The organism is Mycolicibacterium sediminis, from assembly GCF_010731735.1.
Lineage (GTDB): Bacteria > Actinomycetota > Actinomycetes > Mycobacteriales > Mycobacteriaceae > Mycobacterium > Mycobacterium sediminis.
The window spans coordinates 1702995-1760140 of record NZ_AP022588.1 but is presented as its reverse complement, the minus strand read 5'-3'; the positions used below and the strand labels follow the sequence as shown (position 1 = coordinate 1760140).

Genomic DNA, 57146 nt, shown 5'->3' with positions numbered 1-57146 from the left:
CAGTCGTCCCGCAGGTCGATCGCCACCTCGCGGCGCTCGGCGCGGGGTTCGGCACCGTTGCTGGCGAGCACCTGCCGCTTGAAGTCGAGGACCTGCGGCTGGTCCAGTTCGTAGACCCGGGTGCCATCACGCCACGGCAGTCGGTACGCCCGCGAGTCCAGGCCGGCGGCGAGCACCACGATCTGGTCGACGCCCGCGTCCGCCGCGCGGGCGAAGTAGGCGTCGAAGTACCGGGTGCGCGCACCCTGGAAGGAGACGAAGTGCCCACCGAAGTCGGACCGGAGACCGAACACGCCCTGGCCGGTCCCGTCGCCCGCCGCGGGGTCGAGTACGTCGGCCCAGTCGCCGCCGACCGCGCGGCAGAAGACCTCCGCGAACGGATCCACGGCGAGGGCGTCGGGCTTCTGCGCCTCGAGCGCGCGGGCGGCGGCGACGTAGAGCGCCGTCGAACCGACGCTGGTGGTGATGTCCCAGGTGTCCCGGTCGTCGCCGTGGGGTCGCATTCGGCCGAGACTACGCCGGGATCCTGACAGCCCCGGGGCATGGTTTCAGGGCCCGGCGGCTCTGCGGATGCGGAACCGCGAGAGTTGCATTTTGGCGCGACGTTGCGAGTGGACGTCTACGAAATGCAACTCTCGTCGTTCCCCCGTCCGCCCTCAGATCAGCGGTCGCCCGGTCCGGATCCGTCGGTCCACGTCCTTGAGCAGGACGTTGAACGGGAACTGGCGCACCACGCTCGGCAGTGCGTGATTGGCCATGCGCAACACCGACATCACGCGGTCGAAGGCCCGCTGCCGTCCGTCGTCCCACGGCAGCCGCATCTCGTCGCGGAAGCGCTGGGGCAGGAACCCGGTGGTGATCAACAGGGCGAAGGCCTCGGCGCGGCGCTGGACGAACCCCGGCAGCCGGACGCCCCGGATGCGGTTCGCCGCAATGGGATACAGGTAGTCGCGCAGCGTGTCGTCGATGTGCACCTGATCGAGCGAGCGCTGCCAGTAGTCGTCGAAGGCGGCGCGGTCCGCGGGCCACATCTCCGGCGGGACCTGCAGCGTGGTCCCGAGCCGCGCCCCGTCGGCGTAGTGCTGGTCCGCCGTCTCGTCGTCGAGTTCTCCGACGAACAGGCGGTAGACGTCGACCCCGCCCTTGTAGAGGCACGCGGCGACCCAGAGTTGCAGGTCCTTGTCGAACGCGTGGTACTTCACCGGGCTCTCGTCGGTCGAGTACACCTGCGCGTGAGCGGTGTTGACGGCCCGGCGGAACGCCTTGCGCTGCGCGTCCGAACCCTTCGTGGCGACGGCGAGGTAGGTGAAGGTGGTCCGCGCGCGCTTGATCGGGTGGAGGTCGACGCGACCGCTCTCGACGCGGCTCTCGTAGACGCCGTATCCGACGCCGGGCCGAGCCAACTGCATGATCACGTTCGCCGGGCCTGCCAGGAGTGCCACGCCCATGAGCCCGTCGTCGAAGTGGGCACCGCGGCGGCGGGGTGCCGAGGGTCTGGCCGGAGCGCTGACCGCCCGCTCGACGTGGCTGTCGCTGACCGTCATCGGCCGCCCCTTCGGTGCATAAGTGAGAACGAGTGTTTCCTGATATTGCAGCCGATGGCAGTGGGTGTCAAGATGGTGCGCGTGGCGGAGACCAGGGCCCAGGTGCGGCCGTATCGCGGAGTCGACGCGGCCCAGCGCCTGGCCGACCGCCGGAGGCGTTTCATCGAGGCCGGTCTCGACCTGCTCGGCGACACCTCCCAGACCCCACCGCCCGAGTTGACCGTGCGCGCCGTCTGCCGGGGTGCGGGCCTCGCCGCGCGCTACTTCTACGAGACCTTCGCCGACAAGGACCAATTCGTCGGAGCGGTGTTCGACGCCGTCATCGCCGAACTCGCCACCACCACGCAGGCCGCCGTCGCCGCCGCACCGCAGACCGATCAGAACCGCGCGGGCATGGCCAACATCGTGCGCACCGTGGCGTCGGACCCCCGGATCGGCGGGCTCCTGTTCAACGCGCAGCTCTCCAATGCCGTCGTCAACGCCAAGCGTGCCGAGTCCGGCGTCCTGCTCGCGACGCTGTACGGACGGGAGATCGGCGTCGCGCTCAAGGTCGGCGGGGACCACACCACCCGCAAGGGGATGGCCACGGCGCACTTCGCCGTCGGCGGCGTCGGTCAGACCATCAGCGCGTGGCTGGCCGGGGACGTCGACCTCTCCCCCGACGAGCTGGTCGACCAGCTGGCCGCCATCCTCGACGAGATCAGTCAGCCACGGCTCTACGGCGGCGCGGAGTCCTGACGAGACGCGCGGTCAGCGCGCGTCGACCGGCGGCCGTCGATCGGCTGCGGTCCGCGGCACCGTCCCGGTGTCGGCGGTGGTGAACTCCTTGGTCCAGCAGGCGAATTCGAGCGTGATGCCGTCGGGGTCCTGGAAGTAGAACGAGCGGACGTACACCCCGGGGTGGACGGACGCGGACACCTGGGCAGGGCTCTCGTCGTGGTTGAGGACCGGGCCGACGCGCACGCCCTTCTCCTTGAGCCGCCGACGGTACTCGTCGAACTTCTCTGCGGGGACGTGGAAGGCCAGGTGGTTGAGCGACCCGACCGCGCTGACGATCTCGCCGATCCCCGGGATGGCCGCGGGTGCCGAGATCCCCGGCACGCCGTCGGGAGCCTGCGCGAACCAGAAGAATGCGACGCAGTCCCCGTTGCCCGCGTCGAAGAAGAAGTGCTGGCCCATCCCGCCCGGCAGGTCCAGCGACTTCACCAGGGGCATCCCCAGGACGTTCGAGTAGAAGTCGACGGTCTTGGCCATGTCGGCGCACACCAGCGCGACGTGGTTGATGCCGCCGAGTTCGAACTCGGAATTGGCGTTATCCGGCTTGATCATCGCGCGTTCCTCGACTCTGAGGTCTGGTCAAGATCAGTATGTGAATCTAACATCGTCAGTCTGCTCCGAACAACGACGCGAGGACGCCATGACGGTCATCCCGTGCGCGCACGACCCGAACGGACGTGGCCGGTCGACGCGAATCGCGCCCGCCTGCAACCACTCACGCTCCGGAGCGTTTCGGTGAGCGGCGGTTCGGGGACGACCCCCGGCGTCATCCGGGAGTTCATCGGAGTGGACTCGCCGTCGGCTCGGCGCGCCGGATCGGGCGGCCACCCCTGCCAGGGGATCTACTACCGCGGTGTCGGCCGCAAGCCGAAGGTGGCGATGATCGCCACCCACTATCAGGTCGACTTCTCCGAGCACTACCTCGCCGACTACATGGCGACCCGGGGAGTGGGCTTCCTGGGCTGGAACACCCGGTTCCGCGGGTTCGAGAGCAGCTTCCTGCTCGACCACGCCCTCGTGGACATCGGCGTCGGCGTGCGCTGGCTGCGCGAGGTGCAGAACGTGGAAGCCGTGGTGCTGCTGGGTAATTCGGGGGGTGGTTCGTTGATGGCCGCCTACCAGGCGCAGGCCGTCGATCCCCACGTGACGCCGATGGACGGCATGCGTCCGGCGGCGGGCCTCGGCGAACTCGAGGCAGCCGACGGGTACGTGGCGAGCGCGGCCCATCCGGGCCGGCCCGAGGTGCTGACGGCGTGGATGGACGGCGCGGTGGTCGACGAGGCCGACCCGGTGGCCACCGATCCCGATCTCGACCTGTTCGAAGGCGGCAACGGACCGCCGTATCCGGCCGACTTCGTCGAGCGCTATCGGGCGGCGCAGGTCGCCCGGAACCACGCCATCACCGACTGGGTCGAGCGGGAGTTCACCCGCGTGCGCGCCGCCGGGTTCTCCGATCGGCCGTTCACCGTGCACCGGACGTGGGCCGACCCGCGCATGGTCGACCCCACGATCGAACCGACGAAGCGACCGCCGAACACCTGCTACGCAGGGCAACCCGCCCGGGCCAACCGGTCGGCCCGGGGCATCGCCGCGGCCTGCACGCTGCGGAGCTGGCTGGGCATGTGGAGCCTGCGTCACGCGCAGACCAGTGCCGAGCCGCACCTCGCGCGCATCGACGTCCCCGCCCTGGTGATCAACGCCGAGCAGGACACCGGCGTCTTCCCGTCGGACGCCCGCCGCATCCACGACGCGCTGGCGAGCACCGACAGGACCCTGTGCGCGATCGACTCGGACCACTACTTCACCACTCCCGGCGCGCGCAGCGAGCAGGCCGACCTGATCGCCAAGTGGATCGCGAAGCGGTTCCGCTGAAGGGAAGTGAGGACTGACGTGACCATCCGGGTGCTGGCCCACTTCGTACCGGGCGACAAGGTCCGCGGGCTTCTGACACCGCACTCCGACTGGCTCGACGTCCGGTTCTGCGCCGAGAGCGACGATGACGCGTTCCACCGCGAACTGCCCGAGGCCGACGTCGTCTGGCACGTGCTGCGGCCGCTCTCGGCCGGCGACGTCGACGGCGCCGGAAAGTGCAGGCTCATCCACAAGCTCGGCGCGGGAGTCAACACCATCGACGTCGACGCCGCCACCCGGCGGGGCATCGCGGTCGCGAACATGCCCGGCGCCAACGCGCCCTCGGTCGCGGAGGGCACCGTCCTGCTGATGCTCGCCGCCCTGCGCAGACTCGTCGTGCTCGACCGGGCCACCCGTGCGGGTGCGGGCTGGCCGTCGGACCCGACGCTCGGCGAGACCGTGCGCGACATCGGCGGCTGCACGGTCGGGTTGGTCGGGTACGGCAACGTCGCCAAGCGGGTCGAGACCATCGTGTCGGCGATGGGCGCGACCGTCGTGCACACCAGCACCGGGGACGACGGCCACCGGGGCTGGCGATCGCTGCCCGACCTGCTCGCCGAGAGCGACGTCGTCTCCCTGCACCTGCCGCTCACCGACGCCACGAGGGGACTCATCGGCACCGAGGGGCTCGCCGCGATGCGGGCCGACGCCGTCCTGGTCAACACCTCGCGCGGCCCCATCGTCGACGAGTCCGCACTGGTGGACGCACTGCGCGACGGGCGCCTGGCGGCGGCCGGCCTCGACGTGTTCGGCGAGGAGCCAGTACCCGCCGACAATCCACTGCTGGCGCTCGACAACGTCGTCGTCACCCCGCACGTCACCTGGTACACCGCCGACACCATGCGGCGATACCTCGCGGAGGCCGTCGACAACTGCGAGCGGCTGCGCGACGGACGCGAACTGGCGAACGTCGTCAACGGGGTTCAGCCCACCTGGTGAACCTGGTGAACGACGTGCTTGACGCGCCTCCCGGTGCATTGGGTAACGTCGGTCCCAACCGACCGGTTGATCAGAGGAGACCCGCATGCCCATCGCGATCCTGTCCGAACACACCGACCTGGCCGATTCGGTGCGCTCGTTCGTCCAGCGCGTGGCCCCCTCCGACGTGTTGCACGAGGCGCTGGAGACTCCGATCGCCAACCCACCGTCCTACTGGAAGGGCGCGTCCGAGCAGGGCCTGCAGGGCGTCCACCTGTCCGAGGACGTCGGCGGGCAGGGCTTCGGCATCCTCGAACTGGCCATCGTCCTCGCCGAGTTCGGCTACGGCGCGGTGCCCGGCCCGTTCGTACCGTCCGCGATCGCCAGCGCGCTGATCTCGGCCAACGACGCCAACGACAAGCGGCTCGAAGGCCTGGCGTCCGGCGAGGTCATCGGCGCATACGCGATCGACTCCAGCCTGACCGCGACCCGGCAGGGTGCCGGCCTGGTCATCCGCGGCGAGGTCCGCGCCGTGCCCGCTGCCGGACAGGCCTCGCTGCTGGTGCTCCCCGTCGCCCTCGACGGCGACGAGGCATGGCTCGTCCTCGACGCCGACCAGGTCGAGATCGAACCCGTCGCGAGCGTCGACCCACTGCGTCCGCTGGCGCACGTGCGGGCCAACGCCGTCGAGGTCGGCGACGACCGCGTGCTGTCCAACCTCAGCCGCACCCGGGCCCGCGCGCTGATGTCCACGCTGCTGTCGGCCGAGTGCATCGGCGTCGCACGGTGGGCCACCGACACCGCGGCCGAATACGCCAAGATCCGCGAGCAGTTCGGCCGCCCGATCGGCCAGTTCCAGGCCATCAAGCACAAGTGCGCCAACATGATCGCCGAGACGGAGCGGGCGACGGCGGCCGTGTGGGATGCGGCGCGTGCGATCGATGAGACCGGTGACGACACGAACTACGAGTTCGCCGCGGCCGTCGCCGCCACGCTGGCACCGGCCGCCGCGCAGCACACCGCCCAAGACTGCATCCAGGTGCACGGCGGCATCGGGTTCACCTGGGAGCACGACACCAACGTGTACTACCGGCGCGCGATCGTGCTCGCCGCGTGCTTCGGCCGCGCCGCGGACTACCCGCAACAGGTGGTCGACGTGGCGACCGCGACCGGCATGCGCCCGATCAACATCGACCTGGACCCCGACACCGAGAAGCTCCGCGAGGAGATCCGCACCGAAGTCGATGCGCTGAAGGCGATGTCGCGCGAGGAGCGCACCACGGCGATCGCCGAGGGCGGGTGGGTGCAGCCGCACCTGCCGAAGCCGTGGGGCCGCGCCGCCGCACCGATCGAGCAGATCATCATCGCGCAGGAATTCGCCGGTGGGTTGGTGAAGCGCCCGCAGATGGGCATCGCCGCCTGGATCATCCCGTCGATCGTCGCCTACGGCACCGACGACCAGCAGCAGCAGTTCCTGCCGCCGACCTTCCGCGGCGAGATGATCTGGTGCCAGCTCTTCTCCGAGCCCGGCGCCGGCTCCGACCTGGCCAGCCTGACCACCAAGGCCACCAAGGTCGACGGCGGATGGCGCATCACCGGCCAGAAGATCTGGACCACCGGTGCACAGTTCTCGCAGTGGGGCGCCCTGCTCGCACGCACCAACCCGTCGGCGCCGAAACACGGTGGCATCACGTACTTCCTGCTCGACATGAAGTCCGAGGGCGTCGAGGTGAAGCCGCTGCGTGAACTCACCGGCAACGCGATGTTCAACACCGTCTTCATCGACGACGTGTTCGTGCCCGACGAGATGGTGCTGGGCGAGGTCGACCGCGGCTGGGAGGTCAGCCGCAACACGCTGACCAACGAGCGCGTCTCGATCGGCAGCAGCGAGCCGCCGTTCCTGGCGAGCCTCGAGCAGTTCGTGGAGTTCGTCCGCGACGGGCACTTCGACCAGATCGAGAAGCACGACGCGGGCAAGCTGATCGCCGAGGGACACGCCGCCAAGCTGCTGAACATGCGGTCGACGCTGCTGACGCTGGCCGGCGGGGATCCGATGCCTGCCGCCGCGATCAGCAAGCTGCTGTCGATGAAGACCGGGCAGGGGTACGCCGAGTTCGGGGTGTCGTCGTTCGGCACCGACGCGGCGATCGGTGACCAGGGCGAGCAGTCCGGCAAGTGGGCGGAGTACCTGCTGGCGGGCCGAGCCACGACGATCTACGGCGGTACCTCCGAGGTACAGCTCAACATCATCGCCGAGCGTCTGCTCGGCCTCCCCCGCGATCCGTAGTCGGGAGACGTTGCGGCGAACTAGGGTTGGGCGATGCATCCGGGGACGCCGAGCGCGCCGGCGGGGTGGTATCGCGACCCGCGCGACCCGTACTCGATGATCTATTGGGACGGCGCACGCTGGTCGCCGCATCGGCGGCCGGCGGCCGGGGTCGGCGCCCAACCCCTCACCGTGCCGCCCGCGGCGCCGCGCGCCGATCGATCACCCCATCAGGTGATCCCAGGCCTGGACAACACGATCCTCACGGGGATCGGCGCCGTCGTGGTGATCGCCGTCGTCATGTTCGCGGCCTTCTGGATCTGGTCCCAACCCGCGGGATTCGACGAGTCCCGCGCGGCGGGCGTCGCGTCGGGCCAGGACGGCCCGGCGCGTACCGCGTTCGAAGCCGGTTCCGACGCGGCGGCGAGCTGCGAGATGGCCTGGGACGCCGCGAAGAAGTTCAGCGAGTTCCACGCGTTCTCGAGGATGAGCTTCACGGAGGGATGCGCGGCCGCACTGGCGGCACCGCGACCGAAGTCGGCGGACAGGCCGATCTGAGCCGGTGCGACGATTGACGCACGCACCCGCGGGGAAGGATCCAGAGATGACTGCCACCGCACCCGTCCTGCTGTACGACGGCGTCTGCGGCGTGTGCAACCGCGGGGTCCGCATCATCCTGCGCTTCGATCGGCGGGGCACGCTCCGGTTCGCCGCGCTCGACGGCGAGTTCGCCCGCGGCGTCATCGCTCGCCACCCCGAGCTTCAGGATGTCGACTCCGTCGTCTACGTGACCGATCCGGGGCTCCCCGGGGAGACGGTCGACGTCCAGTCGGCGGCGATGTTCCGCGTCGCGGAGTACCTCGGCGGCCCATGGCGGCTGACGCTGGCGGCGCGGGTGATCCCGCGGGGGCTGCGCGACTGGGCCTACGCGCGGTTCGCCACGGTCCGCTACCGCGTCGGCGGACAGTACGACACCTGCCCGATCCCGCCGCCCGAGGTGCGTAGCCGGTTCATCGACGCCGCCTGACGTCGCCGCTGGTGCTTGAATTCGTACAACGTCGGCCGGCAGGAGGTGTCCCACGAGCGACCCCAGGTCGACCGTCACGCTGCGCCAGCTCCGGTACTTCGCCGTCCTCGGCGAGGAACTGAACTACCGCCGCGCCGCCGAGCGACTCTTCATCACCCAGCCCGCGCTGTCGACGGCGATCAAGGCGCTCGAGCACGCCTTCGAGGTGGTGCTGTTCAGCCGCAGCACCCGCGGGGTGGCGCTCACCGACCTCGGAGCGGCGTGGCTGCCGCAGGTACAGCAGGCCCTCGGCGGCGTGGACGCCGTCGTCGACAACCTCGTCACGCTCTCCGGCACCCGGCACGGCGTGCTCCGACTCGGATACCTCATCGGCACCGGGGCCGATCTGCTCTTCCGCCTGGTCCGCCACTTCGAGGCCGTCTACCCCGACGTCACCGTCGAACCCATCGAGTACGACTTCGCCGATCCCACCGCGGGCCTCGCCGACGGCGGCACCGAGGTGGCGATCATCCGGCCGCCGGTCGACCTGCCCGAGCACCGCATGCTGATGCTGGACTCCGAGTCGTGGGTGGCCTGTCTGCCCCGTGACCACCGGCTCGCCGAACGCGCGGAGGTCGAGATCGCCGAACTGCTCGACGATCCCATCGTCTGCGCACCGCTGACGGCGGGCCCGTGGCGGGATTACTGGCTGGCGATGGATGTCCGGGGCAACCGGCCCCCGACCATCGCCGCGGTGGCGGCGACCTACGAGGCGGAGACCACGTCGATCGCGCGGGGCCTCGGCATCAGTTTCACGTCGTCGTCGGTGGCCCGGTTCTACGAGCGGCCCGGCATCGTCTACGTGCCCATCACCGATCGGCCGCCGAGTTACACGGCGCTGGCATGGAAGCCGTCCGCGCTCTCCCCGCAGGCGGATGCGCTGGTCAGACACGTGCAGTCGCACTGGAACTTCGGCGAGACGCCGCCACCGGACGCGGACTGATAACTGCTCGTTATGAGCAGATCAAAACAATGAACTTCCGCCTGCCGGCCGAGGACGCTTACCTGTCTACAGGTGTAGTCCCGAAGCCTTGACCTGGAGTGATCATGACCGATGCGCTAGCTTCCACCACTCATCACCAACCGCCCGTCAACGACGAGGACGCGCGGCTCACCGAGTTCGGATACGAGCAGAAGCTCGACCGCTCGGTAGGCCGTCTCGCGTCGTTCGCGATCGGGTTCGCCACGATCAGCGCGACGACGGCGGTGTTCACCGGCTTCGGCGCCGGCTACTTCACCGCCGGCGCTCCCTTCGTGTGGACGCTGCTGCTCGCGGCCGCCGTCTTCCTCGTCTGGGTCGTGATCGCCGCCGACCTCACCGCGAAGATTCCGCTCGCCGGCTACGCCTACCAGTGGACGAGCCGGATCCACGGCTCGACGCTCGCGTGGTTCACCGGCGTCATGGCGCTGGCCGGCTGGATCTGCGGCATGACGGGGGTGGGCTTCATCCTCTCCGGCTACCTCGGCGGCCTGTTCGGCTGGGACATGTCGCAGAGCGTTCAGATCCTCGTCGCGATCGGCGTCATGGCCGTCTGCATGCTGGTGAACCTCTACGGCGTGCGGTTCGCGACGATGGTCAATAACATCGGCGTCAGCCTCGAGTTCGTCATCACCATCGGCGCGACCATCCTGGTCGCCATCGTCGCGTTCTCCGCACCCGAGAACCACCAGTCGTTCTCCGTGCTGTTCACCGGCGGAACGTCCGAGGGCGCCACCCCGTACATCGTCGCGTGGCTGGCGGCGTCGCTCGGACCGTTCTTCGGTCTGATCGGCGTGGAGGCCAGCGCCGACGTCGCCGAGGAGACCAAGAACGCTCGACACGTCATCCCGCGCACCATGTTCTACGCGCTGACCGCATCGATCGTCATCGAATTCCTGATGTACGTCGTCTACGTGCTGGCCATCAAGGACGCCGCGGCCGTCGAGGCCAACGGTGCCGCTCCGATCGAGGAGATCATCACCCAGCAGGTCGGCCCGGTCGTCACCAAGATCGTCGTCGCCGTCGCCCTGACCAACGTCATGGCCTGCATCCTGGCGAACATCCTCGTCGCCACGCGGCTGACCTACTCGATGGCTCGCGACAACATGCTGCCGTTCTCCCACGTGTGGCGGCACGTGTCCCCCACCAACCGCACGCCCACCTACGCGGTGCTCGGCCTGTTCGGCTTCTCGACCGCGCTGCTCCTCCTGGCGCTGGTCAGCGAGAAGGCGTTCTTCCTGATCCTCGGACTATCGGCCCTGGCGGTGTTCGCCACCTACGTGCTGCAGACCATCGCGCTGATCATCGGTCACCGCCGGGGCACCATCCCGACCGCGGAACCGGGCACGTTCGACCTCGGCCGCGCACGGATGCCGATCTACGTCGTCGGCCTCGTCGTCTTCAGCCTCGTCTGCGTTGCGCTGATCGTGTTGCCGCAGTTCGCCGGCAACAAGTGGGTGTTCCTCGGACTCGTCGCCCTCGCGGGCCTCTGGGCGGCGACGGGGTTGCGCAAGCGCCTCGCCGCCGGCGACGCGGGGCCCGACTACGCCAAGACCCACCTCTCCTGATCACCCACCACTCTTGAAGGGAAGTTCCATGACCACAGCACATCTCGGCACCAGCAACCTCGTCGCCGTCGAACCGGGCGCCATCCGCGAGGACACCCCCGCGGGCTCGGTGATCCAGTACAGCGACTACGAACTCGACACCTCCAGCCCGTTCGCCGGCGGGGTCGCATGGATCGAGGGCGAGTACATGCCCGCCGAGGACGCCAGGATCTCGATCTTCGACACCGGCTTCGGGCACTCCGACCTCACCTACACCGTCGCGCACGTGTGGCACGGCAACGTCTTCCGGCTCGACGACCACCTGGACCGGCTGCTCGACGGCGCGCACAAGCTGCGCCTGGACCCCGAGATCACCAAGGACGAACTGGCCGACATCACCAAGCGCTGCATCGCGATGTCACAGCTGCGCGAGTCCTTCGTCAACCTCACCGTCACGCGCGGGTACGGAAAGCGCAAGGGCGAGAAGGACCTGTCCAAGCTGACCCACCAGGTGTACATCTACGCGATTCCCTACCTGTGGGCGTTCCCGCCCGCCGAGCAGATCTTCGGCACCACGGCGATCGTCCCGCGGCACGTGCGCCGGGCCGGCCGCAACACCGTCGACCCGACCATCAAGAACTACCAGTGGGGTGACCTGACGGCCGCAAGCTTCGAGGCCAAGGACCGGGGCGCCCGCACCGCGATCCTGCTCGACTCCGACGGCTTCGTGGCCGAGGGCCCGGGCTTCAACGTCTGTATCGTCAAGGACGGTGTCCTGGCGTCGCCGTCACGAAATGCGTTGCCGGGCATCACCCGCAAGACGGTGTTCGAGATCGCCGACGCCATGGGCATCGAGGCGACGCTGCGCGACGTCTCCAGCCGCGAACTGTACGACGCCGACGAGATCATGGCCGTCACGACCGCCGGCGGCGTCACCCCGATCAACTCCCTCGACGGGGAGCCGATCGGCAACGGCGAGCCCGGGCCGATGACGGTGTCGATCCGCGACCGGTTCTGGGCGCTGATGGACGAGCCGGGCCCGCTGATCGAGGCCATCGAGTACTGAGGCTCGGCCAGGCGCCGGCGTGGCCAGCTGACCGGCGTCCTGTGGAGTATTTCCGGCGCTCACCGCCGGAAATGCTCCACGAGTCGCAGCCGACTCAGGGCAGGATCGAGTCGACGTAACCGCCGTCGACCCGCAGAGCGCCGCCGGTGGTCGCCGACGACAACGGTGACGCCAGGTAGGTCACCATGTTCGCGATCTCGACCGGCTCGATCAGCCTCTGCAACAACGACTGTGGGCGATGCAGGCGCATGAACTCGCGCTGCGCCTCGTCCCATGGCAGCGACGAGTCGACCAGTTCGTAGACGAAGTCCTCGACGCCCGCGGTGTGCGTGGGACCGGCGATGACGGAGTTCACCGTGACGCCGGTACCCGCCGCCTCCTTCGCGAAGCCCCGCGAGACCGCGAGCAGCGCGGTCTTGGAGACACCGTAGTGGATCATCTCGGCGGGAATGACGATCGCCGAGTCGCTTGCGATCTGGATGGCCCGGCCCCAGCCGCGTTCGACCATCCCGGGCAGGTAGGTGCGGATCAACCGGACCGCGGCCAGCACGTTGACCTCGAAGTAGTTGCGCCACTGGTCGTCGGTGATCTCCGAGGCCGGGACCGCGCCGAAGATGCCGAGGTTGTTGACCAGGACGTCGACGTGCGGCAGCTCCGCGAGCAGTCGATCGACGCCCTCGGCACTGCTGACGTCGACCGCCACGCCGAGGACGTCGGCCCCGGTCGACTCCCGCAGACGTGCGACCGCGTCGTCCACCTTCTCCGCGGACCGGCCGTTGACGGCGACGCGAGCGCCGCTGCCCGCCAGCCCTTCGGCAATGGCGTACCCGATGCCCTGAGTCGATCCGGTGACGAGTGCGGTCTTGCCCGAGAGGTCGATGTTCACGGTGGTGTCTACCACCGCACGGCGAGAACTATTCCGACTCGGGCTTGGCCGGCTCGCCGTCGATGTCCGCGGTCTGTCCGTCGACCTCGTGCTTGGCCAGCTCCCGCTTGAGGATCTTGCCCGTCGGGTTGCGCGGCAGTTCGTCGAGGAAGATGACCTCGCGCGGCACCTTGTAGCGGGCGAGGTTGTCCTTGACGTAGGCCTTGATCGTGTCCTCGTCGACGCTGGCGCCCTCCGCCTTCACGACGAAGGCCCGCAGCCGATGGCCCCACTCGTCGTCCTCGACGCCGAGTGCGGTCGCCTCGATGACCTCGGGGTGGCCGCTGATCAGGTCTTCGACCTCGGCGGGGAAGACGTTCTCGCCGCCGCACACGATCATCTCGTCGTCGCGGCCACTGACGTAGAGCAGGTCATTCTCGTCGAAGTAGCCGACGTCGCCCGACGACATCAACCCGTCGATGATCTGCTTGTGCCCGCCGCCGGTGTATCCCTCGAACGGGAAGGTGTTGCCGACGAAGATGCGGCCCACCTCGCCGCGGGGGACCTCCTTGCCGTCGTCGTCGTAGAGCTTCACGCGCACGCCCTTGACGACGGGACCGACGGTCGCCGGGTTGATCGACAGGTCCTTGGGTCGCGCGATGGTCGCGAACGCGATCTCGGTGGACCCGTAGAGGTTGTAGACGACGGGGCCGAGATCCTTCAGTGCCCGGTTGGCCAGCTCGCCACCGAGCTGCGACCCCGACACGAAGACGATCCGCAGGCTCGACAGGTTGGGCTTGGGGCTGGTCTTCTCCAGTTCGTCGAGGATCCGCGACAGCATCACCGGCACCACGACCATCGCCGTGACGCGGTGCTTCTCGATGTCGGCCAGCACGGTCGCCGGCTTGAACTTCCGCCGCAGCACCAGCGTGCAGCCGAGCATCGACGCGATGGTCGCGTGCAGGAGCCCCAGCGCATGGAACATCGGCGCCGGCAGCGACGTGACCTCGCCCGCCTTGAACGGCACGTGGGACAGCACGCCACCGATCGGTGCGAGCGACGGCGGGCTGCTGCGATTGGCGCCCTTCGGCGTCCCGGTGGTGCCACTGGTCAGGATGATGATCTTGGCGTGCTTGTCGCTCTTCGGCGGCGGGGTGTTCTTGCTGCGGGCGATCAGCTCGGCAAGCGTCTCGTCGGTGCTCTCGGACGGATCGGAGTTGTCCGGGTTGGTCGGCAGCGCGCGGAGCTTGCCCAACTCGGGTGACGCCGCGCTGCACGCCTTCGTGTACTCGTCGTCGTGGATGATCAGCTTGGCGCCCTCGCGCTCGGACACCTCCTTGATCTGAGGTCCGGAGAACTCGCTGTTGAGCAGGATGATGCGGGCCCCGACCCGGGCTGCCCCGAAGAACGCGATCGGGAACCACCGGTGGTTGCGGATCAGCAGCGCCACCCCGTCCCCACTGCGGACCCCCAGGCTCGACAGCCCGTGGGCGACGGCGTTGACGGCCTCGTCGAGTTCGGCGAACGTGACCTCGCCCTCGTCGTCGATGACGGCCGTGCGGTGCGGCGTGCGGCGCGCGTTGAGAGCGGGGATCATCCCGAACTCGCCCCACTTGCGAATGTCGGTCAGCATCGCCGCCATGTGCTGCGGCGCTTCGATCTTCAGGGCGCCGGCCTCGAACATCTTGCGGGCGTAGTGCAGTTCGGCTGCCCCGCGCTCCAGATACTGCTGAGCCTTGGCGGGCAGGTCAGTGAGGTCAATCATGACGACCACCCTATGTGACGGGTGTCGACTTCCGGCCCCGAACTGAGACCCCTCACAACTACGATGGAGCCATGGCGAGTCCGCGGTCCCTGGAGATCGGTGGCCGGACACTCATGGTCACCAACCCGGACAAGATCGTCTTCCCCGAGTACGACGGCCGGCCCGGCGTCACCAAGCTCGACCTGATCGAGTACTACCTGGCCGTCGCGGACGGCGCCCTGCGCGGAGTCGCCGGCAGGCCGATGATCCTGAAGCGGTTCGTCAAGGGCATCACCGAGGAGGCCGTGTTCCAGAAGCGGGCGCCCGAGAAGCGACCGGACTGGATCGACGTCGCCGAACTGAAGTACGCCTCCGGGACGTCGGCCAAGGAGGCGGTGCTCCGCGAGACCGCCGGGGTGATCTGGGCGGTGAACCTGGGCTGCGTCGACCTCAACCCGCATCCGGTGCAGGCGGAGGACCTCGAGCATCCCGACGAGTTGCGCGTCGACCTCGATCCCATGCCCGGCGTCGAGTGGCCACAGATCGTCGACGTCGCGCTGGTGGTTCGGGAGGTCCTCGCCGACTTCGGGCTGACGGCGTGGCCCAAGACCTCCGGGTCGAAGGGCTTCCACGTGTACGCCCGCATCGAGCCGCGCTGGCCCTACCGGCAGGTGCGGCTCGCCGCCGAGACCATCGCCCGCGAGGTCGAACTCCGCGCGCCCGATCTCGCGACCAGCCGCTGGTGGAAGGAGGAACGCGAGGGCGTCTTCGTCGACTTCAACCAAAACGCGAAGGACCGCACCATCGCCTCGGCCTACTCGGTGCGCTCCCGCCCCGACGCGAGGGTCTCCACACCTCTGACGTGGGACGAGGTGCCGACCTGCCGGCCGGAGGCGTTCACGGTGGCGACGGTGCCCGCCCGCTACGCCGAGATCGGCGACCCCTGGGAGGGCATGGACGACTTCCCCGGCGGGCTCGACGCCCTGCTCGAGCGGGCCAAGGAACTCGGCCCGGCGGAGAAGGCACCCAAGGGCGCGCGGCGCGCGAACGGCGCGGGAGGCCGCACCTCACCGATGCCGCTCATCGAGATCGCACGCACCAAGACCAAGGACGAGGCCCTCGCGGCGCTCGACACGTGGAAGTCGCGTCACCCCGACGCGGCCGACCGTCTCGAGCCCATCGACGTCCTGGTAGACGGCATGCGGGGTCCGAGTTCCATCTGGTACCGCATCCGGGTGAACCTTCAGCACGTCCCCGAGGACCAGCGGCCTCCGCAGGAGGACCTGATCGCGGACTACTCGCCGTGGGAGAAGCACTCCGGGCCGCAGGGCCGACCTCCGGGTTCTTAGCAACTATTTAGTGCTGACTCCCCAGGACCTTATGTCTGCTGCATAACTTCGGTACTACGTCGAGGACATCGGGCACGTACGTAGGCGTACAGCCGCCCCCGACCAAGTATCGAAGGGAGACCGCTCATGGGTACCACCACCCGGATGCCGGCTTCGAAATCCCCGTTCCGGTACGGCAATCCGACGATCGACTGCAAGGGTGCCGAGGTTCATACCCTCTGCAAGCAGCTCGCATCGGTCATGACGGTCAGTGGATTCATCGACCAGACCAACGTCGAGTGCCTCAGCGATCGGGCTCGGCACTGCGTCATCCCCGAGAAGGCCTTCGTCCTCGACCTCACCGGCGTGGAGTCGTTCGCCAAGGCAGGCATCGCCCTGCTCGACGCGATCGACGACGCCTGCTTCGCCGCCGGCGTCGAATGGTCGCTCGTCGCGGGCGAGGCGCTGACGCACATCCTGCGCGTGCACGCCCAAGACCCGGACCTGCCCGTCGCGCACTCGGTTCCCGAAGCGCTGCACCACTTCTCGGACGTCGCCGACGAACGCCGTCGACTCCTCCCCATGCTCACCAAATCCGCTTAGTCGAGAGGAATCACGACGATGTTGCTTGACGTTCGTTGGCTCGCCCATCTGCTGCGCGGTCGCCGCAGGCACCCCGCAACCGCCGGCCACCCGGCCTGATCGGCCTCAGCCGGTAAGTCCTGCGACGGCCTCGGCGACCGGGGTGTCACCACCGATCAACTCGAACGTGACCCCTGCCGCCGCATCGCCCGACACCAATTCCGCCAGTACGGCGGCGACGTCCGCTCGGGGAATGCTGCCCCTCTCGGTCTTGGTCGCCGCAGTCACCCGACCGGTTCCGCCGTCGTCGGTCAGCCCACCGGGTCGCACGATCGTCGTCGACAATTCGGCGCGCTGCCGGACGTTCGCATCGGCCGCCGACTTCGCCTCGAGGTAGGCGGCGAACACCTCGTCCTGATCGTCCGTGGGTTCGTCGGCGCCGATCGCCGACACCATCACGTACCGCCGGACTCCCGCGGCGACCGCGGCATCGGCCAGCAGGATCGCTCCGTCGCGATCGACGGTCTGCTTCCTCTCGATGCTGCTACCCGGCCCCGCACCTGCGGCGAACACCACGGCGTCGGCGCCCTCGAGGAGCGCCGCCACGTCGTCGACCGACGACTTCTCCAAATCGACGACGAGGGCCTCTGCGCCCGCCGCCTCGAGGTCCGTCCGGTGATCCGGGTTGCGAATGAGACCGGCCACCGAGTCACCCCGGTCGGCGAGCAACCGCTCCAGCAGCAAGGCGATCTTCCCGTGGCCGCCGGCGATCACGATCCGCCTACTCATGATGCGAAGACCTGCGAGTCGTCGCCGAAGGCCTTGAACTCCAACGCGTTTCCAGCGGGGTCGCGCAGGAACATGGTCCACTGCTCACCCGGCTGACCTTCGAATCGTACGTAGGGCTCGATGACGAAGTCGACATCTGCCGTGCGTAACCGATCGGCGAGCGCGTGAAACCTCTCGACGGTCAGGATCAGCCCGAAGTGCGGCACGGGGACGTCATGGCCGTCGACCGGGTTGTGCGTCCGCTCCACCGCGGTGGGTGCGAGGTGCGTGACGAGCTGGTGCCCCGCGAGATCCCAGTCGATCCACGCGTCGGCGCTGCGTCCCCGTTCGAGGCCGAGCACGTCACCGTAAAATTGCTGGGCACGGCCCAGGTCGTCCACGGGCACGGCGAGGTGGAAGCGCGGGATGGGTGAGTCGAGAACCGTCATGCCACCACTGTGCGCCGTCGACCGTCGTCGCCGCATCGTCGGGGAACGGGGCCCTCCCACCGGCCCGTCCGGCCCCTCCCGCGGCCCCGCGCGACGGCGGCGACGATTTCATATCTCACCTGCGAAAACATTGGTCACATATGTTCTCCGGATCCAGGTGTCACGGCGTGTGACTTGGGGCACTCTGGAGTCAGCGTCGTGACGGCGCCCCGATGAAAGGTGGCGCCACATGGGCGGCAGACTGCGTGGCTTGACCCGCTGGAGCGAGGCCCCGGCCCGCGACGTCGAGACGGCGACCACGCCGAAGGTGAACGTCCTGAGAGGTCTGGCCGCACGCGCGACGACGCCGCTGCTGCCCGACGACTACCTGAAGTTGATCAACCCGCTGTGGAGCGCCCGCGAACTGCGCGGAGTGGTCGTCGACGTACGGCGCGAGACCGAGGACTCGGCCACGGTCATCATCAAGCCCGGCTGGGGCTTCTCGGGGAACTACCTGCCCGGGCAGTACCTCGGCATCGGACTGCGCGTCGACGGACGCTGGCACTGGCGGTCGTACTCGTTGACGTCGGTGCCGCAGACCGACGGCAAGAACGTCTCCATCACCGTCAAGGCCACACCGGAGGGCTTCCTCTCCACGCACCTGGTCAACGGTGTCACGCCGGGGACGATCGTCCGACTGGCGTCGCCGAAGGGTGACTTCGCACTGCCAGACCCGCCGCCGTCGCAGCTCCTGTTCATCTCGGCCGGCAGCGGCATCACGCCGATCATGGGCATGCTCCGGACGCTGAAGGCACGAGGCGAGACACCCGACATCGTCCATATCCACAGCGCCCGGTCCGCCGAGGACGTCATCTTCTACGACGAACTGCGCACACTCGAGAAGGACCAGCCGAACTACCGGCTGCACCTGCAGCTCACCGCCGAGATGGGCAAGATCGACTTCACGGAACTCGACGACGTGGTCGGCGACTGGTCCGGCCGGTCCGCGTGGGCCTGCGGGCCGCCGGAGATGCTGGACGCGGCCGAGGAGGCGTGGACCGAGGCCGGTGTGCGAGACAGCCTGCACCTGGAGCGCTTCACCATCGCGCGCACCGACAAGGGCGGCGAGGGCGGCACCGTCCTGTTCAAGAAGTCCGACAAGACCGTCGAGGTGGACGGGGCCACCTCGATACTCCAGGCCGGTGAGGACGCGGGCATCCAGATGCCCTTCGGATGCCGCATGGGCATCTGCCAATCATGTGTCCTCCCACTGGAATCGGGTTACGTCCGCGACATCCGATCCGGCAACGAGCACGGCGAAGGCGACCGAATTCAGACCTGCATCTCCACCGCATCCGGCGACTGCACCATCGACATCTAAGGCGACGACGACATGGCCATCAGTGACATCAAGCAGTACACCCACCTATCCGCAGCGGACGTCGAGGAACTCGGCCGCGAACTCGACGCCATCCGTGCCGACATCGAGGAGTCCCGCGGCGAACGGGACGCCCGCTACATCCGCAGGGCCATCCAGCTGCAGCGCGGCCTCGTGGTCGGCAGCCGTGTCGTCCTCATGGCGAGCCGCAACAAGTGGGCGTGGACGCTCGGCACCGCGATGCTCGGCACCGGCAAGATCATCGAGAACATGGAACTCGGCCACAACATCACCCACGGTCAGTGGGACTGGATGAACGACCCCGAGATCCACTCGACCGAGTGGGAGTGGGACACCACCTCTCCCACCGAGCACTGGAAGAAGTCGCACAACTTCATCCACCACAAGTACACCAACATCGTCGGCCTGGACGACGACATCGGTTACGGCATCATGCGTCTCACCCGCGACCAGCGGTGGGAGAAGTGGATGATCGGCAACCCGATCTACAACGTGCTGCTGGGCACCCTCTTCGAGTGGGGCGTCGCGCTGCACGGGGTCGAGACCACGAAGTGGCGCAAGGGTGACAAGTCGATGGCCGAGGTCCGCAAGGACCTGAAGATCATCGGCAAGAAGGTCGGCAAGCAGGTCGGCAAGGACTACGTCGTGTTCCCGGCGCTCGCCGGACCGGGGTGGAAGCACACCCTCGGGGCGAACGCGGTCGCGAACCTGATCCGCAACTACTGGTCCTACATGGTGATCTTCTGCGGCCACTTCCCCGATGGCGCGGAGAAGTTCACGCAGGAGGAGTTCGAGAACGAGACGCAGGCCGAGTGGTACCTGCGCCAGATGCTCGGCAGCGCCAACTTCAACGCCGGCCCGGTGATGGCCTTCATGAGCGGCAACCTGTGCTACCAGATCGAACACCACATGTTCCCCGACCTGCCGAGCAATCGGTACGCCGAGATCGCGGTCCGGGTGCGGGCGCTGTGCGAGAAGTACGACCTGCCCTACACGACGGGTCCGATCCTGCGGCAGTACAAGCAGTCGTTCGTCACCATCGCCAAGCTTGCGCTGCCGGACCGCTTCCTGAAGGGGACGTCCGACAACGCTCCCGAGACGAACTCGGAGCGGAAGTTCGCTCAGGTCCGCCACCTGCGACTCGGCCAGGTCGACCCCGAAACGGGTCGGCGTCGGGGGCTGCGTACCGCGATGCGGGAGCTGCAGAGCAGCAGCGCGGCGTAGCCCGCTTCCGGTCCCCGTCCGGAACGGACGTTCACCCAGCGCGGTGGGGCGCCGCCAGTCGAGCAGAATCGAACTGGCGGCCCTCGCCGAACAGGTAGCCGCGGAAGTAGGCGGCGACGTCGGCGACGACGATCCCCTGCAGGATCACGTCCCAGACGGCGGCGAGCCGGTCGACGAGGTCGGACGGGTTGGTCCCGAAGCTCGCAACCGCCCAGACGCCGTAGGCCGCACTGGCGATGGAGCGGCCGACGCCCTCCGGATCCACGTCGCCGCGCACGTCGCCCTGTGCCTGACCGAGCCGCAGTTGGGCTCCTATCGCATCGGTCCAGGCGTCGAAGTGCCGCGCCGAGTGTCCGGTCGCCCGGCCGACGGTCTCCATCAGCTGCGAGCTGACCCGCGCGCCCGCGTCGTTCACGTGCAGATATGCCACGGCGAACGTGCCCCGGATGACGGCTTCGAGTGCCGACCCGCCGTCGTCGGCGGACGTGTAGGCGTGGTGCACCTTTGCGTTGGTCTCGACGAGGATGGCCTCCGCCACCGATTCCTTGCCGTCGAAGTGGTGGTAGAACGCGCCCCCGGTCATGCCCGAGTTCGCGATGATCTCGCTGGTGCCGGTGTAGGAGTAGCCCTGCCGGGCGAACAGCCTGACGGCTGAGTCGAGGATGCGTCGACGGGTCGCGACGGACCTCGTCTGACGGCGCTTGTCACCGCCACGGTCGATCGTCGTTGCCATGCGCGCACCTCCGTCGATCGTGGACGTACACCGTCACGTTTGGTGTACGAGTGTTCACTCACGGTATCAGGGGCGCATTGCCACAGTCTGCGACGTGGCTCACAGATCACGAAGAGAAGCGGGTGTCTACCGTCTCAGTGCGGCGGCCGCTGCGGTGCAGACCGCATCGGTGATGCGTGCGACCAGCGGGCTGTCGAGCTTCCAGCACTGCCAGAACAGCGGCACGTCCAGGTGAACGTCCGAAATGGGCCGGAGTCGGGCGTCCGCGTCGGCCAGAGACTCGGGGAACATCCCCCACCCCACGCCGGACCGGACTGCCGCGGCGAAGCCCTCCGCCGAGGGCACGTAGTGCGTCGGCGGGTCGATCGGCCGCCGGAACGCCCTCCGGAGGAACAGGTGCTGCAGCGCGTCGTCCCGGTTCCACGCGACGTTCGGGGCGAGCGCCGCAGCGCGGGCGGTGAACCCGTCGGGGAAGCACCGTTCGGCGAACGGTGCCGACGCCGCCGCGACGTAGCGCATCACACCCAGCGGGTACACCCGACACCCCGGCACCGGCGTGCGCTCGGTGGTGACGGCGCCCAGCGTCGCCCCCTCGCGGAGCAGCCGGGCCGAATGGTCCTGATCCTCGATGCGGACGTCGAACAGCACCGACTCCAGACTGCCGAAGACCCGAACGAACCAGGTGGCCATCGAGTCCGCGTTGACTGCCAGGGCGACGCGCGGTGCCGAACCGCCGTCGCCGCCGACCTCTGCCAGGACCTCCGCCTCGAGCAGCGCCGACTGCGCGGCCAGCCGCAACAGCGGGATTCCGGCGGCGGTCGCGGTGCAGGGCCGTTCGCGCCGGACCAAAACCTGCCCGACGCGCTGCTCGAGTGCCTTGATGCGCTGGCTCACCGCGGACGGAGTCACGTGCAGGGTGCCCGCCGCACCCTCGAAGGAGCCGGCCGCCACGACGGCCGCGAGCGCCGCGAGTTGTTCTGCGTCGAGCGCCACGCTCGCGATGTTATGGCACGTCAGCGCGAGCGGAATGCATCCAGCGCGGTCGAGTGACGCGTCAGTTCGGCGAACATCGGCTCGTGGCCGGGGTCGGCGTTCACCGCCGCCCACAACCGATCCCGACCCGCCGCCGAGATCGGGAGGAGTCCGGGATCGTCGACGACCGACAGCAGGGTGTCGAAGTCCTCGGCAGATCCGCGCAGCGGGCGCGGGTTCGATTCGTCGAGCGCGCGCTTCACCACCGCCGCCATCGGGCCGATCTGGAAGAGCCGTAGCGCGGTGTCGTAGGTCCCGCCGAGCTGATCGGTCAGATCGAGCGCCTCCCGCAGTCCCACCTCCGCCGCCATGACGAAGGCGTTGGTGATCAGCTTGTATCGGACGCCCGAGCCGACCGGACCAACGCGCTCCACCTTGCCCAGGACGGACAGCACGCCGGCAGCACGCTCTGCGGCGTCGGGTTCACCGCCGAGCAGGAACGTCACCGCCGCCTCGCGGGCGTATCGCACGCCGCCGACGATGGGCGCGTCCACGACGGACACGGAGGGATCGGCTCGCTCGAGCACGGCGTCGATCATGGCCGGCGTGGTCGTCGATCCGATGACCAGGACCGAGCCGGCACGCAATCCGGCGAGGATGCCCTCGCTGCCGAAGTGTGCGGCCGGAATGTCCTGCGACATCACGAGACTCACGACGACGTCGGCCCGCTCGGCGGCCTCGGCCGCGGTCCCGGCAGCCTTTGCTCCCGCGGCGACGGCCGCGTCCAGGCGCCCGGCGTCCCGGTCGTAGGCCACCACCGGGTGTCCCGCCGCCACCAGGTGCGGCACCATCTCCGAGCCCATGTCGCCCACGCCGACGATGCCCACCGTCACCGATCCCACTGTCGTCATCGTCTCTCCCAAGGACTCGTGCCGACCACGGTGGCCGACGCCATCAACGCTATTGAGCCGAAGGATTCCCGGCATTGCGGCTAGCTGGGGGTGACGGGTGCGGGAATCCGTCAGCGCCGCGGATGGGCAGCCGAGTCGGTGGCCGCGGCAGAGGCCGCGGGAAAGAACACCTCGACGAGATCGCCCGGCGCCTGCGGGCGGCCGAAGTAGAAGCCCTGCGCCATGTCGATCCCCAGTCGCACCAGGGCCGACCGCTGACGCGGTGTCTCGACGCCCTCGGCGACGACCGGCAGGTGCAGCGCATGGGCCAGTGCGGCAACGGCGGTGAGCAGCGGCGGCGGATCGCCCGCCTCGGTGACCGCCGCCACGAACGAGGCGTCGAGCTTCAGGAAGTCGCTGGGCAGCCCCTGCAGCCTGCCGAGCGACGAGTAGCCGGTGCCGAAGTCGTCGATGGCGATGCGGACACCGCCGGCACGCAGCTCGGAGAGGGCGGCGATGGACGAGGGGCGGTCGCCGTCGACCACGGTCTCGGTGACCTCGAGCACCAGACGCTCCGCGGACCAACCGGTCTCGCCGAGCGTGTCGAACACCTGTGCCGCGTAACCCTTTTGCACCAGATCGAGCCCGGAGACGTTGACGCTCAACGAGATCGCGGCCCCACCCGACCGCTCGTGCATCCAGCACGCGTCCCGACAGGCGCGCCGCAGGACGTAGTGGTCGAGTGCGCCGATGAGGTCGTTCTCCTCGGCGAGCCGCACCACCTCGGTGGGCGACAGGTCCGGACGCGACACCGGCTGCCACCGCAGCAGCGCCTCCACGGCCACCACACTGCCGTCGGCGAGCGAGATGATGGGCTGGTAGCGGACGTTCACCGTTCCGGCGTCGATGGCCTCCCGCAACTCCGTGGCGATCGACGGCAGCAGGGCCGACTCCAGCATCGTCCGGTTGCGGCCACTGCGTCGCGATCGACGCAGCGCCGTGTCCGCACGGGCCAGCACGGCAGATGCCGTCTCGCCCGACTGCCACGCCGTCACGCCGGCCGAACACTCGCTGGTGATGGCCTCGCGCAATCGGTGCGTGAGCGAAACCGCTTGTCGCTCATATGAATTCTGCAGCAGTACGCCGAACTCGTCAGCCGCGCGCCGGGCGAGGATCTGTTCGGGCTCGAGCACGCCGCGCCACGCCGCGACGACGTGGTGCAGCACCTCGTCGCCCCTCGGGCCACCCAAATCGTCGTGGATGATCCCGTAGTCGTCGAGGGTCAGCAGCACGACCGCAGGCCGGGGACCGCCCGACTGTGCCCGGCTGATGACGACCCCGAGCAGCCGGTCGAACCCGCGCCGGTTCAGCAGGCCGGTGTCGTCGTCCAGTTCGGCGTTGTAGACGATGCGACCGAGAATGGCGATGAGAACGCCCATGGTCACCGTCGTGGCCGAAGCCACGACACTCGACCACCACGGCGCCGCCGGGGACAGGACGACCGCCGTGCAGCAGCAGGCGACGGCCAGGGTCAGGTGCGCCGCCGTGGCCCGCCACGACACGAAGAACGCAGCGCAGGCGATGAACACGTACAGCGTCGCGAACGACACCGCGACCGTCGGGTCGGCCGACTCGTACACCGAGACGGTCGTCTGCACGGTCGCCGTCGCCACGAGGACGTGGAGCTGCCACAGGCGCAACCGGGCACCCCACAGCAACGTCGCCGTGCCGACGATCACCGCGATCGCCGCGTTGGCGAACTGGACGGTGGGGGTGCCGAAGCTGGTGGGGGACACGGTGGTCGTCACCGCGACCAGCAGACCTCCGAGCAGGAAGCACGAGCCGCCGGTGCGGGTCATCAGCGTGGGAGTGGCCACGCCCGGCCACATGTCGCCGCGCGTGAGCGCCGCCCACTCTCCTGGCCTCGACCCCACGGCGGCATCCTAGCCTGGCAAATCCGGGGCCGAGGCGAAATCCACTCAGCGACGCTCCGAGCGGCGCAGGGCGACCGGGACCTACGCTGGCCGGATGAGTCTGGTCGGCACCACCCCGCGCCCGCACCCGGCCCGCCTCGAGCTGGCCACGTACCCCGTCGTCGGCGCCATCGACGCCCGCTACGGCGACATGGACGCCAACGGGCACCTGAACAACCTGGCGCTGGGCTCGCTGCACGAGAACACCAGGGCGACGTTCAACGCGTCGGTGTTCACCGACGTGTACGACCTCGCGACGCGGCGGCTCCGCCTGGTCACCGCGACGAGCGTCGTCCACTACCTGCACGAGGCGCACTGGCCGGCGCGGATCCAGACCGCGGTCGGAGTCGGCACCGTCGGACGGACGTCCTACACGGCCTCCACCGCGCTGTTCGTCGGCGAGCGGTGCGTCAGCCTGTGCGACACCGTGCTGGTCGCCCTTGGCGACGACGGCCCGACCCCGATCCCCGACGACGCCCGCGAGCGCCTCGAGGCGTCACGCCTTCTCGGAGGCTGAACCGCCGGACGGCCAGTACTGCTCGTCCGACGTCGCCCGGGCACCGAAGATCGCCTGCCCGACCCGGACACAGGTCGCGCCCTCCTCGATGGCGGTCTCGAAGTCTCCCGACATGCCCATCGACAGGCCGCCGTCGCCGACGAGGTCGAGGTCCCGGGCCTCGTCGCGCAGGCCGCGCAGCAGCGCGAAGCACGGCCGCACCCGCTCGACGTCGGCGCTGAACAACGCGATCGTCATCAACCCGCGCACCCGCAGGGCGCCATAGTCGGGCAGCGTCCGCAGGAACGGGATGACGTCCTCGGGAGCCAGCCCGTACTTCGAGTCCTCCCCCGACGTGTTCACCTGCGCATAGACGTCGAGCGACCGGCCGAGCGCCTGCAACCGTCTGTCCAGCGCCTCGGCGGCCTTCACGCTGTCGAGGCCCTGGAACTCCGCCGCGAACTCCGCGACGTCCTTGGCCTTGTTGGTCTGCAGGTGGCCGATCACCGACCAGGACACGTCGAGGTCGGACAGCTCCTGCCACTTCCGCTTCGCCTCCTGGACCTTGTTCTCGCCCAGCACCGTGCACCCGGCGGCGACGGCATGCCGGAGCCGATCCTCGGGCACGGTCTTGGAGACGGGAAGCAGCTGGACCTCGCCCCGCGGGCGTCCCACCCGATCCAGCGCCGCGTCGATGCGGGCGCGGACCCGTTCGAGGTTCGACGCGAAGTCACTCGTCGTGCGGGCCGTCGGGAACGTCACCGACTCCGCGCCGGTCTCGTCGTCAGGCATGCCACGAATCCTATGCCCGGGCGGTCAGCCGCCGATCTCACCCGCGATGCCGCGTTCCAGGCCGGATCGCGTGGACGTCGGCAGCACCAGCAGGCCGTCGAGTTCCCTGTCGGCGAGCTCGAGGGACTGTGCCCTCTCCTGGGCCGTCGCCGACTCGTCCTGCGCCACCCGGATGAGGCTCTGCGCCCGCGCCAGCCGCTGCTGCGCCTCGCGGGAGAAGTCGCTGCGGCGCAACCGGATCGCCTCGGACTCGGCGGCGTTGAACGACGTCACGTAGTCCTCCACCGCGGACAGGTACGCGTCGGCCGACGCCCGGTCGTCGAGCAGGTCCTCGGCCCGGTCGGGGCGCAGGACGTCGGCCCGCAGCTTGGCGCGGTGGAAGCGCATGACGCGCTCGTCGCCGACGTCGGTCATCAGGGGGAAGTCGAGCAGCTTGGCCGCGTCGAGTTCGTACTCCAGCCACCGCGCGTCGGTGCGGGCGTGCTCCTCGACGGTGCGCGTGATGGCGCGCCACTGCAGCGCTGGATCGCCGCGCGTGCCCACCGACCGGGGCTCGGCGTCGGGCTCCGCGACCGGCTCGAGTTCCGGTTCGTCGCGGGGGCCGCCGAGGCGCAGCGACCGCACGGCGTAGAACACGGCGAGTCCCACGGGAACGAGGAGGAGCAGCACCTCGATCAGACGGATGAGCAGGACCACCTCACCAGGATGCCATCGCCGCCGACGTGCCACAGCCGGGCAAAGGTGAGAAGAATCCGGACTGCGACTTTAGGGTCGTCACGGATGAGGAGGAACCCATGAACCGGCTCGACCGCTTCTTCGAGATCACCGAGCGGCACTCCACGATCGCCCGCGAGTGCCGCGGCGGCCTGGTCACGTTCATCGCGATGGCGTACATCATCGTGCTGAACCCGATCATCCTGTCGAGTTCGCCGGACGTGGCGGGCAACAGCCTCGACTTCGCCCAGGTCTCGGCGACCACGTCGCTCGCGGCGGGCGTCATGACGATCCTGTTCGGCGTCATCGCGCGACTGCCCTTCGCCTTCGCGGCCGGCCTGGGCATCAACTCGTTCCTCGCGACGACGGTGGTCGGCTCCGTCACCTGGCCCGAGGCCATGGGCCTGGTGGTGATCAACGGCGTCATCATCGTGATCCTGGCCGCCACCGGGCTGCGCAGGCTGGTGTTCGACGCCGTGCCGATGGAGCTCAAGCTCGCCATCACCGCGGGCATCGGACTGTTCATCCTGTTTATCGGACTGGTCGACGCCGGCTTCGTCGGATCGACCGGCGTGCCGTCGCCTCCGGTCGGGCTCGGCTTCGGCGGCGTGGGATCCATCAGCACCGTCCCCGTCCTGGTGTTCGTCTTCACGCTGCTCCTGACCGGCGTGCTGGTCGTCCGAAAGGTGCGCGGCGGCATCCTGATCGGACTCGTCGCGGGGACGGTCGTCGCCGTCGTCATCGAGGCCATCTGGCACCTGGGTTCGGCGGTCGACAAGCCCGGCGGGTGGAGCCTGTCGGTGCCGACGCTGTCGGGGTCGCCGTTCGCGCTGCCCGACCTGTCCCTCGTCGGGGCCTTCACGCTGGACAGCTTCGGCCGCATCGGCATCCTCGCCGCGGTGATGCTGGTGTTCACCCTCGTGTTCGCGAACTTCTTCGACGCCATGGGCACCCTGACCGGACTGTCCCGCGAGGCCGGGCTGTCCGACGCTAAGGGCAACTTCCCCCGGCTGAAGGCGTCACTGATCGTCGAGGGCGCGGGCGCGGCAGTCGGCGGCGCGACCTCGGCCTCCTCGAACACCGTGTTCATCGAGTCCGGCGCCGGCGTCGAGGAGGGGGCGCGCACCGGCCTGGCCAACGTCGTGACCGGGGTGCTGTTCCTGGCCGCGATGTTCATCTCCCCGCTGGCGTCGATCGTGCCCACCGAGGTGGCCGCGGCCGCCCTGGTCGTCGTCGGCGTGATGATGGTGTCGCAGCTGCGCCACATCGACATCTCGGAGTTCTCGGTCGCCATGCCGGTCGTGTTGACGGTGGCCGCCATGCCGTTCACGTACTCGATCGCCAACGGCATCGGGATCGGCTTCATCGCCTGGGTCGTGACCCGGACGGCGACGGGCAAGGTCCGCGAGATCAGCCCGCTGCTGTGGGTGGTGACCGCCGGCTTCGTCGTCTACTTCGCCCGCGGCTGGCTCGAGACGCTGGTGGGCATCTGAGCCGCCCGCTTCCGAGATTGAAGCCACCGCGTGAAAGTGCGAGAGGCAATGTCGGTGGCGGCCATCTCGCGGAGCCCCAACGGTCTCCCGCTCACCACGTCTGAGAGTCCGCTGTGCGGGTAGCCTTCGCACCATGAGTGCGGGTCTCTTCGGGCTTCTGGACGACGTCGCGGCACTGGCCAGGCTGGCGGCGGCCTCCGTCGACGACATCGGTGCCGCCGCCGGACGCGCGACGGCCAAGGCCGCGGGCGTCGTGATCGACGACACCGCGGTCACGCCGCAGTATGTCCAGGGCATCACCGCTGACCGCGAGCTGCCGATGATCCGGCGGATCGCGATCGGCTCGCTGCGCAACAAGCTGCTGTTCATCCTCCCCGCCGCGCTGCTGCTCAGTCAGTTCGCGCCGTGGCTGCTGCCGGTCATCCTGATGATCGGCGCGACGTACCTCTGCTACGAGGGCGCGGAGAAGGTGATGGCACGCATCTTTCCGGGATCACACGGTCACGAGGCGCACGCGACCCCGACGGCGGTGACCGGCGAGGACGCCGAGAAGACGATGACCGCCGGCGCGATCCGCACCGACTTCATCCTGTCGGCCGAGATCATGGTGATCGCGCTCGACGAGGTCGCCGATCAGGCGTTCTGGTCGCGGCTGATCATCCTCATCGTCGTCGCCATCGTGATCACCGCGGCCGTCTACGGCGTGGTGGCCGCGATCGTCAAGATGGACGACGTCGGCCTGAACCTGGCGCAGCGCTCGTCGACGTTCGCGCAGAAGTTCGGCCGCGGCCTGGTCGCCGCGATGCCCAAGGTGCTGGCGACGCTTTCCGCCGTGGGCACCGTCGCGATGCTGTGGGTCGGCGGCCACATCCTGCTCGTACAGTCCGACGCGCTGGGGCTGCACGCGCCCTACGGCCTGGTCCACGGCTGGGAGGAGTCCGTGCACCACGCCGTCGACGGTGTCGGAGCGGTGCTCGGTTGGCTGCTCAACACCGGCGTCTCGGCGGTGCTCGGCCTCGTGGTCGGCGCCATCGTCGTCGCGGTCGTGCACGTGCTGCCGTTCGGCAAGAAGAAGGCGCATTAGCCTCGACGGCGGGTTGAGCTGGGCGTTCGCCGGGTATGTCCGCGCGGACGGAGTGGGTTGGCCACCGTCGTGACCCGAGGGAGGCGTCGCTAGATGGTCGCCAGGCTCGATGAACTCCAGCAGCGGCGCCGTGGCCTCGGGTTCGCCATCGCGGTGGTCTACAAGTACATCGACGACCAGGGCGGGTACCTCGCGGCCCTGATCACCTACTACGCGTTCGTGTCACTGTTCCCGCTGCTCCTGCTCCTGACGACGTCGCTGGGCGTCCTCCTCGCCGGGCACCCGGAGCTGCAGCAGCAGATCGTCTCCTCGACGGTGAGCCAGTTCCCGGTCATCGGTGAGCAGCTCCAGCGTCCCGAGGAACTCAGCGGCGGCGTCATCGCCGTGGTGGTCGGTATCGCGGGTGCCCTCTACGGCGGGCTCGGCGTCGGGCAGGCCGTGCAGAACGCCATGGACACGGTGTGGGCCGTCCCTCGCAACAATCGGGCGGATCCGATCCGGTCGAGGCTGCGCAGCCTGCTGCTGCTGGTGGTGCTCGGGTCGGCGGCCGTCACGGCGACCGCACTGTCCGCGGTCGGACGCGCCACGGAGTCACTCGGAGGAATTGGCAAGGCGGTCCTGATCCTGGCCGCCATCGCCATCAACGCGGGCATCTGCCTGATCGCCTTCCGGGTGACCACCGCCCGGCACCTCACGTACCGGCAGGTGCTACCGGGGGCGCTGACCGCCGCGATCATCTGGCAACTGCTCCAGTCGTTCGGCGCCGGTTACGTGGCCCGCGTCGTGACGAATGCCAGCGCGATCAACAGCGTCTTCGCACTGGTCCTCGGCCTGCTGGCGTTCCTCTACCTGGTCTCGATCAGCCTCGTCATGTGTGCGGAGATCAATGCGGTGAAGGTCGATCGGCTGCACCCGCGGGCATTGCTCACGCCGTTCACCGACCACGTCGACCTCACCCGGGCCGACCGCAAGACCTATGCCCGCAAGGCAAAGGCGGAGCGCGTCAAGGGATTTCAGCGGGTCAGCGTTCGGTTCGACCCGTCCCACGAGCAGCGCGACGAGGGCGTGCCGCCGAGCTGAGACTCAGCCGGCGCCGCGCTCGGCGGGCAGCGGTGGTGGCAACGGCGTGGTCTTGGTCGGCGTCGGAGACGTTCCGGTCGACGGCGCCGTGGCAGCACCGGGGGTGTGGAAGTCGATCCACGGCTCCTCGCGGATCACGTTCTCACCGCTGCTGATGATCAGCGACTTGGCGGCGACCTCGTATTCGATGCCGTCGTTCTCGGCGACGAACGCGCCGCCGTCCTTGCGCTCGGCGTCGAGGATCACCTTGGCGCCGTCGCGGATCCGGACGCCGCGGTACTGGTAGTCGCCGTTGCTGGTGCAGATCGCCACGCGTGAGGAGTCGGTGCTGCCGAACTCCACCACCACCGACGGTGACGGGCAGCTCGCCGTCGAGTCGACGTAGCCCCGGGCGTCGGTCGACGGCGCGGCGGATGCGGCGGGCACACCGATCGCCACCAGCACGGCGCCTGCCGACGCGGCAAGGGTGAGGCGAAACGGGGAAGCTGACATCGACTTCCACGACACCACGCGACGGGTGATTGCGCGAGTGCCCACGCCGATCTTCGGCGAATCGTTAGCGCATCGACACCCGTGACCGGGCGGCGGACCCTGCGGGCGGCGTGATGCCGTGCGCGATCCCGTTCGCGGCGTGGATTCCGGCGGCGGCGCGCGCCACCTGTCGAAGGACGTATCGGCGTAGGTCAGTTGGTCGCTGGTACAACATGTTTCGATCGTGGCCCGATCCGCACCGAGAGAGAAGTGGCACCAAGGTCACTGATCGATAAGATAGTGCCATGCATTCGGTAGCGATCCTCGCCTACGACGGCATGTCCGGCTTCGAATCCGGGGTGGCGGCCGAGATCTTCGGGCTGACCGAACTCTCCGAGCGGTTCTCGGCCGGTATCGCGCGGCCCTGGTATTCGATCCAGGTGTGCGCCGAACGCGAGGAGCTGCGCATGATCGGCGGCGCGACGCTGCGCACCCCGCACGGCCTGGCCGATCTCGCGGCCGCCGACACCGTGATCATCCCGAGTGTGTGGGACGTGACCGATCCCGCGTCACCCGCCCTCGTCGAGGCGCTGCGCAGCGCGCACGACCGGGGTGCCCGGCTGGTGTCGATCTGCTCGGGAGCCTTCGCACTGGCCGCGGCGGGCGTCCTCGACGGCCGCTCCGCCACGACGCACTGGCTCTACGCCGACCTGCTGCGCTCGCGCCACCCCGAGGTCCACGTCGATCCAGCACCCCTCTACGTCGACGGTGGTGACATCCTCACCAGCGCGGGATGTGCTGCGGGACTTGACCTCTGCCTGCACATCGTCCGGTCCGACCGCGGCGCCCAGGTGGCGAACGACGTGGCCCGAAGACTGGTCGTCTCACCGCATCGCGCCGGCGGCCAGGCCCAGTTCATCGAGAGCCCGGTGCCCGAACCCGCCGCGGACGGCCGGATCGCCGCCAGCACGGCGTGGGCGCTCGCCCATCTCGACGTACCGATCACCCTCGACCAGATGGCGGAGCGCTCGGCGATGTCGCGGCGGACCTACCTCCGGCAGTTCGCGAAGGCGACCGGCACCACGCCGGTCAAGTGGCTCATCGAGAAGCGGATCGACGCCAGCCTCGCGCTGCTGGAGGCGTCGTCGCTGTCCATCGAACAGGTGGCGGCGCGCGTCGGCTTCGAGTCGCCGGTGACCTTCCGCCACCACTTCACGCGTGCGATGCACACGACGCCCAGTGAGTACCGTCGCTGCTTCGGCCGGCCGGACCTCACGTTCGAGGCCGGTCGCGCGTCTACCGGGTGATGACGACGATTCCGTTCGAACGGGCGATCCAGGAGCACGGCACCACGGTGCTCCGGGTGTGCCGTGCGGTGCTCGGCCCCGGACCGGATGCCGAGGACGCGTGCTCCGAGACGTTCCTGTCGGCCCTGCGCGAGTGGCCCGACCTTCCCGACGGCGTCAACGTCGAGGCGTGGCTCGTCCGGGTCGCCCAGCGCAAGGCCGTCGACGTCACCCGGTCCCGGCTGCGGCGTGCCGTGCCGACCGCGGACCTGCCCGACCGCGGCGTCGTCCCCGACAGCCCCGACCGCGACCTGTGGCGCGCCGTCGCCGACCTGCCCGAGCGACAGCGGCTCGCCGTCGCCTACCACTACCTCGGCGGGCTGCCGCACACCGAGACCGCGGAACTCATCGGCGGGACGGCGGCCGCCGTGCGACGCGCGGCCTCCGACGGCATCACCGCCCTACGCAGAACCCTCACCGACCGGACGGAGCAGACCTCGTGATCGACACCGACCTCTTCCCCATCGACGCCGCGGCGCTCGGGACCCTGCACGACCGTGTCGTCGCCGCCGCGGCACGCGACGGCCTCCTCGACGTCGCCTACCGGGACGTGGGCACGCCCGTGGGCACGCTGCTGCTGGTTGCGACGGAGACGGGCCTGCTGCGGGTCGCCTACGAGCGGGAGGACTTCGACGCCGTCCTCGCCGTCGTCGCCGACAGGGTGAGCCCGCGCATCCTGAGGGCACCCGGCCGCCTCGACGACGCCGCCCGCCAGCTCGACGAGTACTTCGCCGGGACGCGGCAGAGCTTCGACCTACCGCTGGACCACGCGCTGTCGGCCGGCTTCCGCAGGACGGTGCAGCAGGCCCTGCCCGACATCGGCTACGGACACACCGCCAGCTACGGCGACGTCGCGCGCGCCGTCGGCAACCCCGGTGCGGTGCGCGCCGTCGGCAGCGCCTGCGCCACCAACCCGCTGCCCGTCGTCGTGCCGTGCCACCGGGTGCTGCGCAGCGACGGCAGCCTCGGCGGCTACGTGGGCGGCGCCGCGGCGAAGACCGCCCTGCTGGACCTCGAGCGCGCCGCCTGACTCAGACCAGTCTGAGCGCCCGCAGATCCGCGACGTACTTGCGGATCAGCTCCCTGTCGAGGTGCGGGATGTCCTGATCCGAACCGACCTTGGCCGATCGAACGGCCCCGCGGAACACGTCCGTCGGGGCGACCGCACCGCGCAGCGGCTGCTCGGGTGCGCGGTAGGCGTCGAGGAGGACCAGTGCCGAACGCTGACGCTGCTGCTCGGGCAGACCCCGCAGCGCCGCCTCGAACCGCGCGAACCACTCGCCGTGGTCGTCGATGCGGGTGATCGCGGCGCCGTCCTCGATGAGCCAGTCCACGAAGACGTCGAGCGACACCCCGTCGTCGTGCGGGTTCATCACGTCGTAGGACCGGAACGAACTCTCGCGACCAGTCGTGAACTCCCCTGAATCGGGGGCATCGAGGGGAGTTGGCGACTGCTCGGCAGGAGGGGTCGGCGAAGAACCGGCGCCGAGCGTGGTGATCGCCTCGGCGACGAAGTCGGCGGGCAGGCCGTCGTAGTGCGCCCGCGGCCGCTCACCGGAGCCGTCGTCGGCGTAGAAGCTGCGCGGCGCGATCCCGGTGGCCAACAGGCTGATCACCAGGCGGGTGAACGCGTCCGGCACGTTGACCTGTCCGGCGAAGCCGGTGTGCGCGAGGATCATGTCCGACCGGAACACGCTGACCGGCAGACCGCACAGGTCGTGCGCCTCGCGGAGCAGCACCTCGCCCGCCCACTTGCTGTTCGCGTAGCCGTTCGCGTAACCGCCGTCGAGCGGGCGGCGCGGGCTGGTCACGCGGATGTCGCCGTCCTCCACGAAGTCCGGCACACCCATCGCGACCGCCACCGTCGACAGGTAGGTGACCGGCTTGATGCGCCCGCTGATCGCGAGCCGGATCACCTCGGCGGTGCCGACGACGTTGGGGCCGAACATCTGTCCGTAGGGCAGGACGTGGTTGACCAGCGCCGCCGGGTGCACCACCACGTCGACGTCGCGCGACAACCGGCGCCACGTCGGATCGTCGAGGCCGAGGTTGGGTTCGCCGATGTCACCCGGCACCACGTCGAGGTGCCGTCCCGCGAGGTCGCGGAACTCCGCGAGCAGCGCCGCGTCGCCGGTGTCGAACGCCGCCTCCAGGCGGCGGTAGGCGGCGTCCGGATCGGATCCGCGCACCAGGGTGATCAGTCGGCCGCCGGTGCGGGACAGGCGCCGCAGCCACTCGAGCGCCAGGAACCTGCCGAGGTAGCCGTTGGATCCGGTCAGCAGCACCGTCTCGGCGCGGCCGGTGGCCGGCGGCAGGTACGCGGCGGCCTTGAGCGTGGACTCGTCGATGAACTTGGACAGCACCAGGTCGGCGGCGGCGATCTCGGTCACGTCGGAGCCGTGTACGGTCACCGCCGTCGGACGGGTGCCACCGGATGCCCGTTCGGCCTCCACGTAGCCGGCCAGCGAGCCTAGGTCCGCCGACGACGAGATGATCACGCCGACGGGCACCTCGACGCCGAACAGGTCGCCGAGCAGGCTCGAGAACGTCAGCGCCGAGAGGGAGTCGCCGCCGAGGTCGATGAAGCGTGTGTCGGATTCCTGTGCGGCACCGGGCAATCCGAGCAGCGCCTGGGCGGCCTGCACCACGGTGTCGAGGACCGGCTGGTGCGCCGCAGCCTCGCGCAGCGCCCGGAGTTCGTCGGTGCGGGCCTCGGCCAGCTGGGCGTAGAGCGCCTCCAGCCGTTCGCCGTAGTGCTCCTTGAGCCTGGGGCGCAACAGCTTTCCGACACCGGACAGCAGCCCGTTGTCGGTGCTGAACGGTTCGGTCTCGACGAGAAAGTCTCCGGGCACCTCGTAGGACTGCAGTTCGGCGGTGCGGGCCGTGGCCTGCAGCGCTTCGCGCAGCGCCGACACCAGCCCGTCGCCGTCGCCCGCGAACCGGGCGAGCGCGTCCTCGGTCGGGACGACGACGGCGAGCAGCGACGAGCGTTCACTGTTGCCGTACACGAAGATCTGGCGCACCAGCGGCGCGCCGGCGTAGATCGCCTCGAGGTTGGCGACGGCCACGAACTCGCCCTGCGCCAGCTTGAGGACGTTGTTGCGGCGGTCGACGTAGGCCAGGTGGTCCGGCGCGATCTCGGCCATGACGTCCCCGGTGCGGTAATACCCGTCGGCGTCGAAGACCTCGGCGGTGACCTCGGGCCGCTTGTAGTACCCCGGCGTGGCGGTCAGCGTCTTGACGAGCAGTTCGCCCCGTGGGTGCGGGCGGTCGGTGGTGAAGTACCCCAGCTCGGGGACGTCGATCAGCTTGTAGTCGATGACGGGCGGTCGTCCGATGACGCCGTCGCGCATGACGCCGCCGACCTCGGTCAGTCCGTAGGCGTCGACGAGGTGGATGTCGAGGCACGACTCGACGAACGCCTTCATCTCCGGAGCGAGCGGTGCGGTGCTGGTGAATCCGCCGAGGACGCGGCCACCGACGAGGTCGTCGCGGATCTCGCGCTTGGCCGTCAGTTCCGCGTCGTCGGGGGCGGCGCCATCGGCGACCAGTCGGTCGACCCGGGTCTGGTAGCGCTGGAAGAGCATGTCGACGACGCGCGGGACCAGCGCCAGCTGCGTCGGGCGGACCAGGCTGAGGTCCTCGAACAGGGTCGACAGGTCGCTCTCGGGCACGAAGTAGCTGGTGCCGCCGGTCTGGAACGACGCCGACAGCGGGATGCGACCACCGAGGTGGTTGAGCGGCATGAAGTTCACGTTGAGCACCGGCAGCTCGCCGTCCTCGACGAACTTGATCGTCCACAGCGTCTTGAGCATGCGTTCGGTCCACATGGCGCCCTTGGGCAGACCGGTGCTGCCGGAGGTGTAGAGGATCATCGCGAGCCGGTCGTCGGTGCCGGACGCGAAGGGAGGCGGCTTGGGCAGGCCGCGCCCTCGGTCGACGACGTCGGCCATCGTCTCGATGGTGACCGCCTCGTCGGTCAGCCGGACCCGGGCGCGCCGAAGCGCCTCGCGGTGGTCGTCCACCTCCGGATCGAAGTCGAAGACGACGAGTCGACGGATCGACGACGTGCCGAAGGTCGCCTCGGCGGCGAGGTCGAGGTAGTCCGCGCTGACGGCGAGCACCCGCGGTTGCGCCTCGAGCAGAATGGGCAGCAGCCGTGCCGCCGACGAATTGTGTTGCAGCGGAACGGCGACCAGGCCTAGGTAGCCGGTGGCGATGTCAAGGGTCAGGTAGTCCGCGCTGGCGAAACCGATGGTCGCCACGAAGTCGCCGGGGCGTACCGCGTCCTCCGCGGTCCACGCCGCGGCCACCGCCTGCACGTCCGACCACACCTCGGCGTAGGTGGTGGTCTCGAACTCGGGCAGCAGCCGACGTTCCGCTCGACCGGTCTCGGGATTGCGCACCACCGTCGTCGTGCGGCGCCCCAGCGCGGGGCGGTCGGCGTAGCCGCGGGTGAGGGTCTCAAGGACCTCGGTGAGCCGCAGGCCGGGCGCACGGGCGGCGTCCATCACGGCGGGGTCGGGGGCGGAGGCCCGAAATTGAGGGTCGGTGCCCTCCAGTTGAGCGGCGCGCTCACCGGCGCGGTCGGTGCGGACGTCGTCGTGCACGTCGGTCATGGGATGTCCCTCTCGTCGCGTAGCCCTCAGTGACAAGGAACCCGCGCGCGCGATCATTCCGCGCGCCGGCGCGTTCACCCTGGGTCGAGTTAAACATACTCAGCTGGGAGCCCGGCCGGCGTCCCGTTCGGCGAGGTGATCGACTGCACATCGTCTTGCATGCAAGGTTGCATGCATGAGTGTTACCGTCGAATCGTGAGCCACTCGGAACCGTCGAGCGCGCAACGCGCCTACGAGATCGCCAAGGACCAGATCCTGTCCGGCGGCGTCCGCGGTGGTCAGCTGCTCAGCGAGGTCGAGATGGCCGCTGCGCTGGGCGTCAGCCGCACCCCCGTCCACGAGGCGTTCCTGCGGCTGGCCGCCGAGGACCTGCTCGAACTGCTGCCCCGGCGGGGTGCGGTCGTCGTCCCGATCTCGGCCCACGACGCCACCGACGTCCTCGAGATGCGCCTCGCACTGGAGACGTCTGCGGTGCGGCGGCTCTGCCGGTCCAGCGAGGCCGCCGACGCACTCTTCGGCGAGCTGACCACGCTGATCGCCCGGCAGCGCGAGGACGCCTCCGCCGGCGACGTGCACGGCTTCGCGGCCGCCGACGACGCCTTCCACCGCCGCATCGTCGAGGTCGCGGGAAACGCCGTAGGGCACCGGTTCTACTGCTCGATCAGCGAGCGGCAGCGCCGGATGATGGCCGACGCCGCACGCTCGGAGTCGACGCGTCTGGCCGCGCTGATCGACGAGCACGACGAACTCGCGGCCGCCATCGGCGCGCGTGACCTCGCCCGCTTCGAGGCCGCCCTGGTCCTCCACCTGGAGGCGACCTACCGGGTGACGATCGGATGACCAGCGCCGTGCACGCAAGCATCACCACCACCCGCACGACCCGGGCCTGGTTGGCCGTCGCGTTCGCCGCCTTCTGCATCGGCTGGGGCGGCAACGAGTTCACCCCGCTGCTGATCGCCTACGCCCACGATGCCGGCTATTCGCGCATCGACGTCGACGTCCTCCTGGGCGCCTACGTCCTCGGGCTGGTGCCCGGCCTGCTGATCGCATCCACGCTGTCCGACAGGCACGGTCGCCGTCCCATCATGGCGATCGGCGTGGTCGCGTCGGCGATCGGGAGCCTGACCCTCGCCGTCGGCGACGTGGCCGGCTTCGCGGCGCTGTTCGGCGGACGCCTGCTCAGCGGCCTGGCCGTCGGCATCGCGATGGCCGTCGGGTCGGCGTGGATCGCCGAACTGTCCAAGCCCCCGTTCGACGACGCCACCCCGGGCGCCGGTGCGCGCCGCGCGTCGATCTGCCTGTCGCTCGGTCTCGGCGCCGGACCGCTGTGCGCGGGGATCCTCGCCGCCTTTGCGCCGCTCCCGCTGGTGCTCACCTACGTCGTGCACGCCGCGCTGTGCGTGCCGGCGCTGTGGGCGGTGGCGACCCGCACCGTCGAGACCCGCACCGAGGGATCGACGCGCAGCCTGCTGCAGAACCTCCGAGTGCCTGCTGCCGCACACCGTCGCTTCACCCACGTCGTCGTTCCCATGGCGCCGTGGATCTTCGGCTCCGCGGCCATCGCCTACGCCATCGTGCCGGCGCTGGTGGCCGACGAACTCGGGGACTGGGCGCTGCTCTACACCGCCGGGCTGACCGTGCTGACGCTGGCCTGCGGCGTACTGGTGCAACCGATCGCCCGGCGCCTGGACGACGCGTCGAGCGCCCGCGCCGTGGTCGTGTCGATGATCCTGATGACGGTGGGCATCCTCGCCGCCGTGGCCACCGCACTCACGCGGTCGCCGGAACTGGCCGTCCTCGTCGCGATGCTGCTCGGCAGCGGATACGGGATCGCCATCGTGTCAGGGCTTCTCGAGATCCAGCGGATTGCGGAGCCCGACGAGCTGGCCGGCATCTCCGGCGTCTACTACTCGCTGGCCTACGTCGGCTTCCTGCTTCCGGCGGCACTGGCGGCGCTGGCCCGCTACGTCAGCTACCCGGTGATGCTGACCGCGGTCGCCGTGGTGGCAGGTGCGTGCGCACTGCGCTGCGCGTCGGGGTGGTCCAAGCACCTCGACGGACCGTCCGCGAGCTGATCTCAGGCCGGCGGCACCGTCGCCGTCATCTTCTGAATGGTCTGGATCTCGCTGGGCCGGTAAGCCCGCCCGTCCGGCTGGATCAGGTCGTGGAACCACGTCTTCGGCGGCCCGTCGTACGGGCGGTCCCACGAGTCCCACGGCAGGTAGGTCTGCGTGCGGCCCGCGATGAGCCCCCAGTTGTAGACGCCGACGCCGCGCTTCTTCGCGATGGGAAGGATGCCCTCGACGGTGCTGCCCTCCGCACGCGCCAGGTACTCGGTGCAAATCATCGGGCGGCCCAGCGGCGCGAGTTCGTCGATCCTGGCGTCGAATTCGGCCGGTGTGCCGTAGCTGTGGAAGGTGATGACGTCGGAGTTGTCGAGCTGGAACGACGCAATGGCACTGCGCTTCCCAGGGTCCTTCCACGTGCCCTGCCACACCCCGCTGGTGAGCGGCTGTACCGGATCGACCGAGCGGGCCCACTCGAACACCTGCGGCAGGAGCTTTCCCACCACCTGCACCTTGTCGGCACGCTCGACGCTCTTGTACTGCTTGGCCGGGTTGTCCGGCTCGTTCCACAGGTCCCAGCCCAGGATGCGAGCGTCCCCGCGGAAGGCGCCGATCACGCCGGTGACGTAGTCGCGCAGCACCGGCAGGTAGGCGGGGTCGTCGATCAGGTCGGCGCCGGGGCTCTGCACCCAGCCTGAGTTGTGGACGCCGGGCGTGGGCGCCCGCTGCGGGCCGAGCTTCGGGTGTGGATCCCAGCAGGAGTCGAAGAAGACGAACAGCGGCTTGATGCCGCGGTTGGCCGCGATGGTCGTGAATTGCTGTATGCGCCGCAGGAATCCGGCACGGTCCTGCGCCCACAGCTGATCGTGCAGGAACACCCGCACGGTGTTCATCCCGACCTGCCTCGCCACCTGGAGCTCGCCGTCGATGCGCCGCGGGTCGTACGTGCCCGCCTGCCACATCTCGATCTGGTTGCTCGCCGTCACCGGGACGTAGTTGGCACCGACCAGCCAGCCCTGCGCCTGGTACCAGGTGTTCGCACGGTCGGCCGGCCACCTGGTGGCTGCCGCCGCCGTGGCCGTGGGCACACGGGTCAGCGCCGCACCCGCTGCCACGAGCAGCGGGAGTTTGAGGGCTGTCCGGCGGTGCACCTGGTGAACCTACGGTGGCTCGGACGAGGGCTCCGAGCCGCGACGCGCGCCGCAACCACACGGGCACCAAACCGTTATCAGACGGACGCCGGTTGACGGATCGTGTCACTTAGTGACACAGTGTGGTTGTCACTAAGTGACAGCTGACGAAGGGGCACTCATCATCGACACCCGGCAGGCCGAGGCTCGACTGGCCGTCTCCCGGCACGCGTGCAGGCTGTTCTGGGAGAATGGCGTCACGAGGACGAGTGGTGATGACATTGCCTCTGCGGCAGGGCTTTCCACCCGTACGATCTGGCGCTACTTCCGATCGAAGGAGAGTTGCGTCGAACCCCTGCTGTCGAGGTCGACGCAGCGCTTCCTCGGTGTGCTCGACCGGTGGCCACCCGAGTTGTCGCTGGCCGAGCACCTCGCGGTGGACATGGCAGCCCACCCGCTGTCGCCGGAGGAGGTCGCCGACGAGATGGCCGGCCTGCGGATCGCCACCATGACCCGGTCGGACGCTGCGCTGCGCACCGCCTACCTGATGGTGCACGACGAACTCGAGCAGGGCTTCATCCCCGTCATCGCACGAAGGCTCGACCTTCCCGAGGACGACCTCACCGTGCGCGTCTGCGCCGCAGCGGTCACGGGCGCGTTCCGCGTGATCGACGAGGACGTCAGCAGGGCCGTCATCGTCGACGGCCGCAGATTCACCCAGAGCGAGGTGCTGTCGCTGATCGACTGCGCCATTCGCGACGCCACCAACGGACGACTCGGGGGTCCCGTCACGTCGTGACGTTGCCCCACAACAGGTCTCACCCCTCGCAGGTGTGAGGTACCCGCATGCCCGAAACCACCAGAAAGGGAACCCCCATGACCCCCCAGATCTCCGTCGAGGACTTCTTCGCCCCGCCCGTTCGTGCCGCCGCGACCATCTCGCCGGACGGCACCCGGATCGCCTACCTGGCCCCCTACGAGGACCGGCTCAACGTGTGGGTCGCGAGCCTCGACGACGAGTCCGACGCCCGGCGCGTCACCGCCGACGCGAACCGCAGCATCTACGCCTTCGAGTGGACCGACGACCCGCGCTGGCTGCTGTACATGCAGGACGAGGGCGGGAACGAGAACTGGCACGTCTTCCGCGTCGACCTCGACGACCCAGACTCCGAGGCAGTCGATCTCACGCCGTTCCCCGACGTGCGGGCGATGTTCGAGACGTCCGCCGCGCGCCCGGGCAAGGCCATCGTGCAGATGAACCGGCGCGTCCCGGAGTTGCTCGACGTCTACGAACTCGACGTGGCGACCGGTGAGCTGACGCTGCTCGCCGAGAACCCCGGCGACGTGGTCGGCTGGCGCACCGGCCGCAACGGGCAGCTGTACACGTCGTCGCTGACCGCCGACGGTGACGTCGAACTGTTCCTGTGGCAGGAGGATTCGGGCACGATGCGCAGCATCGCCGTCTACGGAGGCACCGACTACCCCGTCGGCATCAACCCCATCGAGATGACGCCCGACGGCACCGGCATCTGGCTGGGCTCCAACGAGGGCAGCGACCGGGTGCGGCTCGTGCGGGTCGACGTCGAGACCGGCGAGGAGACGGAGGTCGACAGCCATCCGACCTTCGACCTGGGCGGGCAGCTCGGCCTGCCGTCACCGCTGATCCTGAGCCGGCGGACCGGAGAGCTGATCGGCGCCCGCTACGCCCGCGAACGTCAGGTGATTCACGCCCTCGACCCGCACTTCGCCGAGGTGCTCGCGAAGCTCGAGGCGCTGTCGGACGGCGACCTGGGCGCAGTATCCTCCGACGAGAGCGAGCAACGGTGGGTGGTGAGCTTCATCCACGATCGCGATCCCGGCGTCACGTTCTTCTACGACCACTCGACGGGCGAGAGCCGCCAGCTCTTCCGGCCGTTTCCGCATCTCGATCCGGCGGCGTTGGCACCGATGACCCCGGTGACCATCCCCTCCCGGGACGGTCTCGACCTGCACTCGTATCTGACGCTGCCCGTCGGCGTCGAACCCGTGAAGCTCCCCATGGTGCTGCTGGTGCACGGTGGCCCGTGGGCCAGGGACGCGTGGGGCTTCCAGCCCGACGTGCAACTGCTCGCCAACCGCGGATATGCCGTGTTGCAGGTCAACTTCCGCGGCTCGACCGGTTATGGCAAGGCATTCGTCAAGGCGGCCGTCGGCGAGTTCGCGGGCAAGATGCACGACGACCTGATCGACGCCGTCGGCTGGGCGGTCGACCAGGGATACGCCGACCGCGACCGCGTCGCCATCTTCGGCGGTTCCTACGGCGGGTACGCCGCACTCGTCGGCGTGACGTTCACCCCCGACGTCTTCGCAGCGGCCATCGACTACGTCGGCATCTCCAGCCTCGCGAACTTCATGCGGACGCTGCCCAACATCGCCCGGCCGTTCCTCGCCAACAACTGGCACCAGTTCGTCGGCAACCCGTCGGACCCGGAGCAGGAGGCCGACATGCTGGCCCGCTCACCGATCACCTACGTGGAGAAGATCACGACGCCGCTGCTGGTGGTGCAGGGCGCCAACGACTCCCGCGTGGTGCAGGCCGAGTCGGACAACCTCGTCGAGGCGCTGCGGGCTCGCGGCGTCGAGGTGGAGTACATGGTCAAGGCCGACGAGGGCCACGGGTTCCTCAACCCGGACAACCAGAAGGACCTCTACCGCGCCGTGGAGCGGTTCCTGGCCGAGCACCTCGGCTGAGTCGACGCCGAGTGTGGGCGTTACGTACGCGGGATGGACGAAAGTCGTACACGAGGCCCACGCTCGGCGGTCAGTCGCACGCGCCCGGTACGGCTAGGTCGTTCCGGCGTCCTCGTCGGGGTCGGGCGCACGATCCTGGGCGGGTTCCAGAGCGACGCTGAACGGTCGCCGACCATCGCTGGACTGGGCGGGATCGGCGGGCTGGAGTCGCACCACCCGACCGACGGCCCGACGCAGTCCGGGCGGTCCCTCGATGCGGAAGAAGTCACCCAGCCGGCCCGCGCGGTACCGCAGGGGCGAACCGATGAACTCGCCCAGCACCACGCCGCTGCCCAGGGCCAGCGCCACCGCCGTCGCGGAGAGCATCTGCGCCAACCCGTCGTTGTAGCTGCCGTCGACGGCGAGGTAGTAGACGGCGCGAAACACCGCCAGGCCCGGCAGCATCGGCATGATCGCGGCGGTCGCGGTGATGAGCGCCGGTGCCTGCCTGCGGATCGAGATCAGGGTGGCGACGAAACCGACGGCCACCGCGGCGGTCCCGGTGGCGACGGTCTGCCCCAGACCCGCGGTGCCGAGCCCGATCAGCAGCCACTCCGCGCTGGCCGCCGCGATCCCCGCTATCACGACCGACCGCCACGGCGCATAGCTCGCGACGGTCAGACACGCGCCGGCCAGTCCGGCACCGAACACGGCGATGCCGATGGTGAGCGGCTGATTCGGGATGACGAAGCTCTCGGTGGCGTCGACGTGCAGTTCGATCGAGATGCCCGCGAGAGTGGCGACCTGCAGCCCGGCGACGATGCCGACGACGATGCCCGAGGTGAGGAACAGCGCCTCGCCCAGTCGGGCGACCGCGGTGAGCATGTTGCCGGTCACCGCGTCCTGCATGGCGCCCACGAACGTCAGGCCCGACAACAGCATCACGATCCCGGTGGCCACCAGGGCGGTCGGGTTGAGCCCCGCGACGTAGTACGCGGCGACAGCCACCAGCGTCGCTATCGCCGCGCCGGTGACGTGTTGGAAGAAGAAGGGCGTGCCGATCCGGTTCAGCAGCCGGCCGGCCTGGTCGATGACCATCGAGGTGAGGGCCGCCAGGACGCACGTGAGCCACGTACCGCCCAGCAGCATGGCGATGCCGAGCGCGAAACCCGCCCACCCCACGGTGGCCACCCAGCGCGGGTAGATGTGCGGCCGTTCGGTCAGCTCGTCCATCGCGTCGTGGGCCTCGTCGACCGTGACGCCGCCGGACGTGATGCGCTGCACCAGGAGGTCGAGGTCGGCCAGCCGGGTGTAATCGGTGGTGCGGACGTGGACCGCCCGCACGATCGTGACCGGCGGGCTGTCGGCGGTGGGCAGTGCGCTGACGATGGCCGTCGTGGCGAAGACGTCGACGACGCAGTCGCTCAACCGGTAGGCCTGGGCGACGTCCTCGGCGGTCGCGATCACGTCCGCGGTGCCCGAACCCGACGACAACATGACCTCCGCGAGCCGGATCGTCAGGTCGAGCACCTTGCGCACGTGTTCGTCACCGACGTCGCGGCCGACGCGGCGACGCTGGCCGGCGATCGGCGCGGGATCGCGCCGGCCGGGCAGCGCGATCTGCATGCCCCGGCGCGGGTGCGCCCGTCCGTCAGATCGTTTCCCCACCACGCACGGACACGATACTGATGCGCGGGCCGCTGACCGAAATGCCGGCGGGCGGTGGTTGCGGCGTTCCTGCCGACGTCGACTCAGGCCTCGCGGTAGCCGAGAGCCGCCGAGATTCGGCCGGCGGCTCGGATCACCACCGGCACCAGGCCGCGCATCCGGGCGACGGGCATGTACGGCCGCGTGGCGGACACGCTGATCGCGCCGACGATGGCGCCGGAGACGTCACGCACCGGGGCCGCGACACAGCGGATCCCGGGCTCGTTGTCCTCCATGTCCATCGCGGCGCCGGCCCGGGCGAAGCCCCCCATCCGCGTGCAGAACTCGTCGACGTCGGCATCCTTGGCCGCCGGCGACAATTGCGGGTGCTCGGCGTCGGCGTCGAACGTGGAACGCCACCGGTCGGGGGCGTCGAGCAGGAGCGCCTTCCCGACACCCGCCCTGCTCAGCGGCATCCGGTAGCCGATCCGCGACCGCATCTCGGCGCCGCGGGAGCCGGGCAGCTTGTCCAGGTACAGGACCGACCCGCCGTCCTCCACCGCCAGGTGCACGGTGTCACTCACCTGCGCGGAGAGTTCCTCGAGGACGGGCCTGGCGACCACCGGCAGCGGATTGCCGTGCAGCGCCTTGAATCCCAGGTCGATCAGAGCCGGGCCCAAGGAATATCCCTTGGTGTCGAGCCGCAGATAGCCCTGCTGCAGCAGCAGTTGAAGCAACCGGTGAGCGGTGCTGCGGCCGACCCCGGTCCGATCGGCGACGGCACGGAGATCCTGGGCGCCGTCGGCGACGGCCTGGATCACCGAGAGGCCCCGGGCAAGCGTCTGGGTGCCCACGGGTACCGCGGCAGATGGGTTCGTCACCCGCGCAGCATCCCACATATGGGGACGCCGTTTGCAAATACGGGACTGCCTGCAGACAGTGAGATTGTGACCCCGAACACCCCCGGCCGTGCGAGGCCGCACCTCGTGGCCCTCGACTGGGGCACCACGTCGTTGCGGGCCTGGCTGCTCGGCGCGGGCGGTGAGGTCATCGCCGGCCGCCGTCGAACTCGGGGACTCCTCAGCATGTCCCGCCTGTCCACGGACGAGCGCGCAGCCGAGTACGAGCGGGTCTTCGGCGAGGTGTGCGGCGACTGGCATCGCGACTGGCCGGGCCTCCCCTCGCTCGCCTGCGGGATGGTCGGCAGCGCCGGCGGATGGCGTGATGCTGGCTATCGGAACGTGCCGACCGACCTCGCCATCGGCGCGAGCGATCTGATCGAGGTCCCACACCCCGGCGGCGTGCTGCACCTCGTTCCCGGGCTCCGCATCCCGTCGCGCGACGACAGCCCCGGCGACGTCCTGCGGGGCGAGGAGTGCCAACTGATCGGAGCACTCGACCTGATGGGGCTCGAGCCCTCGACCCTCGTGTTCATCCTCCCCGGAACCCACACCAAGTGGGTTCGCGTCGAAGACCGCCAGGTGCTGTCGTTCGCCACCGCCATGACCGGCGAGCTGTTCGGCCTGCTGATCCACCACGGCCTGCTCGCCAGGACCTCAGAGTTGGGCACCCGGGACGACGACGCGTTCGCCCGAGGACTCGCCGCAGCCGATCGTGGCCTCCCCACCGAACTGTTCGGTGGTCGGGCACTGGTGTTGGACGGACTACTCGACGCCGCCGCGCTGCCGGACTACCTGTCGGGTGTCCTCATCGGCGACGAGATCCGACACCAGCTGCCGCCGCACGACGCGGCGGACCACTTCGTGCTGTGTGGCGAACCTGATCTGTGCCGGCGGTACGAATCCGCCCTGGCGCGCGCGGGAGTGGCACCACGCGTGGTGACCGGAGACGCGAGCGCGCGCGGGCTGTGGTCGATCGCTCACCGCGCAGGACTCGTCACCTCGACGAACGACGACGAACACGGAGGTTCCTGAGTGATGGCCATCGACACCACGACGCCCACCGGACTGGTGGCGATCCTGCGCGGCATCACGCCGGCGGAGATACTCCCCGTCGCCGCTGCGCTCGTCGAGGAGGGATTCACCGCGATCGAGGTCCCGCTGAACTCGCCGGAGCCGCTGGCATCGATCGAACTCCTCGCCGGTGCAGTGGATCCCACGTCCTGCCTGATCGGCGCAGGCACCGTCTTGTCCGTCGCCGATCTCGTACGGACGGAGTCGGCGGGGGCCCGGATCGTCGTCTCACCGAACACCGACCCCGACGTCATCGAGGCCGCCGTCGCACGAGACATGCGCTCCTACCCCGGCATTGCCACCCCGACCGATGCCTTCGCCGCCATCAAGGCAGGTGCGCGCAGCCTGAAGCTGTTTCCCTCCGAGGTTCTCGGCATCAGCGGCATGAAGGCCATTCGAGCAGTGCTGCCCGACACCGTCGAGATGCTGCCCGTGGGAGGCGTCGATCAGACCAATCTCGGCGCCTGGGCTGCCGCGGGCGCCGGTGGTGCCGGCATCGGGAGCTGCCTGTACCGCCCCGGCGACACCGCCGACGACGTCCGACTCCGCGCTCGCACCCTGAGCCGGATCTGGTCCGAGACCGCGTAATCCGAATCCGCAACGCACAGCACGAAAGAGGTCCTCGATGAAGATCACGTCCATCACCACCTACACCGTGCCGCCACGGTGGCTGTTCCTGAAGATCGAGACCGACGAGGGCATCGTCGGCTGGGGCGAGCCGGTACTGGAGGGTCGCGCCGCCACCGTCGCAGCGGCCGTCGAGGAACTCAGTGATTACGTCGTGGGGCAGGATCCCACGCAGATCGAGGACATCTGGCAGGTCCTGTACCGCGGCGGCTTCTATCGCGGCGGCGGAATCCACATGAGCGCCATGGCCGGGATCGACCAAGCGCTGTGGGACGTGAAGGGCAAGGCCCTCGGCGTGCCCGCCTACGAGCTACTCGGCGGCCGGGTACGGGACAGAATCAAGGTGTATTCGTGGGTCGGTGGCGACCGTCCCGCCGACACCGCGAACGCGGCCCGCGCCGTCGTCGACCGCGGCTTCACGGCGGTCAAGATGAACGGCACCGAGGAACTCCAGTACATCGACACCTGGGACAAGGTAGATCGCTGTCTCGCGAACGTCGCGGCGGTGCGTGAGGCGATCGGGCCAGATCTCGGCATCGGTGTCGACTTCCACGGCCGGGTGCACAAACCCATGGCGAAGGTGCTGCTGCGTGAACTCGAGCCGTTCCACCTGATGTTCGTCGAGGAACCGGTGCTGTCCGAGCACCTCGACGACGTGGTCGACGTGCTGCGACAGTCCCCGATCCCCATTGCCCTCGGCGAAAGACTGTTTTCACGATGGGATTTCAAGCGCGTGCTGAGCAGCGGTGCCGTGGACATCGTGCAGCCGGATCCGTCGCACTGCGGCGGAATCACCGAGGCACGCAAGATCGCGAACATGGCCGAGGCGCACGACGTCGCCCTGGCACTGCACTGTCCACTCGGCCCGATCGCGCTGGCGGCGTGCCTGCAGATCGACGCGGGCTGCTACAACGCGACGATCCAGGAGCAGAGCCTGGGCATCCAGTACAACACGACCAACGACCTCCTGGACTATCTGGTCGACCCGTCGGTGTTCGACTACGACGACGGCTACGTGTCCATTCCGTCCGGTCCCGGCCTGGGAATCCAGATCAACGAGGACTACGTGGTCGAGCGGGCCGCAGAGGGACATCGTTGGCGAAACCCCGTCTGGCGTCACCGTGACGGCTCGATTGCGGAGTGGTGAGCGAGATGATGAGTTCCCTGACCGGCAATTCGGCGAACCCGGCCACCAAGACCAGGGTGATGGTCGCGGTGATGTTGTTCATCACCGTGGTGATCAACTACATGGACCGGGCGAACCTGTCGATCGCCATGCCGGCGATATCCGACGAGATGGATCTGTCGACCGCGCAGCAGGGCCTGCTGCTGTCGGCATTCGGTTGGACCTATGCGGCACTGCAGATTCCAGGCGGCTGGCTGGTAGACCGTGTGCCACCGCGCATCCTCTATGCGGTCTGCCTCGTGCTGTGGTCGGTGGCCACCGTGTTCATGGGAGTCATCGGCGGGTTCGTCGCGCTGATCGTCCTGCGACTCATGGTGGGTGTGTTCGAGGCGCCGGCGTACCCGATCAACAACCGGGTGGCAACGGCATGGTTCCCGGAGAAGGAACGTGCCACGGCCATCGGCTTCTACACCTCCGGTCAGTTCATCGGCCTGGCGCTGCTGACGCCGGTGCTGTCATGGCTGCAGGCCGTCACCTCGTGGCACTGGGTGTTCGTCTTCACCGGCGCCATCGGCATCGCGTGGGGCCTCTTCTGGTACTGGCGCTACCGCGAACCGCGCGAGTCACGGGCGAACGAGCAGGAACTCGCGAAGATCAAGGAGGGCGGCGGACTGGTCGACCTCGAGGACAGTCGCGTGGAGAAGGCGGCGATCACCCGCAGGGACCTCGCTGCGGTGCTGGGACGGCGCAAGCTGTGGGGGATCTACCTCGGCCAGTTCTGCCTGACGTCGACGCTGTGGTTCTTCCTGACCTGGTTCCCCACCTACCTGGTCGAGTACCGGGGGATGGACTACATCAAGTCCGGTTTCCTGGCGTCACTTCCATTCCTCGCCGCACTGGTGGGCGTGCTGTTCTCCGGGGTGTTCTCAGACTTCCTCCTGCGCCGTGGCTCCTCGCTGGGAGTCGCCCGCAAGGGGCCGATCATCACCGGGCTGTTGCTGACCACCGCGATGCTCGGCGCGAACTTCACCGACTCCACCGCGCTGGTGATCGTGTTCCTGTCGATCGCGTTCTTCGGCAACGGGTTGGCGTCCATCACTTGGTCTCTGGTGTCGGCATTGGCGCCCAAGCGACTCATCGGGCTCACCGGCGGAATGTTCAACTTCATCGGCAACCTGTCGTCGATCGCCACGCCGATCGTCATCGGCATCATCGTGACCGACTCGAGCTTCGCGCCGGGCTTCGCCTACATGACCGTCATCACGATCATCGGCATCGCCTCGTACGTCCTGCTGGTCGGCAAGGTGGAGCGGGTGGCCGATCCCGATGAGGCGGCCGTCTCGTGACGTAGGTGGCATGACCGGCGTGTACGGCCCTGGGTACCCTAGACCCTCAGAACCTCGTGGACCCACTCGGGATGGGCAGGCCGGCGTAGTTCTCGGCCAGCCCGGTAGCTCCGGCCTCGCTGCTGCACACCCACCGAAGCTGCGACAGCTGCAATTGGTCGTCGAACGGGTCGCCCGAGGTGTGCAGCATGCTGGTCATCCACCAGGAGAAGTGGGTGCACCGCCAGACGCGGCGCAGCGCGTCGTCGGAGTAGGTGTCGGCGCTCCGGGAGTCGTCATCGCGCACCAGCGAGACGAGCGCCGGGGCAAGCAGTGCGACGTCGGCGATCGCCAGGTTGAGCCCCTTGGCTCCGGTCGGCGGGACGATGTGCGCGGAATCGCCGGCCAGAAAGAGGCGGCCGTGCCGCATGGGGGTCTGAACGTAACTGCGCATCGGCAGCACGCTTGCCTCGGTGATGGGACCCGGTGTCAGCGTCCACCCGTCCTGGCCGTCTCCGAGCCGAGCCGCAAGCGCATCCCAAATGCGTTGGTGCGACCAGTCGTCGATGTCCGTGCCATTGTCGACCTGCAGATACAGCCGGCTCACCGACGGCGAACGCATCGAGTGCATGGCGAACCCGTCGGGATGCCACGCGTAGATGAGTTCATCGGTGGACGGCGCGACGTCGGCGAGGACCCCCAACCACGAGAACGGATAGGTGCGATGCCACGTCTGCTTGGCAGAATCGGGTATCACCGCCCGACTCGGTCCGAACGATCCGTCGCAGCCGACGACCGCGTCAGCCACGACCGTTTGCCGTCGTCCGTCTGAGCCGACGAACGTCAACGACGGTCGGTCGGTCTCCACATCCGAGATCTCGAGATCTCGGGCTTCGTAGTAAATCGATTGCCCCGCAGCCGATCTGGCTGCGACGAGGTCCTTCTGCACCTCGGTCTGGCCATAGACCCAGACTCCTCGACCGATGAGGTCGATGAAGTCGAGGTGGTGCCGTTCACGCGGGAACTGTAGATGGATGCCGCGGTGCGGCAGCCCCTCGGCGTCCAATCTCGACCCGAGGCCCGCCGCACGCAGCAGTTCGACCGAACCGTGCTCGAGGATCCCCGCTCGGATGCGCCCGAGCACATACTCTTCGGACCGAGCCTCAACGATGACGGTGTCGATTCCCTCCGCCGCGAGGAGATGTGACAGCAGCATGCCCGCCGGGCCGGCCCCGATGATCGCGACTTGGGTGCGCATGGACTCAGTGAACGGGACGTGGGTGGACGTGCGCGAGTCGCGTGTTCTACTGAGTGGAACAGCGCACACGTTCAGAAGCAAGGGCTTGGGCAATGGCGGGAAACACGTCGCATCCCGGCGCCAGCGTCACCTCGAGGGTGCTTGCGCTGATCGGATCGTTCGACGCCGATCATCGGCAACTGACCCTGACCGAGATCGCTGCGCGCGCAGACCTTCCGAAGCCGACCACCCACCGCCTGCTGGCGGAACTCGAGGCCTGGGGCGCAGTGGCCCGTTTACCCTGCGGAAGATACGTCATAGGGCGCAAGCTGTGGGATCTCGGCCTGCTGGCTCCGGTTCAGACGGGACTGCGAGAGGCTGCCTCGCCCTTCCTTCACGATCTCTACGGCGCCACCCTGGCGACCGTGCACCTCGCCGTCCGCGACGGCACCCAGGCGCTGTACCTGGATCGGCTGGCCGGGCATGCATCCGTTCCGGTGGTGAGCCGGATCGGGGCCCGGCTGCCGTTGCACGCCACGGGTGTCGGCAAAGTGCTCCTCGCGCATGCTCCGCCGGAGATCCGTCATGACGTGCTCAGCAATTTGACGCGAATCACTGCACACACCGTCGTGCAGCCGGGAGTCATGGCCGGGCAATTGAGCCGCATTCATCGCGACGGGTACGCCAGCACGGTCGAAGAACTCACGCTCGGCGCCTGCTCCGTAGCGGTTCCCGTGTCACGGGGCACGGACGTGGTCGCCGCTCTGGGAATCGTGGTGCCGAATCTCAAGCAGAGTCGGTCGGCCCTGGTCATCGCGTTGCGGGTTGCGGCCCGGGGAATCTCGCGAACCCTGTCGTGACTCCGCGCGACTTCTGTCGTCGGTTCTCACAGGTGAGGGTGTAAGCCGAGATCTCTAGCTGCAAGTTCGCAGAATCCTCACCGAAACGGCGCCGCCTGTTCTTCCACCTTTGTGGCGGTTCCGGCCTGAGACCGGTTGTGGTGGCGTCGCCACGAATTGCTTGCACTGTTTCGCGATACTGACCATCGAACGCTGCTCGTCGTAGAGCAGGCGGCATCCCTTAGCCGACGGCCACCACACGTAAGGGGTGAGTCGAAGCACGACGCGGTTGTCCCGACGGTCCGAAACCATCCTCTGGAACCTAGCGCCAGCCCGCACGCGTTTATGCGGGCGGCCATTCAGAAGGCACAGGACCGGCCGTACTCGCCCTCGCGTGAATAGGCCCGGAATCGACGTACCCGTTGTAAAGCGAGCGTCGCCGTGTCATCCGAGGAAGCACGAACGTCATGAGTAGCCCTCGCCTGGCGTATCGGACCAATTTGATCAAAGCAGCTTGAACACAACGAACTACATCAACTGGCATGATGCCCGTACCCCCTCTTTCCGGTGCGGTTGCCACGACACGCGCAAATTATTGTTCGCTTCGGGATGGCGCCACCAACGCCGGCATGGTGATGATTCAATGATGCACCAGATGAGATGCCCCCGGGATGCTGAGCGTTCCCGGCATCGCCGAAGCTCGCTAGGTCCTCGCTGCGCATTTCGCACCCTCGTCGTCCGACCCGTGTCAGGGCCAACGCTTCGAATCATGGATTACCGACGACCCGCACCACCGGGTCGTTGCCCGCGCAGACCGGCATCGATTCGGCCCGACGGCCATCGGTGACTACACGGGGTGCCGTACACGGCGACGACGACGGTGCGGTCGAGACTGTTCTCCGACCAGACGCCAATGTCGGTATTTGCACAGTTCTGCATGATCACCAGATAGTCGGGGTTTTAGTACCACCGGTTCAGTAAGTCGAGGCCGCTGATCGCAAGAGCAGGGTTGATCGCCACCGTCTCGGCGACCAGGCCACGGTAACCGGCTGCTTCGGCGCGACTTTGCGCGCTGGAACCGTCCGAGCCAATGTCGCCGTCGAGACTTCGGTTGTCAAGAAGGTCTTCGGTGTGCCATTGCGCGGCGAGGCGCAACTGCGGGTCGATGCGGATGTCGGTCGTACAGCCGGCCTGCTTCTGAATGGTGTAGACGTTGGCGACGATGCTGGCGTCGAGCCTTCTGCTGTCCGCTCCGGCGCTGGGTGCGACGATGAATGCGATAGACGTCGCGGCAGCTACGACATTCGCGACGACTGTCCAACGAAACACTTTGCGGGCAGTTGGTTGTCCAACTGTAAGCGCTCAATGGCGCGGTGCACGTTGTCGGACCTGGAACGTTCGAGCCGTCGGGTGGCCGGCCAAGGTTAGACCACTTGCGGCGTGGCAGGCCGGGACCCATGCCGACGGCGGCAATGAGCAGGGGGCGCAATGATTACCACAGATTTACCGATCGGCCGGGGTTCCGGCGGTCAGCCGGGGCAAGAGGCTGTATGCGTTGTCGCGCATGACCCGCGCGAGCATGTCGGGTCGAGCTTCGAAGTACGCGTCGACGTTGTTCGTAAACCAATTAATGGTCTTCGGGTTGGCTGCAGGGAAGTCGGTACCGAAGAGGATATGGTCCGGCTCGACGAAGCTTTCGAGAGCCACCAGGTTGGTCTCGAAACCTGATAGAGCGGTCTCGTAGTAGAACGTCCGGAAGTCGGCGAGGATTTCGTCTGCACTCAGTTCGCAGCCGAGATGGAACGCGCCCAATGCAGCGACGCGAGAAGCAAGAACCGGCGTGCTGCCACCGGAGTGAGAGAGGATGATCCTCACGTTCGGGAACTGCCGCTTGCGCCCGCTGGTCACCAAATCAGCAGCACCCTTGTAGGTTTCATTCGGAGTTTCACTGACCGGGGTCGGCAGGAACTCGCTCGGGGCGCGGTTGCTACCGGGCGTCTGCTCACCGTGCAGGAACACCAGCGCGCGGCGACGGTCGAGTTCGGCCCACAGCGGTTCGAAGAGCGGGTCGCCCACGGATCGGGCCTCATCGCCGACTCCGTAGACGTTGGTCAGGGTGATTCCGTCTGCCCCCAACACGTCGAAGGCATAGGTCAGCTCTTCCAGCGCGGCGTCGATGTCCGTCGGTGTGGGCAGATGCGCAAACAGACCGAACCGTCCGGGGTGGTCATCCATCGCCTGACGGGTCAACGTATTCAACTCGCGGGCGACGTGACGACGCTTGTCTTCGGGGAGTCGCGATTCGATGTCGTTGGGTATGGACAGGATCGCGGTAGCGATCTGCAGCTGGTCCATGAAGTCCACGCTGACCTGCGGTGTCCAACCGGCTTCGCCCTTCTGGAATTTCCAGCCGGACGTGTCGCCGAACAGTCCCGAGGTGAGCATGCTGGTCGGCATGAAGTGGTGGTGAAAATCGATGCGGCCGGGTGTGGTGGTGCTCTCATCAGTCATGCCCATACTCAACCCGCAATAGTTGACTTTTGTCAACAATCATCAAATGTTAGATTTCCCCCATGGTTGACACCGACGCTTCGGAGCTACGGCTTCTCGACGCGCTCTACCGACTCAACAAGCTGGTCGTGGCCGACGCCCGCGTACACGTCGCTGCGACCGCAGATCTGGACCTCGTGGACTTCCTGGTCCTGCGCACGGTGAAACTGGGTGTCGACACTCCCAGCGATCTCGTCAGCGATCTCGGACTCAATCCGTCGGTTCTCAGTAGGTCCTTGTCCAAGCTCGCCGACGCAGGATTGGTGACCCGCGAAATTGATCTCGCGGACTCGCGAAGATCGCGGATCCGCTTGACGGACAACGGCGTACGGACCACCGATGACATCGGAGAGCGGCTTCGACCCAGCTTGGCCCAGCGACTTCGCCTGCTGACTCCCGAACAAGCTCGAACCATGTTGAAGAACCTCGAAATCCTCTGTGGCGACACGGCCACCTGAAACCTAAAACACTGGCGAAACTGCACCCACACGTGAGCACGACGATCACCGCCGTAGTCACTAGCCGGTCGTCAAGTTAGTAGCTACGGTGGAGCCGAATCAACCGTCGAGGCAGGGAGGTGAGCGGATGGATCAGCGGCGAACCGACACCCGCGAGCAGATCCAGTCGGTGGCTCTGGAACTGTTCGCCGAGAAGGGATACGACCGCGCTTCGCTGCGGGAGATTGCCGAGCGGCTGCACGTCACCAAGGCCGCGCTGTACTACCACTTCCGCACCAAGGACGACATCCTCGCCAGCATGATCGAGGACTTCCTCCTGCACCTGGTTGCGCTGGTGGAGTGGGCGCATGGACAACCCTCCGACGTCGACGTCCGCGAGGAGGTACTGCGTCGCTACAGCGCACTGCTGACCGGGCGCACTGCGCAGCTGGCCCGCTTCATGCGCGAGGGCATGACGAAGATCCCGGAGTTGGCACTTGGCATGAAGATTCGTGCTCACTTCGCCGCGCTGATCGATGTGCTGGCCGGGCCCGGCCAGTCCACTGAAAACCGGCTACGTGCGCAGGTCGCCCTGGCTGCATTGCAACTGGCCACCCTGTCCGATCCCGACCTCGAACCGGCCGGCGACGAGAACGAGCGCCGCGCCGCCGCTCTGAGGATCGCTACCAAGCTCGTCCAGCCGTCGCCCCCCGCGCCGTAAGCCACCCCACCACCTACAGCTTTCCCCCACCCATCCGAGACGATCCGAAAGAGGACGCAACCATGGCACGCACCGATCACGACAGTTGGGACCTGGCATCCAGCGTGGGCGCCACCGCCACCGGGGTCGCCGCCGGCCGCGCGCTGGCAGCGCGTGGACCCGAGCCCCTACTCGATGACCCCTACGCCGAACTGTTGGTTCGCGCCGTTGGCCTGGACGCCTTCACCCGCATGATCAGCGAGGACGCCGACGAGGTCGCCGCCGACCCGGTCTTCAACCGTCAGCAGATGGCCGAACAGGTCACCGTGCGCACCCGGTTCTTCGACGACTTCTTCCTTCGGGCCGGAGCCGCCGGCATCCGGCAGGCCGTGATCCTGGCCAGCGGCCTGGACACCCGCGCCTACCGGCTGCCCTGGCCGGCCGGCACGGTGGTCTACGAAATCGACCAGCCTCAGGTCATCGAATTCAAGACCCGCGCGCTCGCCGAGCTGGGTGCCACCCCGACCGCCGACCGTCGCACCGTCGGCATCGACCTGCGCGCGGACTGGTCCACCGCCCTGCGCAAGCGGGGCTTCAACCCCGACCAACCCACGGCGTGGAGCGCCGAGGGGCTGCTGATCTATCTGCCGTCGGAGGCTCAGGACCGCCTCTTCGACGACATCACCGCGTTCAGTGCCCCCGGCAGCACGCTGTCCACCGAACACGTTCCCGATCTCAGCATCCTCGCCGACGACGACCGCATGGCCGACTTCGCCCAGCGTTGGCAGCGCTACGGCATGGCAGACCAATGGACCGACCTCGTCTACCAAGGTGAGCGCGCCCAGGTGCCCGCTTACCTGAGCGGCGCCGGCTGGCACGTCACCGCCCGAAGCACCGTAGACCTTTACGCCGCCAACGGTTTCGCCCTGCCCGACCACGAGATGATGACCGAACTCGCCGACCTGACTTACATCAGCGCGGTGCTGTCGGACCCGACACCCGGCCGCTGACCGGGTCGGCGTCCCCCTCGCGCACGAGCCGCACCACGGCAGGTGCTCGACGACGACGTTCATAGAACGCGGTCAGAATGAGGACGGGAACGATGCGGTGACCGCCGCGCCCGCCTACACCCCACGGCCCCCTCGGGTAGCAGCCGGCGTTTGACGACGTTTTACTCGTACAGCCGCTACGGGCCCGGCTGTTCAAGGGGTTGAGCGAAGCTCGTGTCGCAGCTTGCCGCGAGGCGTCGAAGCACTCGGTAGCTGACGCCAAGCTCCTTGCCAATCGAGCGCCCAGACTTCTTCTCGACGTCGTGCGAACGTGGTCTCCCTACACGAAGCGCCCTCATTCCGGCCGCCCCCATTTGGTTAAGCAGTGCTAACGCGTCCGAAGAATCATTAGCTGTACTGCACCGTCGCCGAGCCCTAGCGTCGACGCCGTGACCTCACCACTGCTCGTCGGGTTCCTCGCCTCGAGCGCCCTCATCGCAGCCATCGGGGCCCAGAACGCGTTCGTCCTGCGCCAGGGCATCCGCGGCGAGCACGTGGTGCCCGTCGTCCTGCTCTGCATGGGTGCGGACATGCTGCTGATCACCGCCGGCATCGCCGGGGTGGGAGCCCTGGTGAGCGCCCACCCGAGCGTCATGTCAGTCGCGCGATTCGGTGGGGCCGCGTTCCTCATCGGCTACGGACTGCTCGCGGCGCGT

At 68.6% G+C, this 57146-nt stretch carries 53 protein-coding genes and 1 pseudogene (2 of these 54 cut by a window edge); 33 read left to right on the top strand and 21 right to left on the bottom strand.

Annotation, left to right across the window (positions count from 1 at the left end; genetic code table 11):
* A protein-coding gene (locus tag G6N64_RS08445; RefSeq protein WP_163796483.1) for a class I SAM-dependent methyltransferase crosses the window boundary here: on the bottom strand, positions 1-503 show its 5' portion. It extends 418 nt beyond the left edge of the window; 503 of the gene's 921 nt are visible here — the first part of the coding sequence; its start codon is at positions 501-503; its stop codon lies beyond the left edge, outside the window.
* 153 nt (positions 504-656) lie between these two features.
* Entirely contained in the window at positions 657-1544 is an 888-nt protein-coding gene (locus G6N64_RS08440) for an oxygenase MpaB family protein (RefSeq protein WP_163796482.1), read from the bottom strand.
* Positions 1545-1616: 72 nt separating this feature from the next.
* On the opposite strand from G6N64_RS08440, the gene G6N64_RS08435 reads away from it, so the two are divergent.
* The gene (locus G6N64_RS08435) at positions 1617-2282 is read left to right on the top strand and encodes a TetR/AcrR family transcriptional regulator (RefSeq protein ID WP_163801532.1); all 666 of its coding nucleotides are present in this window, start codon (positions 1617-1619) and stop codon (positions 2280-2282) included.
* A 12-nt stretch (positions 2283-2294) separates the two neighbouring features.
* Here the strand turns inward: G6N64_RS08435 and G6N64_RS08430 are convergent, their stop codons facing one another.
* Positions 2295-2873 carry a VOC family protein gene (locus tag G6N64_RS08430; protein ID WP_163796481.1) on the bottom strand — a complete coding sequence of 193 codons (579 nt, stop codon included), beginning with the start codon at positions 2871-2873 and terminating at the stop codon, positions 2295-2297.
* A 183-nt stretch (positions 2874-3056) separates the two neighbouring features.
* Here G6N64_RS08430 and G6N64_RS08425 point away from each other — a divergent pair, with 183 nt between their 5' ends.
* The 8 genes from G6N64_RS08425 (at position 3057) to G6N64_RS08390 (ending at position 12074) form a co-directional block, all read left to right on the top strand.
* Positions 3057-4193: an alpha/beta hydrolase gene (locus tag G6N64_RS08425; RefSeq protein ID WP_163796480.1), complete on the top strand. Its 1137-nt coding sequence runs from the start codon at positions 3057-3059 to the stop codon at positions 4191-4193.
* Positions 4194-4217: 24 nt separating this feature from the next.
* Positions 4218-5171 carry a 2-hydroxyacid dehydrogenase gene (locus tag G6N64_RS08420; RefSeq protein ID WP_163801531.1) on the top strand — a complete coding sequence of 318 codons (954 nt, stop codon included), beginning with the start codon at positions 4218-4220 and terminating at the stop codon, positions 5169-5171.
* Between the two features lie 85 nt (positions 5172-5256).
* Complete coding sequence (locus G6N64_RS08415) at positions 5257-7437, top strand: acyl-CoA dehydrogenase family protein (protein ID WP_163796479.1); 2181 nt, start codon at positions 5257-5259, stop codon at positions 7435-7437.
* 33 nt (positions 7438-7470) lie between these two features.
* Positions 7471-7974 (top strand): DUF2510 domain-containing protein, encoded by a 504-nt coding sequence (locus tag G6N64_RS08410; protein ID WP_163796478.1) that lies wholly within the window; start codon positions 7471-7473, stop codon positions 7972-7974.
* Between the two features lie 46 nt (positions 7975-8020).
* The gene (locus G6N64_RS08405; protein WP_163796477.1) at positions 8021-8443 is read left to right on the top strand and encodes a thiol-disulfide oxidoreductase DCC family protein; all 423 of its coding nucleotides are present in this window, start codon (positions 8021-8023) and stop codon (positions 8441-8443) included.
* A 19-nt stretch (positions 8444-8462) separates the two neighbouring features.
* Entirely contained in the window at positions 8463-9425 is a 963-nt protein-coding gene (locus tag G6N64_RS08400; protein ID WP_246231214.1) for a LysR family transcriptional regulator, read from the top strand.
* A 104-nt stretch (positions 9426-9529) separates the two neighbouring features.
* Positions 9530-11029, top strand: coding sequence for an APC family permease (locus G6N64_RS08395; protein ID WP_163796476.1), 1500 nt, complete (start codon positions 9530-9532; stop codon positions 11027-11029).
* Between the two features lie 28 nt (positions 11030-11057).
* Positions 11058-12074 (top strand): aminotransferase class IV, encoded by a 1017-nt coding sequence (locus G6N64_RS08390; protein ID WP_163796475.1) that lies wholly within the window; start codon positions 11058-11060, stop codon positions 12072-12074.
* Between the two features lie 94 nt (positions 12075-12168).
* On the opposite strand, the gene G6N64_RS08385 is transcribed toward G6N64_RS08390, so the two are convergent.
* Entirely contained in the window at positions 12169-12960 is a 792-nt protein-coding gene (locus G6N64_RS08385) for an SDR family NAD(P)-dependent oxidoreductase (RefSeq protein WP_163801529.1), read from the bottom strand.
* Positions 12961-12988: 28 nt separating this feature from the next.
* Entirely contained in the window at positions 12989-14704 is a 1716-nt protein-coding gene (gene fadD2 / locus G6N64_RS08380; protein ID WP_163796474.1) for a long-chain-fatty-acid--CoA ligase FadD2, read from the bottom strand.
* A 71-nt stretch (positions 14705-14775) separates the two neighbouring features.
* On the opposite strand from fadD2, the gene G6N64_RS08375 reads away from it, so the two are divergent.
* Together G6N64_RS08375 and G6N64_RS08370 are read left to right on the top strand one after the other, a co-directional pair.
* A complete protein-coding gene (locus G6N64_RS08375; protein ID WP_163796473.1) occupies positions 14776-16032 on the top strand; it encodes a DNA polymerase domain-containing protein in 1257 nt (418 codons plus the stop codon).
* Between the two features lie 126 nt (positions 16033-16158).
* Positions 16159-16614 (top strand): STAS domain-containing protein, encoded by a 456-nt coding sequence (locus tag G6N64_RS08370; RefSeq protein WP_246231042.1) that lies wholly within the window; start codon positions 16159-16161, stop codon positions 16612-16614.
* Positions 16615-16719: 105 nt separating this feature from the next.
* Here the strand turns inward: G6N64_RS08370 and G6N64_RS08365 are convergent, their stop codons facing one another.
* Both G6N64_RS08365 and G6N64_RS08360 read right to left on the bottom strand, forming a co-directional pair.
* A complete protein-coding gene (locus G6N64_RS08365) occupies positions 16720-17382 on the bottom strand; it encodes an SDR family oxidoreductase (protein WP_163796472.1) in 663 nt (220 codons plus the stop codon).
* A complete protein-coding gene (locus G6N64_RS08360; RefSeq protein ID WP_163796471.1) occupies positions 17379-17810 on the bottom strand; it encodes a VOC family protein in 432 nt (143 codons plus the stop codon). Before G6N64_RS08360 ends, G6N64_RS08365 begins: the two co-directional genes overlap by 4 nt.
* Before the next feature lie 229 nt (positions 17811-18039).
* Between G6N64_RS08360 and G6N64_RS08355 the strand changes: the two genes are divergently transcribed.
* Positions 18040-19170: a ferredoxin reductase gene (locus G6N64_RS08355; protein WP_163796470.1), complete on the top strand. Its 1131-nt coding sequence runs from the start codon at positions 18040-18042 to the stop codon at positions 19168-19170.
* Between the two features lie 12 nt (positions 19171-19182).
* A complete protein-coding gene (locus G6N64_RS08350) occupies positions 19183-20412 on the top strand; it encodes a fatty acid desaturase family protein (RefSeq protein ID WP_163796469.1) in 1230 nt (409 codons plus the stop codon).
* A gap of 31 nt (positions 20413-20443) precedes the next feature.
* Here G6N64_RS08350 and G6N64_RS08345 read toward each other — a convergent pair whose 3' ends face one another.
* The 4 genes from G6N64_RS08345 to G6N64_RS08330 form a co-directional block, all read right to left on the bottom strand.
* Positions 20444-21145 (bottom strand): TetR family transcriptional regulator, encoded by a 702-nt coding sequence (locus G6N64_RS08345; RefSeq protein ID WP_163796468.1) that lies wholly within the window; start codon positions 21143-21145, stop codon positions 20444-20446.
* A gap of 126 nt (positions 21146-21271) precedes the next feature.
* Positions 21272-22147 carry a LysR family transcriptional regulator ArgP gene (locus G6N64_RS08340; protein ID WP_409370753.1) on the bottom strand — a complete coding sequence of 292 codons (876 nt, stop codon included), beginning with the start codon at positions 22145-22147 and terminating at the stop codon, positions 21272-21274.
* A gap of 11 nt (positions 22148-22158) precedes the next feature.
* Complete coding sequence (locus tag G6N64_RS08335; RefSeq protein ID WP_163796466.1) at positions 22159-23028, bottom strand: NAD(P)-dependent oxidoreductase; 870 nt, start codon at positions 23026-23028, stop codon at positions 22159-22161.
* Positions 23029-23138: 110 nt separating this feature from the next.
* Complete coding sequence (locus G6N64_RS08330; RefSeq protein WP_246231041.1) at positions 23139-24941, bottom strand: putative bifunctional diguanylate cyclase/phosphodiesterase; 1803 nt, start codon at positions 24939-24941, stop codon at positions 23139-23141.
* 94 nt (positions 24942-25035) lie between these two features.
* Here G6N64_RS08330 and G6N64_RS08325 point away from each other — a divergent pair, with 94 nt between their 5' ends.
* Complete coding sequence (locus G6N64_RS08325) at positions 25036-25497, top strand: acyl-CoA thioesterase (RefSeq protein ID WP_163796465.1); 462 nt, start codon at positions 25036-25038, stop codon at positions 25495-25497.
* Here the strand turns inward: G6N64_RS08325 and G6N64_RS08320 are convergent.
* The gene (locus G6N64_RS08320; protein WP_163796464.1) at positions 25477-26268 is read right to left on the bottom strand and encodes a YggS family pyridoxal phosphate-dependent enzyme; all 792 of its coding nucleotides are present in this window, start codon (positions 26266-26268) and stop codon (positions 25477-25479) included. The genes G6N64_RS08325 and G6N64_RS08320 overlap by 21 nt on opposite strands.
* A 24-nt stretch (positions 26269-26292) precedes the next feature.
* Positions 26293-26964: a hypothetical protein gene (locus tag G6N64_RS08315; RefSeq protein WP_163796463.1), complete on the bottom strand. Its 672-nt coding sequence runs from the start codon at positions 26962-26964 to the stop codon at positions 26293-26295.
* Positions 26965-27062: 98 nt separating this feature from the next.
* On the opposite strand from G6N64_RS08315, the gene G6N64_RS08310 reads away from it, so the two are divergent.
* The 3 genes from G6N64_RS08310 to G6N64_RS08300 all read left to right on the top strand — a co-directional run bounded on the left by G6N64_RS08310 (position 27063) and on the right by G6N64_RS08300 (position 30639).
* On the top strand, positions 27063-28475 hold the full coding sequence (locus G6N64_RS08310; RefSeq protein ID WP_163796462.1) for an NCS2 family permease: 1413 nt from the start codon (positions 27063-27065) through the stop codon (positions 28473-28475).
* A gap of 133 nt (positions 28476-28608) precedes the next feature.
* Positions 28609-29559: a DUF808 domain-containing protein gene (locus G6N64_RS08305; protein WP_163796461.1), complete on the top strand. Its 951-nt coding sequence runs from the start codon at positions 28609-28611 to the stop codon at positions 29557-29559.
* 93 nt (positions 29560-29652) lie between these two features.
* Positions 29653-30639 carry a YihY/virulence factor BrkB family protein gene (locus G6N64_RS08300; protein ID WP_163796460.1) on the top strand — a complete coding sequence of 329 codons (987 nt, stop codon included), beginning with the start codon at positions 29653-29655 and terminating at the stop codon, positions 30637-30639.
* A 3-nt stretch (positions 30640-30642) separates the two neighbouring features.
* Here the strand turns inward: G6N64_RS08300 and G6N64_RS08295 are convergent, their stop codons facing one another.
* The gene (locus G6N64_RS08295; protein WP_163796459.1) at positions 30643-31131 is read right to left on the bottom strand and encodes a hypothetical protein; all 489 of its coding nucleotides are present in this window, start codon (positions 31129-31131) and stop codon (positions 30643-30645) included.
* A 284-nt stretch (positions 31132-31415) separates the two neighbouring features.
* On the opposite strand from G6N64_RS08295, the gene G6N64_RS08290 reads away from it, so the two are divergent.
* From G6N64_RS08290 to G6N64_RS08280, 3 genes are read left to right on the top strand one after another with little or no spacing between them, the layout of a single operon-like run.
* Positions 31416-32417, top strand: a complete 1002-nt coding sequence (locus G6N64_RS08290) for a helix-turn-helix domain-containing protein (protein ID WP_163796458.1) — start codon at positions 31416-31418, stop codon at positions 32415-32417.
* A complete protein-coding gene (locus G6N64_RS08285; protein ID WP_163796457.1) occupies positions 32417-32899 on the top strand; it encodes an RNA polymerase sigma factor in 483 nt (160 codons plus the stop codon). Before G6N64_RS08290 ends, G6N64_RS08285 begins: the two co-directional genes overlap by 1 nt.
* Entirely contained in the window at positions 32899-33486 is a 588-nt protein-coding gene (locus tag G6N64_RS08280; RefSeq protein ID WP_163801526.1) for a methylated-DNA--[protein]-cysteine S-methyltransferase, read from the top strand. Before G6N64_RS08285 ends, G6N64_RS08280 begins: the two co-directional genes overlap by 1 nt.
* A 1-nt stretch (position 33487) precedes the next feature.
* Here G6N64_RS08280 and car read toward each other — a convergent pair whose 3' ends face one another.
* Complete coding sequence (car, locus tag G6N64_RS08275) at positions 33488-37075, bottom strand: carboxylic acid reductase (RefSeq protein ID WP_163796456.1); 3588 nt, start codon at positions 37073-37075, stop codon at positions 33488-33490.
* Between the two features lie 195 nt (positions 37076-37270).
* On the opposite strand from car, the gene G6N64_RS08270 reads away from it, so the two are divergent.
* Positions 37271-37915 (top strand): GntR family transcriptional regulator, encoded by a 645-nt coding sequence (locus G6N64_RS08270; RefSeq protein WP_246231040.1) that lies wholly within the window; start codon positions 37271-37273, stop codon positions 37913-37915.
* Positions 37912-39150: an MFS transporter gene (locus G6N64_RS08265; RefSeq protein WP_163796454.1), complete on the top strand. Its 1239-nt coding sequence runs from the start codon at positions 37912-37914 to the stop codon at positions 39148-39150. The genes G6N64_RS08270 and G6N64_RS08265 overlap by 4 nt, the downstream gene beginning before the upstream one ends.
* Before the next feature lie 2 nt (positions 39151-39152).
* On the opposite strand, the gene G6N64_RS08260 is transcribed toward G6N64_RS08265, so the two are convergent.
* Positions 39153-40292: a glycoside hydrolase 5 family protein gene (locus G6N64_RS08260; RefSeq protein ID WP_163796453.1), complete on the bottom strand. Its 1140-nt coding sequence runs from the start codon at positions 40290-40292 to the stop codon at positions 39153-39155.
* 136 nt (positions 40293-40428) lie between these two features.
* Here G6N64_RS08260 and G6N64_RS08255 point away from each other — a divergent pair, with 136 nt between their 5' ends.
* A complete protein-coding gene (locus tag G6N64_RS08255; protein ID WP_246231039.1) occupies positions 40429-41070 on the top strand; it encodes a TetR/AcrR family transcriptional regulator in 642 nt (213 codons plus the stop codon).
* A gap of 77 nt (positions 41071-41147) precedes the next feature.
* The gene (locus G6N64_RS08250) at positions 41148-43001 is read left to right on the top strand and encodes a S9 family peptidase (RefSeq protein ID WP_246231038.1); all 1854 of its coding nucleotides are present in this window, start codon (positions 41148-41150) and stop codon (positions 42999-43001) included.
* A 93-nt stretch (positions 43002-43094) separates the two neighbouring features.
* On the opposite strand, the gene G6N64_RS08245 is transcribed toward G6N64_RS08250, so the two are convergent.
* Positions 43095-44606, bottom strand: coding sequence for a threonine/serine exporter family protein (locus G6N64_RS08245; protein WP_163801524.1), 1512 nt, complete (start codon positions 44604-44606; stop codon positions 43095-43097).
* 125 nt (positions 44607-44731) lie between these two features.
* On the bottom strand, positions 44732-45508 hold the full coding sequence (locus tag G6N64_RS08240; RefSeq protein ID WP_246231036.1) for an IclR family transcriptional regulator: 777 nt from the start codon (positions 45506-45508) through the stop codon (positions 44732-44734).
* Positions 45509-45574: 66 nt separating this feature from the next.
* Between G6N64_RS08240 and G6N64_RS08235 the strand changes: the two genes are divergently transcribed.
* The 4 genes from G6N64_RS08235 to G6N64_RS08220 are packed head-to-tail and all read left to right on the top strand — an operon-like array spanning position 45575 to position 49699.
* On the top strand, positions 45575-46561 hold the full coding sequence (locus tag G6N64_RS08235; RefSeq protein WP_197748341.1) for a 2-dehydro-3-deoxygalactonokinase: 987 nt from the start codon (positions 45575-45577) through the stop codon (positions 46559-46561).
* A 3-nt stretch (positions 46562-46564) separates the two neighbouring features.
* Entirely contained in the window at positions 46565-47188 is a 624-nt protein-coding gene (locus G6N64_RS08230; RefSeq protein WP_163796449.1) for a 2-dehydro-3-deoxy-6-phosphogalactonate aldolase, read from the top strand.
* Positions 47189-47225: 37 nt separating this feature from the next.
* On the top strand, positions 47226-48374 hold the full coding sequence (dgoD, locus tag G6N64_RS08225; protein ID WP_163796448.1) for a galactonate dehydratase: 1149 nt from the start codon (positions 47226-47228) through the stop codon (positions 48372-48374).
* A 5-nt stretch (positions 48375-48379) separates the two neighbouring features.
* Entirely contained in the window at positions 48380-49699 is a 1320-nt protein-coding gene (locus tag G6N64_RS08220; protein WP_197748340.1) for an MFS transporter, read from the top strand.
* Between the two features lie 46 nt (positions 49700-49745).
* Here G6N64_RS08220 and G6N64_RS08215 read toward each other — a convergent pair whose 3' ends face one another.
* Positions 49746-50936, bottom strand: coding sequence for a 4-hydroxybenzoate 3-monooxygenase (locus G6N64_RS08215; RefSeq protein ID WP_163796447.1), 1191 nt, complete (start codon positions 50934-50936; stop codon positions 49746-49748).
* A gap of 92 nt (positions 50937-51028) precedes the next feature.
* Between G6N64_RS08215 and G6N64_RS08210 the strand changes: the two genes are divergently transcribed.
* Complete coding sequence (locus tag G6N64_RS08210; RefSeq protein ID WP_163801522.1) at positions 51029-51775, top strand: IclR family transcriptional regulator; 747 nt, start codon at positions 51029-51031, stop codon at positions 51773-51775.
* 753 nt (positions 51776-52528) lie between these two features.
* On the opposite strand, the pseudogene G6N64_RS08205 reads toward G6N64_RS08210, so the two are convergent.
* Both G6N64_RS08205 and G6N64_RS08200 read right to left on the bottom strand, forming a co-directional pair.
* Positions 52529-53083: pseudogene (locus G6N64_RS08205) on the bottom strand (CAP domain-containing protein).
* Positions 53084-53257: 174 nt separating this feature from the next.
* A complete protein-coding gene (locus G6N64_RS08200) occupies positions 53258-54265 on the bottom strand; it encodes an amidohydrolase family protein (protein ID WP_163796446.1) in 1008 nt (335 codons plus the stop codon).
* A 62-nt stretch (positions 54266-54327) separates the two neighbouring features.
* Here G6N64_RS08200 and G6N64_RS08195 point away from each other — a divergent pair, with 62 nt between their 5' ends.
* From G6N64_RS08195 to G6N64_RS08180, 4 genes are all read left to right on the top strand, one after another.
* Positions 54328-54762, top strand: a complete 435-nt coding sequence (locus G6N64_RS08195) for a MarR family winged helix-turn-helix transcriptional regulator (RefSeq protein ID WP_163796445.1) — start codon at positions 54328-54330, stop codon at positions 54760-54762.
* A 127-nt stretch (positions 54763-54889) separates the two neighbouring features.
* On the top strand, positions 54890-55462 hold the full coding sequence (locus tag G6N64_RS08190) for a TetR/AcrR family transcriptional regulator (RefSeq protein ID WP_163796444.1): 573 nt from the start codon (positions 54890-54892) through the stop codon (positions 55460-55462).
* A 62-nt stretch (positions 55463-55524) separates the two neighbouring features.
* A complete protein-coding gene (locus G6N64_RS08185) occupies positions 55525-56451 on the top strand; it encodes a class I SAM-dependent methyltransferase (RefSeq protein ID WP_163796443.1) in 927 nt (308 codons plus the stop codon).
* 428 nt (positions 56452-56879) lie between these two features.
* Positions 56880-57146, top strand: the 5' portion of a protein-coding gene (locus G6N64_RS08180; protein WP_163796442.1) for a LysE/ArgO family amino acid transporter. Its footprint extends 333 nt past the window's final position; 267 of the gene's 600 nt are visible here — the first part of the coding sequence; its start codon is at positions 56880-56882; its stop codon lies beyond the right edge, outside the window.

Bases quoted from the DNA above. Each gene is read 5' to 3' on its own strand.
- G6N64_RS08440 (WP_163796482.1), bottom strand. From the start codon at position 1,544: ATGACGGTCAGCGACAGCCACGTCGAGCGGGCGGTCAGCGCTCCGGCC.
- G6N64_RS08435 (WP_163801532.1), top strand. From the start codon at position 1,617: ATGGTGCGCGTGGCGGAGACCAGGGCCCAGGTGCGGCCGTATCGCGGA.
- G6N64_RS08430 (WP_163796481.1), bottom strand. From the start codon at position 2,873: ATGATCAAGCCGGATAACGCCAATTCCGAGTTCGAACTCGGCGGCATC.
- G6N64_RS08415 (WP_163796479.1), top strand. From the start codon at position 5,257: ATGCCCATCGCGATCCTGTCCGAACACACCGACCTGGCCGATTCGGTG.
- G6N64_RS08410 (WP_163796478.1), top strand. From the start codon at position 7,471: ATGCATCCGGGGACGCCGAGCGCGCCGGCGGGGTGGTATCGCGACCCG.
- G6N64_RS08405 (WP_163796477.1), top strand. From the start codon at position 8,021: ATGACTGCCACCGCACCCGTCCTGCTGTACGACGGCGTCTGCGGCGTG.
- G6N64_RS08395 (WP_163796476.1), top strand. From the start codon at position 9,530: ATGACCGATGCGCTAGCTTCCACCACTCATCACCAACCGCCCGTCAAC.
- G6N64_RS08390 (WP_163796475.1), top strand. From the start codon at position 11,058: ATGACCACAGCACATCTCGGCACCAGCAACCTCGTCGCCGTCGAACCG.
- fadD2 (WP_163796474.1), bottom strand. From the start codon at position 14,704: ATGATTGACCTCACTGACCTGCCCGCCAAGGCTCAGCAGTATCTGGAG.
- G6N64_RS08375 (WP_163796473.1), top strand. From the start codon at position 14,776: ATGGCGAGTCCGCGGTCCCTGGAGATCGGTGGCCGGACACTCATGGTC.
- G6N64_RS08370 (WP_246231042.1), top strand. From the start codon at position 16,159: ATGGGTACCACCACCCGGATGCCGGCTTCGAAATCCCCGTTCCGGTAC.
- G6N64_RS08365 (WP_163796472.1), bottom strand. From the start codon at position 17,382: ATGAGTAGGCGGATCGTGATCGCCGGCGGCCACGGGAAGATCGCCTTG.
- G6N64_RS08360 (WP_163796471.1), bottom strand. From the start codon at position 17,810: ATGACGGTTCTCGACTCACCCATCCCGCGCTTCCACCTCGCCGTGCCC.
- G6N64_RS08355 (WP_163796470.1), top strand. From the start codon at position 18,040: ATGGGCGGCAGACTGCGTGGCTTGACCCGCTGGAGCGAGGCCCCGGCC.
- G6N64_RS08350 (WP_163796469.1), top strand. From the start codon at position 19,183: ATGGCCATCAGTGACATCAAGCAGTACACCCACCTATCCGCAGCGGAC.
- G6N64_RS08345 (WP_163796468.1), bottom strand. From the start codon at position 21,145: ATGGCAACGACGATCGACCGTGGCGGTGACAAGCGCCGTCAGACGAGG.
- G6N64_RS08335 (WP_163796466.1), bottom strand. From the start codon at position 23,028: ATGACGACAGTGGGATCGGTGACGGTGGGCATCGTCGGCGTGGGCGAC.
- G6N64_RS08325 (WP_163796465.1), top strand. From the start codon at position 25,036: ATGAGTCTGGTCGGCACCACCCCGCGCCCGCACCCGGCCCGCCTCGAG.
- G6N64_RS08320 (WP_163796464.1), bottom strand. From the start codon at position 26,268: ATGCCTGACGACGAGACCGGCGCGGAGTCGGTGACGTTCCCGACGGCC.
- G6N64_RS08310 (WP_163796462.1), top strand. From the start codon at position 27,063: ATGAACCGGCTCGACCGCTTCTTCGAGATCACCGAGCGGCACTCCACG.
- G6N64_RS08305 (WP_163796461.1), top strand. From the start codon at position 28,609: ATGAGTGCGGGTCTCTTCGGGCTTCTGGACGACGTCGCGGCACTGGCC.
- G6N64_RS08300 (WP_163796460.1), top strand. From the start codon at position 29,653: ATGGTCGCCAGGCTCGATGAACTCCAGCAGCGGCGCCGTGGCCTCGGG.
- G6N64_RS08295 (WP_163796459.1), bottom strand. From the start codon at position 31,131: ATGTCAGCTTCCCCGTTTCGCCTCACCCTTGCCGCGTCGGCAGGCGCC.
- G6N64_RS08290 (WP_163796458.1), top strand. From the start codon at position 31,416: ATGCATTCGGTAGCGATCCTCGCCTACGACGGCATGTCCGGCTTCGAA.
- G6N64_RS08285 (WP_163796457.1), top strand. From the start codon at position 32,417: ATGACGACGATTCCGTTCGAACGGGCGATCCAGGAGCACGGCACCACG.
- car (WP_163796456.1), bottom strand. From the start codon at position 37,075: ATGACCGACGTGCACGACGACGTCCGCACCGACCGCGCCGGTGAGCGC.
- G6N64_RS08265 (WP_163796454.1), top strand. From the start codon at position 37,912: ATGACCAGCGCCGTGCACGCAAGCATCACCACCACCCGCACGACCCGG.
- G6N64_RS08250 (WP_246231038.1), top strand. From the start codon at position 41,148: ATGACCCCCCAGATCTCCGTCGAGGACTTCTTCGCCCCGCCCGTTCGT.
- G6N64_RS08245 (WP_163801524.1), bottom strand. From the start codon at position 44,606: ATGCAGATCGCGCTGCCCGGCCGGCGCGATCCCGCGCCGATCGCCGGC.
- G6N64_RS08230 (WP_163796449.1), top strand. From the start codon at position 46,565: ATGGCCATCGACACCACGACGCCCACCGGACTGGTGGCGATCCTGCGC.
- dgoD (WP_163796448.1), top strand. From the start codon at position 47,226: ATGAAGATCACGTCCATCACCACCTACACCGTGCCGCCACGGTGGCTG.
- G6N64_RS08220 (WP_197748340.1), top strand. From the start codon at position 48,380: ATGATGAGTTCCCTGACCGGCAATTCGGCGAACCCGGCCACCAAGACC.
- G6N64_RS08215 (WP_163796447.1), bottom strand. From the start codon at position 50,936: ATGCGCACCCAAGTCGCGATCATCGGGGCCGGCCCGGCGGGCATGCTG.
- G6N64_RS08210 (WP_163801522.1), top strand. From the start codon at position 51,029: ATGGCGGGAAACACGTCGCATCCCGGCGCCAGCGTCACCTCGAGGGTG.
- G6N64_RS08200 (WP_163796446.1), bottom strand. From the start codon at position 54,265: ATGACTGATGAGAGCACCACCACACCCGGCCGCATCGATTTTCACCAC.
- G6N64_RS08195 (WP_163796445.1), top strand. From the start codon at position 54,328: ATGGTTGACACCGACGCTTCGGAGCTACGGCTTCTCGACGCGCTCTAC.
- G6N64_RS08190 (WP_163796444.1), top strand. From the start codon at position 54,890: ATGGATCAGCGGCGAACCGACACCCGCGAGCAGATCCAGTCGGTGGCT.
- G6N64_RS08185 (WP_163796443.1), top strand. From the start codon at position 55,525: ATGGCACGCACCGATCACGACAGTTGGGACCTGGCATCCAGCGTGGGC.